Here is a 56,462-nt window from a genome sequence, read left to right on the forward strand (position 1 = left end):
GCCAAGGACGGCGTCAACCTGTGGTGGAAGACGCTGGGCCGCAACAAGAAGACCGTCACCCTCGACCTGGGACAGCCGGCGGGGGCCAGGCTGCTGCTGGCTCTGGCGGCCGAGGCGGACGTGCTGATCGAGAACTTCCGCCCCGGCACGCTGGAACGCTGGGGCGTAGGCCCTGACGAGCTGCACGCGGCCAACCCGCGGCTGGTGATCGCGCGGGTGACGGCGTTCGGCCAGTTCGGCCCGTACTCGTCGCGCCCCGGGTTCGGCAGCCTCGCCGAGGCGATGAGCGGGTTCGCGGCGCTCACCGGTGAACCGGACGGCCCGCCGACGCTGCCGCCGTTCGGCCTCGCGGACGGCATCGCCGCGCTCGCGACCGCGTACGCGGTGATGGTCGGCCTGCGCACCGGCGTCGGGCAGGTGATCGACATGGCCATCATCGAGCCGATCCTCATGCTGCTCGGCGGGCAGATCACCGCGTACGACCAGCTGGGGCACGTGCAGCCGAGGACCGGCAACCGGTCGGTGAACAACGCGCCCCGCAACGTCTACCGGACCGCGGACGGCGCGTGGGTGGCGGTGTCGACCAGCTCGCAGTCGATCGCGGAGCGGGTGATGCGCCTGGTCGGCCGCCCGGACGTGGTGGCAGAGCCGTGGTTCGCCACGGGCCACCAGCGGGCCCAGCACGCGGACGAGCTCGACGCGGCGGTGGCGGCGTGGATCGCCGCCCGTCCCACGGACGAGGTGGTCGCGGAGTTCGAGAAGGCACAGGCCGCGATCTCGCGCGTCTACGACGTGCGCGGGGTGATGGCGGACCCGCAGTACCAGGCCCTGGGCACGGTCCAGACCGTCGACGACGACGAACTGGGCCCGGTGAAGATGCAGAACGTGCTGTTCAGGATGTCGGAGACGCCCGGAGGGATCCGCTGGCCGGGCCGGCCGCACGGCGCCGACACCGACGAGGTGCTGGCGAAGGTGGGCGTGACCCGCGAACAGCTGGCGGCTCTGCGTGAGGCGGGGATCGTATGACCACCCTGGTGACGGGCCTGTACGTGCCGGGCAACCGCCCGGACCGCTTCGACAAGGCGGTGGCGACCGGCGCGGACCTGGTCATCCTGGACCTGGAGGACGCGGTGCCCGCCGAGGAGAAAGCGCGGGCCCGCGAGGCGGTGGCGGCGTGGCTGGCCACGGCCCGCGTCGACTGCCTCCTCCAGGTGCGGGTCAACGAGGACGCCGCCGACGACCTCGCCGCGCTGGCCGGGTTGAGCGGCTTCGAGGTGCGGCTGCCCAAGGTCGAGTCCCCGGCCCAGGTCGACCGCGTGACCAGCCGTCTCCCCGGCGTTCCGGTGACAGCCCTGCTGGAGACGGCGTTCGGGGTGGAACACGCGTCCGCGATCGCGGCCCACCCGGCGGTGACCCGCCTGGGCCTCGGCGAGTCCGACCTGGCGAGCGAACTCGGCACCCGCAGCGACGCGGTGCTGGACCACGCGCGGGTCCGCCTCCTCTACGCGGCGCGCGCGGCGGACCTCCCCGCCCCGATGCTGTCGGCCTACCCGGCGATCAAGGACCTGGCCGGCCTGCGCACGGACACCGAACGCGGCCGTGCCCTGGGCTGGTACGGGCGAGTCGCCATCCACCCGGCCCAGCTCCCGGTGATCGCCGAGGTGTTCGCCCCCTCCGAGCAGGACCGCACCTGGGCGGAGGAGGTGCTGGCCGCGACCGCCGAGGGCGGCGTGACGACCCTGTCCAACGGCGAGATGGTCGACCCAGCCATGATCGGCCGAGCGAAGGCGATCCTTTCCCGCGGCCAGGCCTGATTCCCGCACAGAACTTGCAGACCGCATGTTCTTTCCCCGGACGTACGTGACAAAGTCCTGTCATGCGCAGTGACGTTCGAGTGGTGTTGAGGCACTGGCTGGGGGCCGACGTGCGTGCGGTCGAGGGGTTGTCGGACGACGCCCTGGAGGAGTTGCGGTCCGCGCTGGTCGAGGCGCGGACGCGGCAGGCGCGTGCGCTGGCGGCCGCGTCGGACGAGGCGTTGCGGCAGATGCCGCCGGTGGTGCGGCGCACGGTCAGCCGGTTGCTGGGGCGGTGACGGTCGTGGGCACCGACCTCGCGACCCGGGCGGAGCTGGTGAAGCTGGCGCGTGCCCTGGGCACGTCCACGGACCGGGTGGCGTTCGCGGCCGTGCTGCCGCACGAGGACATCCGGCGGGTGCGGGAGCGGGTGGTGGCGACCCTGTACGACGAGCACCGGGCCGCGTTCCAGCGGGTCGCCGCGATCACGCGGGTGTTGCCGACGCCGGTGAACGTGCGGATCGCGTTGCGGGCGTTCCCGCCGCTGCTGGCCGCGCGGGTGGCCGGGGAGATGCCGCCGGAGCGGGCGGCGCAGCTCGCCGACCGGATGCCGGTGGCCTACCTGGCCGAGGCGTGCGTGCACCTGGACCCGCGCCGCGCGGCGCCGCTGGTCCAGCGGATCCGCGCCGACCGCGTGCTGGACGTGGTGACCGAGCTGATCGACCGCGGCGAGTACATCACCCTCGGCAGGTTGCTGGACGCGGCGACCGAACCGGTCATCCACGACGTGGCGATGACGGTGTCCACGGAGGCGTTGCTGCGCATCGGCTTCTACGCCGAGTCCGGCGAGCAGCTCACCAGGGCGGTCGCGCTGCTGCCACCCGCCCGGCTCCGCGACGTCGTCCACGACGCCCTGACCGGCTCCCGCGAGCTGGCGTCCGCCGGCCTGGCCCTGATCGGCAGACTCACCGACGACGACCTCCGCGGCAGGCTCGCGGAACACGCCGCCAAGGTCGACGAGGCGTCCCTCACCGCACTCCTCCACACCGCCGTCGACGACGACGCCGTCCCCGCCCTGCTGACCGCGGTAGCCGCGATGACCGACGACGCGAAGCACCACGTGCTGCGACTGCCGGCGCTGACGGAGCCGGACATGATCAGCGACCTGGTCCTGGCGGTCGAGAAACACGACCTGTGGCACACGATGACAGCGCTGACCGGCCACATGCCACCCGAGGTGCGTACCCGGTTCCAGGCGGCGTGCCGGCCGCGACCGGACTAGACGGTCGACCGCTGCTGGGGTATCGACGAGGATCCGGCGGGTTCCTCGAGCACCTCCGCCTCCCCGGCCACCAGCAACGGCGCGACGCCGACCAGCACCTCGCGCGCGCTGCGCAGCTGGGTGGCGAGCCGTGCCCGCAGGTCCTGCAACCGAGCAACCTCCTGCTCGGCGGCACTGACCCGCCGGTGCGCGTCGTCGTCGGCGGCCGTCACACGCCGCTCGGCTTCTTCGGCGGCCTCGCTGACGAGCCTTTCGGCCTCCTCGGCCGCAGCCGCCTTGCGCCGCTGCGCCTCCGCGCCCGCCTCGCCGAGCAGGCCCTCCGCCTCCTCGCCGAGCCGAGCAGCCTCCGCCCGCGCCTCACCGAGCAGCCGCTCAGCCTCCTCAGCTGCAGCCACCTTCCGGCGCTGCGCCTCCGCGCCCGCCTCGCCGAGCAGGCCCTCCGCCTCCTCACCCAGCCGAGCAGCCTCCGCCCGCGCCTCCCCGAGCAGCCGCTCAGCCTCCTCAGCCGCAGCCACCTTCCGGCACTGCGCCTCCGCGCCCGCCTCGCCGAGCAGGCCCTCCGCCTCCTCGGCCAGCCGAGCAGCCTCCGCCCGCGCCTGATCGAGCAACCGCTCGACCTCCTCGGCCGCAGCCGCCTTCCGCCGGTGCGCCTCCGCGGCCGCCTCGCTCAGCAGGCCCTCCGCCTCCTCACCGAGCCGGACAGCCTCCGCGCGCGCCTCACCGAGCAGCCGCTCGGCCTCCTCGCCCAGCTCGGCCGCCTGGGCCTGCGCTTCGCGGACCAGCTCGTCGGCCTTCTCCGCCGCGGCCGCCCTGCGCCGGATGGCCTCCTCGTCCGCTTCGACGAGCAGTCGCTCGGCCTCCTCCACCAACCCCGCGGCTTCCGCCCGTGCCTCGCTGACCAGCTGTTGGACCTCGTCGGTTGCCGCCACCGTGCGGCGGGCCGCCTCCTCGGCCGCCTCGCCGACCAACCGTTCGGCCTCCGCGACCGCGGCCGCCTTCCGCCTGGCCGCGGCCTCGTCGGCGGCCGTCACCAGTCGCTCCGCCTCGGCCGTTGCCTCGCGCACGCGGCGGGCGGCCTCGGCCTTCGCGGCGGCGATGCGGGCGTCCGAGCCCTCGGTCGCCTCGCAGAGCAACCGGCTCGCCCGCTCTCGCGACAATGCCACCCGGCCCTCGGCGTCCGCGGTCGCTTCCTCGACCAGGCGGGCCGCCTCCGTCCGCGCGCCGGCCAGCAGCTGCTCCGCCTCCGACGTGGCCGCGCGGACCCGGCGTGTCGCCTCCGCCTTCGCCGCCACGATCCGGGCCTCCGAAGTTTCCGCCGCTTCCCGGGTCAACTGACTTGCCCGCTCGCGGGACAGCGTCACCCGGTTCGCGGCCTCCACCGTCGCCGCTTCGACCAGGCGTTCGACCTTCGCTCGCGCCTCGGACAGCAATCGGTCCGCTTCCGTCGTTGCCGCCCGGATCCGGCGCGTCGCCTCCGCCTTCGCCGCGACGATGCGCGCGTCCGAGGTCTCCGCCGCTTCCCGGGTCAGGCGACTTGCCCGCTCGTGCGAGAGCGCGACGCGGCGTTCCGCGTCCTCCGTCGCCTCCTGGACCAGGCGTTCCGCTTCTCGTTGTGCGGCCACCTTCTGCTCCGCGATCTCCCGCATGGCCTCCGCGCGCCTGCGGGCCATGGCCACCTCGAAGTCGGCCTCCACGCGTTCCCTGCGGCGGGCGGCGCGCTCGTCGAGTTCGGTGCGCCTGCGGTCGGCCTCCGTGGTCATCACCGCCGCGTCCACCTCCGCCTGGTGCAGCAGTTGGCGGTGCTCGGCCTCCGTCGCGCGGCGGGCGCGGTCCATCTCCCTGAGCGCTTCCTCGTACTTGGCACGCAGCCTGCCCGCCGCCTCTTCGGCCGTGGCCCAGCTGTTCTCCGCCGCGGCCCTGGCCCGGGCCATGATCTCGGCCGCCTCCTCCTTGGCCAGCTCGACCATCCTGCGCAGGCGCGCCGGCACCGCCGCGGGATCGACCGGGGAGCGGGACAACTCGTCGATTCTGGCTGCCTGCCAAGCGTTCTGCGCGCGCAGCTGCTCGACCTCCGCGGTCAGCGCCTGCGCCAGCTCCGCGTTGGCGTCGCGGTCGGCGGCGAGCAGCCGCAGCTCCTCCTCGACCGCGTGCACGTACCGGCGGACCGGACCCCGCCGGTACCCGCGCAGCACCACGTCGAACCCGGTGCGGAGCGGGACCAGCTCCTTGCCGTCACTCACCCGGTCTCACTTCCTTCCGCCGCAGGAGAATTGACGTGTCCGTCCACAAAGGACATTCGAGGCGGACTGTGTGTGGTTCCACCCTTACCAGCGTCGCCCGAGGCGGTAAAGGCCCTCAGCGGTCAGAAATGATCAACCTGCGGCCAGCGGCTCTTGTGCCAGTTCCTTAGCAAGGCTTACAGTCGGCGCACCCGTACTTTTGACGATGAGGTGCAAAAGATGGCTGAATCTGAACGAAAGTCCTCGCGGCGCCGGTTTCTCCATGGCGCGGGCACGGCGGCGGCGGTCGGGCTGACCGCGCTCGCCCTGCCCGGGACCGCCACGGCGGCGTCCGGCGGGCGTCCGGTGCCGCCCGGCAAGATCGGTTTCCAGCTGTACTCGGTGCGCGACATGCTCAGGGCCGACCCGGAAGCCACGCTCGCGATGATCGCCGACGCGGGATATGCCGAGGTCGAGCCAGCCTACGACTACGGCAACCGCACCCCGGAGCAGTTCAGGAAGATCGTCGACGACAACGGCCTGAAGGTCATCGGCAGCCACCACAACCCGTACGACTTCCGCGGCGACCTGGCGAAGGTCACGCTCGAACGCGCCGTGACGCTCGGCCAGAAGTACGTCGGCGTCTCCTACATGGACGGGCAGCAGACCGCGGACGGCTACCGGCGCATGGCCGAGGAGATGAACCGGTGGGGCGAGGCGGCACGCGCCTACGGCCTGCACTGGTACGCCCACCTGCACGACAACGAGTTCGCGACCGACCCGTCGACCGGCGAGGTGCTGTTCGACATCTGGCTCGCGGAGACCGACCCCGGCCTGGTGTCGTTCGAGATGGACCTGTACTGGATCCTCCGCGCGGGCGCCGACCCGGTCGCCTACCTGGACCGCCACCAGGACCGGTTCCCGCTGTTCCACCTCAAGGACGGCACGCCGACCCAGGGCATCGAGACCGACCTCGGCGAGGGCACGGTCGACTTCGTGGCGATCCTGTCGCACCTGCGCAGCCTGGGCGCGCACGACTTCGTGATCGAACGCGACCAGCAGCCCGACCCGGTCCGCACGGCGCACGTCTCCTACGACTACCTGCGGAGCCTGCGCTTCCCCCGCGCCTGAGTCGCGGCCGGGCGCCGGAGGGTCACGATCAGCATCGGTCGCACCATGACCGTTCGCTGCCGTGCCCACGGCGCCCGGCACGCGGCGCCGCGATGGGCTTGCGTCAGGCCTTCAGCGGGTCGTGGCCGATGGTCATCAGGCGGTGGCGCCAGTTGGCCTGGCCCGCGGTGGGTTCGAGGTCGTCGCGCCGTTCGGTGTGGATCCGGTCCACCACCTTGCGCATCACCCGGACGTCGTCGTCGTTCAGGTCCGTTTTGCGTTTGCCCAGGATCGCGAGGACGTGCTGGCCCGTCTCCGTGCCTGCCTGGTCGGGGAGCTCCTCGGTCTGATCGGCCGCCGACCTCGTGCGCAGCCACTCGCTCAGCTCACGCGACGACATGTTCACCACCCGGTGGAACTCGTCCCACAGGGTGTCCTCGACCGGGGTGTTCGCCACCTTTCTCGCCTCCTCAGTCGGTGCTGGTGAGTTGCAGGGCTACCCGGGTGAACGGCCGCCAAACGCCTTTACATCGTTGGCACAACGTTGTAAAAGTCATCCATGGCCACCTTGAAGGACGTCGCGGTGCTCGCCGGGGTGTCCGTCAAGACGGTGTCGAACGTGGTCAACGGGTACGCCTTCGTGAAGCCGGAGAACCGGCGGCGCGTCGAGGACGCCCTGGTCGCCACCGGGTACCGGCCCAACATCGGGGCTCGCAACCTGCGCCGTGGGCGCACCGGGTTCATCGCGCTCGTGGTGCCCGAGCTGTCGATCCCCTACTTCGGCGAGCTGGCGGGCGGGATCATCGCGGCGGCCGCCGAGCACGACTGGAGTGTGCTGATCGAGCAGACCCAGGGCGACCGGGCCCGTGAGCGCAAGGTCATCGCCGACCTCGGGCCGCACATGGTCGACGGGGCGATCGTCAGCCCGCAGGCCGTCGAGCCCGACGACCTCGCCGCTCCCGGCGTGCCCGTCGTGCTCCTCGGAGAGCACCCCCTGCCGCTCCCCCTCGACCACGTCGGCATCGACAACGTCACCGCCGCCCGCACGGCCGTCCGCCACCTCATCGACCTCGGCCGCACCCGCATCGCCGTCATCGGCCAGCACCCCACCCGCGGAACCGCCACCCAGCGGCTCGCCGGCTACCGGCAGGCCATCGCCGAGGCCGGGCTGCCCGAGATCGTCGCGACCGCGTTGCGCTACCACCACCAGGACGGGGCGCAAGCCATGGCGGCCCTGCTCGACCGGCACGAGCCACCGGACGCCGTGTTCTGCTTCAACGACATGCTCGCGCTCGGCGCCATCCGCGCCGCGCACGACCGTGGGCTGCGCGTGCCGCACGACGTCGCCGTCGTCGGGTTCGACAACACGGAGCACAGCGCCTACAGCGTGCCCGCGCTCACCACCATCGCACCGGACAAGGCGGCACTCGCGAAGGCGGCCGTCGACCTCGTCCACCGCCGCGCCGCCGGCGGCGAGCACTTCCCGCCCCAGGACATCGCGATCCCGTTCGTCTTGGAGGTCAGGGAAAGCACCACCCCATAACCGAATACGGCACCAGGTCCCCCTGCACCCTGGAGCTCCACCATGCGAGTACAACGACGTACCGTGCTGATCGGCGGCGCGCTCGCCGTCGGCGCGTCCCTGCTCCCCCGTACCGCGACGGCGGCGGCCGCGCCGCGAAGACCGGCCTTCCTGCGGCTCCCGCCCGGCGCGGTCCGCCCGCGCGGCTGGCTCGCCACACAGCTCGACCGCCAGCTCACCGGCCTCTGCGGCCGCTACCAGGAGGTCTCCGACTTCCTCCGCTTCGACACCTCCGGTTGGGTCCACCCCGACCGCGACGGCTGGGAGGAACTGCCGTACTGGCTGCGCGGCTACGGCGACCTCGGCTACGTCACCGGTGACGCCCGGGTCCTCGCCGACACCGAACGCTGGGTCGAGGCCGTCCTCGCGACCACCTCCTCCGACGGCTTCTTCGGCCCCGCCCGCCTGCGGACCAGCCTCAACGGGCACGCCGACCTGTGGCCGCACATGCCGCTGCTGCACGCGCTGCGGTCGTGGGCCGAGTACCACGGCGACACCCGCATCGACTCCCTTCTGACGCGCTTCTTCCAGTTCACCGCCCGGCAGCCGGACGGCGTGTTCACCGACGGCTGGGGCAACACCCGCTGGGGCGACACGATCGACGTGGTCATGTGGTTGTACGACCGGACCGGCGACGCCTCGTTGCTGGACCTCGTGCACCGCATCCACCGGCTGTCCGCGAACTGGACCGGTGGCGTCGCCAGCCTGCACAACGTCAACATCGCGCAGGGCTTCCGCGAGCCGGCCCAGTACTGGCAGCTCTCCGGCGACACGGCGCACCGCGACGCCACCTACCGCAACTACGACACCGTCCTCGGCACCTACGGCCAGTTCCCCGGTGGCGGGTTCGCCGGTGACGAGAACGCCCGTCCCGGCTTCGGCGACCCCCGCCAGGGCTTCGAGACCTGCGGGATCGTCGAGTTCATGGCGAGCCACGAACTGCTCGTCCGGCTCACCGGCGACCCGGTGTGGGCCGACCGCACCGAGGACCTCGCCTTCAACCTCCTTCCCGCGAGCCTCGACCCGCTTGGGCGGGTCACCCACTACGTCACCAGCGCGAACGTGGTCCGGCTCGACAACATCGCCAAGACGCGGCGGCAGTTCCAGAACGGCTTCGCCATGCAGGCCTACAAGCCCGCCGTGCACGACTACCGCTGCTGCCCGCACAACTACGGCCAGGGCTGGCCGTACTTCGTCGAGGAGATGTGGCTCGCCACCACGGACGGCGGGCTCGCCGCGGCCCTCTACGGCCCGTCGACCGTCACCACCTCCGTCGCAGGCGCCCGCGTCACCATCACCGAGGACACCACCTACCCGTTCTCCGACACCATCACCTTCCGCCTCTCGCTCGACCGCACGGCCACGTTCCCGCTCGCCGTGCGCATCCCGGGGTGGTGCGCGAGTCCGCGGCTCACCGTCAACGGCACCGCGGTCACCACCACCCGCGGCTTCACCACCGTCAACCGGACGTGGCAGAACGGCGACACCGTCGTGCTCACGCTGCCGATGACCGTCCGCACCCGCACCTGGCCGAGCGGCGCGGTGTCGGTGGACCGCGGCCCGCTGACCTACTCGCTGCGGTTCGACGAACAGTGGCGCCGGTACGCCGGCACCGACGCGTGGCCCGAACTCGAGGTCACCTCCCCCACCGCGTGGAACTACGGCCTCACCGCCGACCCGGCCCCGTCCGTGGCCACCGGCGGGAACGTCACCGACCCGTTCACCGTCGACGGCGCGCCGGTCCGGATCACCGTCTCCGCGCAGCGGATCCCGGACTGGACCGCCGACCCCGAGAACGTGATCGGCACGCTGCAGGGCAGCCCGGTCGCCACCACGACCCCCGTCGAACGGGTCACGCTGATCCCGATGGGCGCGGCACGGCTACGCATCACCTCCTTCCCGCGCACCGGCGGCACGCGTACGTGGGGCACGCCGGGCCCGGCGTGCCGCATCCAGAACAAGAACAGCGGCAAGGTCCTCGCCATCGACGGCATGTCCACGGCCGACTCCGCCCACGTCGTCCAGTTCGCCGACAACGGCACCGCGGACCACCTCTGGCGGCTCGTCGACCTCGGCAACGGCCGGGTCAAGGTCGCGAGCGTGCATTCCGGCAAGGTGCTCGGCGTCGACGGCATGTCGACCGCGAACTCGGCGCACGTCGTCCAGTTCACCGACAACGGCACGGCCGACCACGTGTGGGACCTGCTCGACAACGGGGACGGCTGGTTCCGCCTCCGCAACGGCAACTCGGGCCGGGTGCTCGGCGTCGACCGCATGTCCACCGCCGACTCCGCGCACGTCGTGCAGTACGACGACAACGGCACCGCCGACCACCTGTGGCGGATCGTTCCCGACGGCGACGTGCGGATCCAGAACCTCAACTCCACCAAGGTCCTGGCGGTCGACGACATGTCCACCGCGGACTCCGCACGGGTCGTGCAGTTCGCCGACACCGGCACGGCCGACCACCTGTGGCGGTTCCTGCCCGACGCCGACGGCTGGTTCCGCATCCGCAACGCGCACTCGGGCAAGGTGCTGGCGGTCGACCGCATGTCGACGGCCGACTCGGCGCTCGTCGTGCAGTTCAGCGACAACGGGACCCGCGACCACCTGTGGCGGTTGCGTGCCGACTTCGACGGGCTGTGGCGAATCCAGAACGCCAACTCCGGCAAGGTGCTCGGGGTCGACGTGATGTCCCACGCGGACTCGGCGCAGGTGGTCCAGTTCGCCGACAACGGGACCGCCGACCACGTGTGGCGGCTGTGGTGAGGGCGCTGGTGATGGCCGCGGTGCTCGCGGCCGGTCTGCTCGTGGTGCCGCCCGCACAGGCGGCGGCGGTCGTGTGCTTTCTCGCGTGCGACACGCTCGACCCGTCACGGGCCGGGCAGGAGACCTTCCCGGTGCCGGAGCGGAACGTCAACGGGCGCAGGCTGGTGCTGCACGTGTCCGATGTGGACGGTATGGTCTGGGGGAGCATCGACAACGGCCTCACTGGGGACTCGGTGTGGCTCGACCGGTCGTGGGACGGCGGGCGCACGTGGGACGGATTGCTTGGTAAGGCAACGATACCCGCGACGTGGACCGGCACCCGCACGCTGATGTACAACATCGGCGACCCGCGGCACCACCGGCGCGGGATGATCCGTGCGTGCGGTGATGCGAACGCGGTTACGTGCACCGAGTGGGTGTACCCGACCGTGTGCGACGTTCACTGCGACCGCACGGATGCCGGTCAGGCGAGCGGTGACGTGCAGCCGGTACCACCCACATCGTTGTCCGGCCGGGTGATTCGCCTTCACGTGGACCAGAACGCGATGGCGTGGGCAAGCATCGAGGCGGGCGCACCGGGCGACGAGATCTGGCTGGATCGCTCGTGGGACGCGGGCGCGACCTGGCCGGACGGGTCGTCGCTCGGCCGCACGCCGGTCACCGGGAACGCCGCCAGGACAACGATGTTCGCCACCCGCGACCCGCGCGGGCGGCTGTACGGCGGCGCGGTCCGCGCGTGCGGTCGGGCGGTGACCGGGCAGAACGGCAGCTGCACGGCGTGGGCCCGGCCCGCGCCGACCCGTGCGGGCGCGGCCGCCGACGCGCTGATGTACTCCTACGACCCGTACCAGGGCTGGTGGCCGAGCAGCTGGTGGAACTCGGCGGCCACGTTGACCGCGCTCATCGACCAGGGCGGCTACGACTGGGTGATCGCGCGGACCTTCGACCGGAACAAGGGCACGTTCGCGGCAGGCGAACGCGGCACGGACGCGATCGAGGGCAACTTCGTCAGCCGTGCCATCGACGACAGCGCGTGGTGGGGGCTCGCGTGGATCGCCGCCTACGACCGCACTCGCGAGTCCCGCTATCTCGCCATGGCGACCACGATCGCGGATTATGTACACCGGTACTGGGACACCGGAACGTGCGGCGGCGGGGTCTGGTGGGACCGGGAACGCACCTACAAGAACGCCGTCACCGCGGGCTTGTACCTGCGGTTGGTGGCGGCCGTGCACAACCGCACGGCCGGGGACACGGTCTGGTCGCAGCGCACGCGCACGGCCGCGGCGTGGTACCTCGGCAGTGGGCTGATCAACGCCGCCGGGCTGGTGAACGACGGGCTCACCCGGGACTGCCGCAACAACGGGCAGACCGTGTGGACCTACAACCAGGGCCTCGCGATCGGCGGCATGGTCGAGGCGTGGCGTGCCACCGGTGACGCGGCGCTGCTCGACGCGGCGCGGCGGCTCGCGGACGCGGGCGTCAGCGGCCTGACCCGGGACGGTGTGCTGACCGAGTCATGCGACGTCGGGACGGCCGTCTGTGACGACAACCAGAAGCAGTTCAAGGGCGTGTTCTCGCGGTATCTCGCCGATCTCGGGCGGGCGACGGGCGCGTACGGCGATGTCGCTCGCCGGCAGGCGGATTCGATCTGGTCGCGGGACCGGGATCCGTTGAACCGTCTCGGTCAGCGGTGGGCGGGCGGCAGCCCCAACCCGTTCGACTGGCGCACGCAGGCGAGCGCTCTCGGTGCGCTCACCGCCGCGTCGCACGATCAACGGCGGCCTCCGGCCCCCCGGGATCCAGCGTACCGGGTGGGACCGACATTGAGCGGCGGCCGAACTTCGTTGTCCACAACCCATTCGGGTGGATCCCGAGCGAACTGACCGTTCGCTCGGGCCAGGGGTCCCCCGTTTTCCACGCTAGTCGCAGTCACCGACAGAACCGAACGCGCATCCACAGCCCACCCCAGTAGGAGCAGCCATGAGATTGAGACATTTGCTCAGTACCGCAACGAGTTTCCTGGTCGCCGCCACCACGGTCGTCGCGGTCGCGCCCGCCGCGGACGCGGCCGTGTGGGTGCCCAAGACCCCGCCCCTGACCACGCCGTGGACCAGCCAGGTCTCCCCTGCCAACGCGCTGCCGGAGTACCCGCGCCCGCAGCTGGTGCGTGCGGAATGGCAGAACCTGAACGGGGTCTGGGAGTTCGCGGGCGCCTCGTCCATCAGCACCCCGCCCGTCGGGCAGACGCTGCCGGAGGGCGTGCTCGTGCCGTACCCGATCGAGTCGGCGCTCTCGGGTATCCAGCGGCACCACGACAACATGTTCTACCGCCGCACGTTCACCGTGCCGTCCACGTGGAACGGCCGCCGCGTCAAGCTGAACTTCGGGGCGGTCACCTGGGAGACACGCGTGTGGGTGAACGGCACCCCGGTCGGCACCCACACCGGCGGTTACGACGCGTTCTCCTTCGACATCACCGGTGCGTTGCGCGCCGGGGACAACGAGATCATCGTCGGCGTGCACTCGCCGGTCGACGGGCAGCGTTTCCCCATCGGCAAGCAGCGCCGCAACCCGAGCGGCATCTGGTACACGGCCGCGTCGGGCATCTGGCAGACCGTGTGGCTGGAACCCGTCGCCGCCAACCACATCACGCGGCTCGACACCACCCCGGACGTGCCCGCCGGCGTGCTCGACCTGGTCGTGCAGGGCTCGGCGGGCCAGCAGGTGCGGGCGGAAGTACTGACCGGCGGCACGGTGGTCGGGTCCGCGACCGGCACCGTCGGCGCGCACCTGCGGATCCCGGTGCCCAACGCGCGACTGTGGTCGCCGAGCGACCCGTTCCTGTACGACCTGCGGGTGACCATGGGCACGGACGTGGTGACCGGGTACTTCGGCATGCGGTCGCTCGGCAAGGCCGTGGTCGGCGGCGTGATGCGGCCGCTGCTGAACGGCAAGTTCGTGTTCCAGCTCGGCACGCTCGACCAGGGCTACTGGCCGGACGGCATCTACACCGCGCCGACCGACGAGGCGCTGCGGTTCGACCTGGAACGGCAGAAGGCGCTCGGGTTCAACATGGTCCGCAAGCACATCAAGGTGGAGCCCGCGCGGTGGTTCTACTGGGCGGACCGGCTCGGTCTCATGGTGTGGCAGGACATGCCGGCACTCGACGCGGTCAACGACACCAACGCCACCGCACACGCCAACTACGAGTCGGAGCTGACCCGGATCGTCAACCAGCTCAAGGGCATCACGTCGATCGTGCAGTGGGTGCCGTTCAACGAGGGCTGGGGCGAGTACGACAACGCGCGGATCGTCGACCTGGTGCGGTCGCTCGACTCGACGCGCCTGATCAACCACAACTCGGGGTCGAACTGCTGCGTGTCCGACCCCATGGCGCCCAACGGGGACGTGATCGACGACCACGCCTACCAGATGTCGGGCGGCACCAGGACCCCGGACGCGACGCGGATCGCGGTGCTCGGCGAGTACGGTGGCCTCGGCCGTCGCGTCGCGGGCCACGAGTGGCAGCCGGGCGCCGGGTTCGCGTACGGCGACCTGTACCCGGACGAGGCGTCGCTGACCACCCGGTACGTGACGATCACGGCGGAGGTCGCGCGGTTCGTGCAGACGCGTGGTCTCTCGGGATCGGTGTACACGGAGCCGTACGACGTGGAGAACGAGGTCAACGGGTTCTACACCTACGACCGGCGGATACTGAAGATGACCGCGTCGCGGGTCCTGGCGGTGAACCAGCGGGTGCTGGCGGCGGCGTCGGGCACGTCGGTGAACCAGGGCGAGCTGACGTCGCTGCGCGTGACGACGCCCGGGTACACGAACCGGTACCTGCGCCACCAGGACAGCCTGGCCCGCACGGACACCGACAACGGCACCGACGTGCTGAAGCAGGACGCGACGTACTGGGTGCGGCCGGGGCTCGCGAGCGCGTCGTGCGTGTCGTTCGAGTCGCGGAACTTCCCCGGCCGGTACCTGCGGCACGCGTCGTCCCGCATCCGGCTCGACGCGTCCGACGGCTCCGCGGGCTTCGCCGGTGACGCGACGTTCTGCCCGCGGGCGGGCTGGGGCGCGGCGGCGCTCGAGTCGTACAACAACCCGGGCGCGTTCGTGCGGCACTACAACGAGGCCGTGTACCTGGCGCGCTCCGGCGGCCCCAACCCGTGGGACACGGCAACGTCGTTCGCGCAGGACACCACGTGGGCGGCGACCATCCCGCTGTGGCGCAGCGGCGCCGACCTGCCCCGCGACCAGGCGCGGTCGTTCCGGGTGACGACGCCGGGCTTCACCGACCGCTACCTGCGCCACCGCGACGGCCTGGCCCGCACGGACGTCGTGACGTCGGCGAGCGACGCGCTGACCAAGGCGGACGCGACGTTCGTCGTGCGCAGGGGGCTCGCGGACCCGTCGTGCTACTCCCTGGAGTCGCGCAACTTCCCGGGCTCCTACCTGCGGCACCAGTCGTACCGGGTGCGGTTGTCGGCGAACGAGAACACGGACCTGTTCCGCCGGGACGCGACGTTCTGCGCGCAGCCCGGCAGCGGCGGTGTCCGGCTGGCGTCGCTGAACGAGCTGGGCACGCACGTCCGCCACTACGCGGAGGAGGTGTGGGTGTCGTCGAACGGCGGTGCGCACACCTACGACAACCCGACGTCGTACGACGCGGACGTGACGTGGGCGGTCAGCGCGGCGTGGACCCCCTAGGGCTGCGGTGACGCGGCGAGCACCCCGAAGCCGATGAGGACGGTGCCCATGAGGCCGTCGATCGCGCGCCGGGCCCGCGGCCGCCGCAGCACGTCGCCGAAGGTGGCGAACAGGACCGCGTAGGCCGACATCCAGGAGAAACTGACGAGGGCGGTGATCACGACGAGCGCGCCGGGCAGCCACCACGGGCTGTCCGGCGTGACGAACTACGGCAGCAACGCCGACATGAAGAGCGCGGTCTTCGGGTTGAGCGCGTTGACCAGCAGCCCTTCGCGGTAGCCGCCTGCCCGGCCCCGCGGTGCGGGTGTGTCCTGGCGTCGCGTGGCGCTGCGCAACGACCGGACGGTGTCCGGCCCGGGCACGAGCGTGGCGAGCCACGCCACCCCGGCGAAGGTCAGCAGGGTGGTCAACATGGTCGCGAACCTAATCAGCGGCGCTGCGCCGGGGAACGCCGTCCACATGCTGGGCGCCGCCCCGCACGATGTCGACCCGCGACCGCATCCCGAGCTTCGCGAGGATGTGCGACACGTGCGACTCCACCGTCCGCACGGACACGTTCCTCGGCGTCGGTGAGGCTGCCTCGCCCGGTGCTGGCCTGCCGGTGGCGTGCACGCGAACCTCTGCGGATCCCGTACTTGCGCAGGGCCGCGCGCAACCGCGCCACGTCCCAGCCGGCGTCAAGCCCGTCGTAGATCTCGTCGGCTCGTGTGAACGCGGCCCGGGACGCCCTCCGGTCCCCGTCCTCGGCGAAGCGCACGGCGGCTGCCTCCAGTGCCTTCGCCTCGCACAGCGGCCGCCCGGCCTCGGCGAACTTGTCCGCGGCCAGCAACAACAACGCTGTGCTCCGGTCGAGCAGGCCACGACAGTAGGCCGCATTTCCCTGTCGATGCGGCACCGGCGCTCTCCCGGCGAGGCCCGCCGCTCGTGCCGCGGCGTCAGCGACGACATCCACCGCGCCCCTCTCGGCTCCAAGCCGCGCGGCCTCCGGGAGCAGGTCCTCCACCTCGTCCAGTTCTTCCGGCCGTTCCGCCAGACATGACACGAGTACGTCCAACGCTTGATCGCCTTCGTCGGCGACCTCGTGGAGGAGGCTGCGCGCCAGTGTCATGGCGGAGACGACCCGGTTGCCGATGTGCGCCGCGGTGGGCGCCGCCCGGTCCAAGTGGCACCGCGCCGAATCGGTGTCACCACGGTGGAACGCGATGACCGCCGCGACGCCGTGATCGCAGCAGGTCGCGCCGGGATCCTTCATCTCGTCCGGCAAGGCCTCGGCCTCACGCCGTGCGTCGTCCCACCGGCCGGCTTCGAACAGCAACTGCGCCATCGCGCTTCGCGCCTGCGCGAGCCGTGGCACGCTGCCTGCCCGGTCTGCGATCCGCCGCACCCGCTTCGCCGTGCCGAATGCCTCGTCATAACGGTCGAGGTCGCCGAGGGCGACCGCCTTGTTGATCTCCAACAGCATGCTGAGGTCGGTCAGCGCGGGATCGTCCGCCACCACGTCCAGCGCCCGGTCGAACAACGGCAGCGCGGCGGCGACGTTGCCCTTCATCACCGACACGACGATCATGACGTGCAGAGACCAGGCCACCGCCCACGTGTCACCGGCTTCTTCCGCCGTCGCCAGCGCTTCCGCCGCCAGGTCACCGGCCACCGACACGTTGCCGAGGTTCCGGTGTGCCCGAGCCGTGAGAACGAGCAGCCGCGCCCGTTGGCGCAGTGAGACGCCGGGAATCTTCAGCGCCCTGCCCAGCGCGTCCAGCGACGCCCCGAACCGGCCGACGAAAGCGCGGCTCTGGGCAATCGTCCAATGCAGCTCGACGAGCAGGTCCCGGTCGGACGCGGCGGGCAACGCGCGCCGTGCCGTGCGCTCCGCATTGAGCGCATCGCCGGAGCGGTACTGCGCCTCCGCCAACTTGGCCGCGAGGACAACTCCCCGCGAGGTCGTCACGGGAGCTTGGCGGCACGCCTCGCGGAGCAGTTCGACCGCGTCCCCAGGCGTTTGTGCGACGAGGGTGGCCGCGGCGTCCGCCAGCCAGTCGAGCATCGATGTCTCGAACGGATCGACACCGGGTGTGGTGACGGCTCGCAGCAGCTGCCTGGCGACGCGGTGGACGGGGGCACCGGCTTCGGCGAGTGCGCGGGCCGCGTCGCGGTGCCAGGCGGTTCGGACGGGTAGTGGGATCTCGTCGTAGAGGGCGGCGCGGATCAGTGGGTGGCGAAAAGATAGCTTTCCATCGGTCTCCCCCAGTACGCCCGCGGTGCGGGCGTGGTTGATGGCGCGTGCCAGGTCCGGCACGCGGCGGTTCTGGACGATCGCCAGGTCGGCGACCAGGAACTCCAGCCCCAGCAGCGCGGCGGCCTGCAGTACGGCGCGGTCGTCGCGGGGTAGGAAATCGAGGCGGTCGGCGACCGCCCCGAGGAGGGATTTCGGGATCGGGCCGGCCTCGACCTCGACGGCGCCGCCGTGTTCTCGCAGGCGGTGGGCGCGGGACAGGGCGGCCACGAGTTCGGTCAGGTACAACGGGTTGCCCGACGCGTCGGCCGCCACGTGCCGCAGGCTCTCGCCGGGCCGACCCCCAGTCAGCCCGGCGAGAAGATCTCTGACGTCGTCGTCACGCAGGCCTGCCAGGCGCAGGACCTTGCCGGCGGCTCGGCGGACGGGCAGGAGTTCCCCGCGTTCCGGTGTCGGGCGCGTGATGCCGATCGCCAGCAGCGGTTTGTGCTGCGCCGTTCTGGCGAGGCGGGACCACACCTGGATCGTGGCCTGGTCCGCCCACTGCAGGTCGTCGACGACGAGGATCACCGGGGTGGCGTCGCAGAGTTCCGCCACCAGGGTCAGCAGGTGCTCCGACGCGGCCGCGACCGGGTCCAGGTCGCCGGTGAACTCGCCGCGCAGGAGGGTTCGTATCGCGGTCAGGCGAGGGGTGGCCAGGTGCCGGCAGGCGTCCAGCAGCGGGCGCAGCGGCAGTGCCTGACCGAGTTCGTCCGCGGCTGCCCACAGGACGTGGCAGCCGCGGCCCGCGGCGAAGTTCGTGGCGGCGCGGGCCAGTGCCGACTTCCCGATGCCCGGTTCGCCTTCGATGAGGGCTGCCGCGCCCTGGCCCGTCGCCGCGGCGTCGGCCATTGCTTGCAGGCAGGCCAGTTCTGTTTCGCGTCCGACCAGGTCGTCCACGCATTCACGGTACGGTGGGGCCGCTGTCGCGAGCATGCCGACACTCTTCGCGACGTGGAGCGGCGAGACATCCGTGGTTCCACTGAAGCGTGTGGGCCATCAGACATCGGACGGATGTCGTCACGGGATCAACGACGACCCCGCCTGCGTTGAACTGAGCGATGACCACGATTCGCTTCCGGGTGCTCGGTGACTCGCTCGCCGCGGGCGTCGGCTGTACCCGGGCCGAGCAGAGCATCGGGCACCTCCTCGCGGGCGCGCTCCGGGCTGCCGGGCACCGGGTGGAGCTGAGCGTGCACGCCGTGCCGGGTGCCCGTTCCGCCGACCTCGCGCCGCAGGTCCGTGCCGCCGTCGCGGCGGGCGCCGACCTCGCGTTGATCGTGATCGGCGCCAACGACCTGACCCGGCTGACGCCACCGGCCGTCGGTGCGCGGCTGCTCCGCGACGCCGTCGCCACGCTCACCGGGGCCGGTGCGCGGGTGATCGTCGTGACGGCACCGGACATGGGTGTGCTCGCCCACGTGCCACCCGCGTTCCGGGACGTCGTGTCGCAGGCGAGCAGGCTCTACGCCACCGCGCAGGCCGACGCCGCCACCGCCGCGGGGGCGACCGTCGCGCACGTCGGCCCCGAGGTGTTCTCCCGGTTCGCGTCCGACGACCGCATGTTCTCCGCCGACCGGTTCCACCCGTCGGCAGCGGGCTACGCGGTCATCGCGAACGAACTCACGTCGTACGTCCTCGCGGCGGCGCAGGCCGCCTGAGCCAGTGCGCCGCGCCCGCACGGGTCGCGACCTCGGCCGCCTTCCGGCGGTGTCCCTCGGCGGCACGGCCCAGCGCGTCGGCCAGGTCGGCCAGGTAGTGGGCGACCGGGCGCAGCGTCACCAGCCCGCTGCCCGCACCGGCCAGCTCGTCCTCGGCGGGCAGGAGGTCCTCGTACAGGCGTGTCATCGCCGCGCGGTCGTCGCGGTCGATGGCGATCAGCGCGTGCAGGCAGGTGCGGACCTCGAACAGCAGGTCGCGTGGCGCGGGCGGAACCGGTGCCGTGCTCGGTGCCACCAGCGGACGGCACCACGGTTCGTGCGCGCCGAAGTCCGCGTCGACCGGCGGCAGGCCGCGCTGGAGGCGGTCGCACAGCAGGGCCAGGCCCAGGACGCCGTTGTCCACACCGGACATCCCGGTGCCGTGGAGGCGCCGGGCGGCCGCCCGGTACGCCGCTTCCGCCGGCGCGCCGGTGATCGACGCGCGCAGTGCCCGGTACCAGTCGGTGAACACACCCACCAGCGGGATGTCGTGCTCCGCAGCGAGGTCGTCCGCCGCCGCGGCGTGCCGGTCGGCGGACGACAGGTCCGCGAGGGCGGCGCCGGACTGCACGAGGATCAGGTGGCCGAGCACCTCGAACGGCACCAGGTCGTGCATCGACGCCAGCTCGGCGCCGATCGCCGCCCGCTCCGCCGCCAGCCCGGCACGGTCGAACGACTGCAGGAACCGGGCGTTGAGCGCGAACGCCAGCACCGCGGGGTCGGCGAGCCCCCGGGCGATCTCCTCCGCCTCCCGCGCCGCCGCGCGGACCCGTTCGTCGCCGGTGTTGCGCAGCTCGACGGCGATGGTCGCCAGCAGGCGGCTCCGCAACGCGGGCGGCGGGTCGCCGGCGAGGGCGTGGTCGGCTGCGGCCGCGATCCGGCGTGCCAGCACGGGGTCGTCGGGCTCGGTCCAGAGCGCGGGCACGTCGAACGCCACCAGCGCGGGCGCCGACCCCAGCAGCTCGGCGCGCAGCGCGCGGGCCCCGGCGAGGTCGCCGGTGACGGCCAGCGTGCGGGCGAGCCCCGCGGTGACGTGGTCGTCGGGTTCGCCGTGCTCGCGTGCCACCCGCCACCACCGCGCGGCCTGGTGCGGTGCGAACCGCCGTTCCGCCTCCGCCGCGGCGGCCCGCGCGTACCGGGCGGCGGCGGATCCGTTGCCCGTCAGCAGGAAGTGGTGCGCGAGCGCCGCGACCTCGCCGGGCCGCACCCGTTCGAGCGCGGCGGCGGTCTCGGCGTGCCAGCGGGCGCGGCGGGACCGGGACACGTCCTTGTACAGCGTGTCCCGCACGAGGACGTGCGCGAACCGGAACCACCCCGGCGCCTGTTCGGTGAGGAAACCGCGCTGTGTCGCGGTTTCCAGCGCGTCGAGCACGTCCCCGGGCAGCAGGTCCTCCGCGACGTCCATGCCCTGCACCGACGCGCGCCGCAGCACGTCCTGCACGGACGACGGCAGGGTGGCGACCCGGTGGCGCACCACTTCCCGGACACCGGCGGGCACGTCGGTCAGGTCGCCGGTGTCGAGCAGCCGGGCCAGCTCGCGGACGAAGAACGGGTTGCCGCCGCTGCGCTGGTGGATGAGCGCGGCGGTGGCCGCGTCGATCTCCCGGCCCGTGGTGGCGCGGACCAGGTCGGGGATGGCGGGGGTCGGCAAGCCCGTCAGGTACACCCGTTCGGGTTCGGCGCGGGCCACGCGGCCGAGGAAGTCCCGCAGCGGCGGCGGCACGTCGGTGGTCCGGTAGGTGCCAACGATCAGCACGCGCCGCGGCGGCGGCGCCAGCACCAGCGACGCCAGCAGCGCCAGCGTTTCCTCGCCCGCCCAGTGCAGGTCGTCGAGGACCAGGAGCAGCGGCGCGTGCCTGCCGAGGTACGCGGCGATGGCGCGGTGCCAGCGGGCGCGGACGGGGTCGGGTTCCGGTGCGGCGCCGGGGAGGGCCTCGAGGATCGTGGTCCACGGCCAGGCGGCGGGCAGCCCGTCGTCGTCCGGGTTGGCGCCCCACGCCGTGGTCCACCCGCGTGCGGACAGCCGCGCGGCGAGGGCCTCGGCGAGCGCGGTCTTGCCGGCGCCCGCCTCGCCCGCGATCAGCGCGAGCGGTGCACGGGTGGCGGCGAGCCGGGCCAGTTCCTCGGACCGGCCGACGAGGGCGGGTGTTCCCGGCTCGTCGACCGGCACCTGCGCGAGGATGTCGGCCTCCAGTGCGCGCAGGGCCGGACCGGGGTCGATGCCCAGCTCGTCGGCCAGGACCCGGCGGGCGCGGCGCAGTGTGTCGAGCGCGTCGCCCTGCCTGCCGGTGCGGTAGCGGGCGAGGGCGAGCAGCCGCCAGCCCTCCTCGCGCCACGGGTGCCCGTCGACGTGCGCCTCGAGGTCGGGCACCACGTCGGCGGCGCGACCGTCGTCCAGCAACGCTGCCGCGCGGCGTTCGACGGCGAGCAGGCGCAGCTCGTCGAGCCGGGCGATCTCGCCGCGTGCCCACGGCTGGTCGGCGAACTCCGCGTAGGCGGGGCCGCGCCACAGCGCGAGCCCCTCGGCGATCTCCTCCGCTGTCCCGGCCACGGCCTCCTCGAACCGCCACGCGTCCACGGCCTCGGCGCGCAGGGCGTACCCGGAGCCCTCGGTCACCAGCAGCCGCGCCGGTGCACGGGGCGGCCGGTCCGGTTCGAGGGCCTTGCGGAGCGCGCCGACGAACGTCTGCACCGCGCCGACCGCGCCGTCGGGCGGGTCCTCCCACAGGTCGGCGACGAGGGTGTCCACCGGCACGACGCGACCGCGCGCGACGAGCAGCCGCGCGAGCACGGCGCGGTGCCGCGGTCCCTTCAGGTCGACCGGGCCCCGCTGGTCGTCGGCCGTGAGCGGTCCGAGCACCCGGAACGTGATCACCGGTGGCAGCCTAACCCGCTCGGTCCGTGCTGACCGGCCGCTGATTCGCCGCTCCCATGCTGGCGGCATGCAGATCCCAGGATTCGACTACCAGCGTGTGCCTGCGACCGACGGCGTGTCACTCAACGTGGCCGTCGGCGGCTCCGGCGACCCGATCGTGTTGCTGCACGGCTTCCCCCAGACCCACCTCATGTGGCGGCACGTGGCCGCCGACCTCGCGAGCGACCACACGGTCATCTGCCCCGACCTGCGGGGCTACGGCGACAGCGACAAACCGGCGGACACGGGCCGCACCTACGCGAAGACGGCGATGGCGGCCGACGTCGTCGCCGTGGCCCGCGCGCTCGGGCACGACCGGTTCGCGCTGGCCGGGCACGACCGGGGTGCGCTGGTCGCCATCCGCGCCGGGCTGGACCACCCGGAGGCGGTCACCCGGCTCGCGTCACTGGACGTGCTGCCCACGCTGGACATGTGGGACGTGCTGCACGGTGTGACGGCGTCGGTCGCGTTCCACCTGTACCTGATGGCGCAGCCGCCCGGGCTGCCGGAGGCCATGATCGCCGCCGCGCCGGACGCGTTCTTCGGGCACTTCCTCGACCTGTGGGCCCGCGACCCGGCCGCCATCCCGCCGGACGTCCGGGCCGAGTACCTGCGCGCGAGCCGCGCGGCGGTGCCGTCGATCGTGGCGGACTACCGGGCGTCGGCCACCGTCGACGTCGCCGACGACGAGGCGGCACGGGCGGCCGGGGCGACGTTGCGGATGCCGGTGACGGTGCTCCAGCAGGACTGGGGCGCGGCGCTCGGCTACGACGCGGCCGCGGTGTGGCGGGCGTGGGCCCCGGAGCTCACCCACGTGACGGTGACGTGCGGGCACTACATGGCGGAGGAGGCGCCCGCCGAGGTGATCAAGCACCTGCGCGGGATGCTCGCGTAGCGCCGGGAACGCAGCGGTCCGGTGCTCCGTTGTCATGGCGGTGTCGTGGGGATGGGGGGTCCGGTTGTTCGACCGTGTGCGTTCGGCGCTCGCCGGTGGACGGCCGTCGGTCGAGACCGTGCTCGACACGGCGGTCGTCCACCCCGGCGACGGGGTCACCGGCCGGGTGTCGGTCGTGGCCGACCGGAAGGAGGCGGCGCTCTCCCGGGTGACCGTCGGGCTCGTCGTGCAGAGCGAGTTCGTGCCCGTGCTCGAACGGCGGATGGTGCCGTGGTCGGCCCAGCTGTGGCACACCGACCTGCGGCGGGACGTCCTGCTCGCCCCGCAACAGCGGCTCGACCTCGCGTTCCGGTTCGCCCTGCCGGTGGAGACCCCGGTCACCGCGGTCGGCGACGCCGTGCTCCCGTTCGTCGTCGGCGTGCGCACCGAGGTGGTCGTCCACGACGGACAGGACACCGGTGACCTCGACCGGTTGCTGGTCCAGCCCCTGCCGTCGCAGAGCCGGGTGCTGGACGCGTTCGGTGTGCTCGGCGCCCACTTCCGGTCCGTCACCGTGCACCCGGGCCGCCTCCCGTCGCTGCCGCAGGAGTTCGACTTCCAGCAGGTCCTCGTGTTCACGCCGCCGTCGTGGTGCGCGGACCGGTTCGAGAGGATCACGCTGACCTTCGTCGCCGGGCCGCGCGACCTGTGCGTGCTGGTGACGGCGCACCCGCGTGGCGGGCTGATCCGGCCTGCCGCGGTGACCGCCCGGTGGACCGTGAACCACGAGGACGCCTGCGTGACCGACTGGGCGTCGCTGATCGGCGGGTGGCTGCAGGGCGCACGCGGGTAGGCACACGATCAGGTGAGAGAGGCGACGTCGGAGCGCCGCGCGGGTTAGCTTGCACCGCGTGTCCTCCCGGGTGATTCCTGCTGTGCTCGCCGTCTTCTTCGGCGTGGCGATCGCGCTCGTGCTGTTGGTGCCGTTCGTGTTCCGCAGCTACCGCAAGCGCGGCGAGGTGGGGCTCGGGCCCGGCATCCTCGCGTTCGCGTTCCTCGTCTACGGGCTCGCGCTCGTCGCGTACACGCTCGCGCCCGTGCCGCAGATCGACGACGCCTGGTGCGCGGGCCACACGCAGTTCGCCCACCCCCAGCTGAGGCCCCTGCAGTTCCTCGCCGACATCGCGAAGGACCGGGTCACGCCCGGCTGGCGGGGCGTGGTCACCAACCCCGCCGTGCAGCAGGTCGTGTTCAACGTCGCCCTGTTCGTGCCGCTCGGCGCCTTCCTGCGGCACCGGCGGCTGCCCGTGGCCGCGGTGGTCGGCGCCGGGTTCTGCGTGTCGTTGCTGATCGAGTTCACCCAGCTGACCGGCAACTGGTTCCTCTTCCCGTGCCCGTACCGGCTCTTCGACGTGGACGACCTCCTCGCCAACACCCTCGGCACCGCCGTCGGGCTGCTGTTCGCGCCGCTGCTGCGGAAGATGTACGGGCGCACCGACCTCCCCGCCGAAGCGCCGCGGCCGGTGACCACCGGGCGCCGGTGGCTCGGCATGCTCGTCGACCTGGTCGCGGTGACGCTCCTCGGCGGGGTGCTGGCCGTCGCCGCCGATCTCGTCGCGGGCGTCGACAGCCACGTGATCAACCCGTGGGTGCCCGCCGTGGCGCTGCTCGTCCTGCCTTCGCTCGGCCGCGCCGGCGCCACGCTCGGGCAGCGTGCGGTGCGGCTCAAGCGGGTGCGTGCCGACGGCGGACGGGCCGGGATCCGGGTGCTGCCCGCGCTCGCGGGCGGCACGTGCGGCTACTTCGTCCTTTCCGGACTCGGCGACGACGCGAGTGCGTGGTCCGGGCTGATGCTGCTCGTGTGCGGGCTCCTCGCGTGGCGGCCGCGGTCACACCGCGGGCTGTCGGGCCTGGTGTCGGGGCTGTACGTGGTGGACGCGCGCGAGCCGCTCAGCGAGGCGCCGTCGACGCCCGCGGCACCAGGTGCACGTCGCGGGTGACCGGTTCGGCCCGCCGTCCGAAAAGGACGGACCGGCGAAGACGATCTCCCGTTGCCCCATCAGCGTGGCGTCACCGAAACTTTCGGTGATCCCACAACGGAAATCCGCTGCCTGCTTGACGGAAACCCAGTAGCGCCTTAACGTTTCTCCTCGCGATACCGACAATTTGCCGAAACTTTCGAACTCGCCATCGTCGTCGAGGAGCGCCGCATGAAGGTGTCCCGTGTCGCCGCGGCAGGTCTCCTCGCCGCGGCATCGCTCTACTCCGTACTCCCGGCCGCCGGCTCACCCGCTCCGGCGGCCGGGTCCCTCTCCCCCGACCGGCCACTGCGCGAGCTGGCGGGCAGGCAGCTGCTGATCGGCACCGCCGTCGACCACGCCGCGTACACCGCGGACGCGACCTACCGCGACCGCGTCGGCGCCGAGTTCAACTCGATCACGGCCGAGAACGTGATGAAGTGGGAGGTCGTCGAACCGACGCGGGGCGACCTCGACTTCAGCGCCGCCGACGAGCTGATGGCCGCCGCGAAGCGCAACGGGCAGCAGGTCCGCGGGCACACGCTGGTGTGGCACAACCAGCTGCCCGCGTGGCTCACGCAGGGCGTCGAGTCGGGCGACATCGACGCGACCGAGCTGCGGTCGATCCTGCGCAGGCACATCATCGACGAGGTCACCCACTTCCGGGGGCGCATCTACCAGTGGGACGTGGCGAACGAGGTCATCGACGACAACGGTCAGCTGCGCGACACGATCTGGCTGCGTGAGCTGGGGCCGGGCTACATCGCCGACGCGTTCCGGTGGGCGCACCAGGCCGACCCGAAGGCGAAGCTGTTCCTCAACGACTACAACGTCGAGGGCATCAGCGCGAAGAGCGACGCGTACCTGGCGCTGGTGAAAGACCTGCTGCGGCAACGGGTTCCGGTGCACGGCTTCGGCGCGCAGGGCCACTACGGCGTGCAGTACGGCTTCCACAGCGCGTCCGAGGTGGCGGCGAACCTCGGCCGGTTCGAGAAGCTGGGCCTGGAGACCGCGATCACCGAGGTCGACGTGCGCATGATCATGCCGGCCGACAACGTGAAGCTGCAGGCGCAGGCACAGGGCTACAGCGTGCTGCTGCAGGGCTGCCTGCTCGCCCGCCGCTGCAACTCGTTCACCGTGTGGGGCTTCACCGACAAGTACTCGTGGGTCCCCGGCTTCTTCGAGGGCGAGGGCGCGGCGAACCTCCTCGACGAGAACTTCGCCCCCAAACCGGCCTACCGCGAACTCCAGGCCATCCTGACCCTGGCCCACTGACCTCGCGAGTCACGCTCGCACGCATAGCGAGTTGCCGGTTTCGTGCATGTCGCCCGGCCCGGCGTCGGCACGAAACCGGCAACTCGGTGTGTTCGAGAGCGCGACTCGCGAGTCACCAGCGGGTGTGGACGTGGGCGCGGATGTGGTCGTCGTAGATCTGTTCGATCGCCAGCAACGTGTCCGGGGTGAGTGGTGGGAGCTGCGCGGCGGCCGCGTTGGCGTTGGCCTGTTCCGCGTTGCGGGCACCCGGGATGACGACGCTGACGCCGGGCTGGTCGATCACCCACCGCAGCGCGAGGGCGGCCGTGCTCACCCCGAGGTCCTCGGCGACCGCCGCCAGTTCCCGCGCAGCCTGGACGCCCACCTCGTACGGCACGCCGGAGAACGTCTCGCCGACGTCGAACGCCTCACCGTGGCGGTTGTAGTTGCGGTGGTCGTCGGCCGCGAACGTGGTGTGCTCGTCGTACTTGCCGGACAGCAGGCCGCTCGCGAGCGGCACCCGCGCGATGATCCCGACACCCGCCTCGCGCGCCGCGGGCAGCACGCGCTCGAGCGGCTTGCGGCGGAACGCGTTCAGGATGATCTGCACGCTCGCCACGTTCGGCCGCGCGATGGCGGTGAGCGCCTCGTCGCAGGTCTCGACCGACACGCCGTACGCGGCGAGGTTGCCCTCCGCCACCAGCGCGTCGAGCGCGTCGAAGACCTCGTCGGCGGAGAAGACGGGGGTGGGCGGGCAGTGGAGCTGCACCAGGTCGAGCCGGTCGGTGCGCAGGTTGGCGCGGCTGCGGTCGGTCCAGGCACGCAGGTTCTCCGGCGTGAACGACGCGGGCACGTGCGGGTCGGCACGGCGACCGCACTTGGTCGCCACCGTGACGTCGGCGTCGCGTTCGGCGAGGAACGCCGCGATGAGCTGCTCGCTGCGCCCGTCGCCGTACACGTCGGCCGTGTCGAGGAACGTGACACCGCCGTCGACCGCCGCGTGCAGCACGGCCATCGCGTCGGCGTCGTCGACCCGGCCCCAGTCGGCCCCCAGCTGCCAGCACCCGAGCCCGACGACGGACACCTGACGGCCGGTGCGGCCCAGCACTCGATCTTCCACGAGCGCCACAGTAGTCACATGGACCGGGACCTGCTCCCCGGCAGGTACACGCACACCGCTACTTCGCCGGCTGCACGATGACCGGCGAGCCCTGTGGCACCGGCAGCACCTGCACCTTGCCGGACTTGATCGCCTCGTTGACCGCCTGCTGTTGCTGGTAGGCCTGGTAGGCGGGCATGCCGCCGGGGAACTTCGCCGCGGCCTCCTTGTCCACCTCCGCGGCCTGGCTGCGCAGCTCGGCCGCCTGCTTGTCGGTGAGGCCGGCCACCAGCTGCGGCTGGATGCCGGGCTTCTGCAGCAGCACCGAGTTGATCGTGATCAGGTCCACGCCCTGGGTGAGCGTCGTGAGCACCTTCGGCAGCTGCGCGAGGACGTCCTTCTCCCACTGCGCCTTCGTCGGCGCGTCCGTGTAGAGCTTCTGCCACGGGTACTTCAGCGCCTCGTTGTCGGTCGCCCGGTCCAGCGCCGCGCCGACGTAGTTGCGCAGCAGCGCCGACCAGCCGGGCTTCATCTGCTCGCCACCGTCGGTCGGGGCGGCGTCGTACTTGTAGGCGATCAGCTCGTGGAACATCTGCAGCTTCCCGCCCGGCCACTCCTTGCCCGTCGGGTCGGTGAACGGCGAGCAGTCGGTGTTCAGGGTGAACTTGACCGTGCCGGTCACCTTGATCTCCTGCGAGTCCTGCGTCGTCGACGTGAGCGGCGCGGAGTCGATGCCGTCCCCGTCGCCGAACGTGAAGTCGCGCTGCCCGCTCGGGTAGTAGTAGTGGTCGTCGTTGACGTCGCTGACGTCGCGCTCGGTCTCGCACTCCACGAACTTGCGCGAGTCGAACGGGCCCGCGCCGTACTGCAGCGACACCTCGCTGGACGTCGGGTTGCCGATCGAGCAGGCCGTGAGGAGCACGGCCGAGGCGAGCAGGAAGGCGGGTCGGGTCCTCATCGGCTCAGGTCCAATCGGTCGGCGGTCAGCTTCCGGATGATCGCGCGCACGTCGGTGGCGAGCACCGAGTCGATGTCGCGGTAGGTGTCGGTCTTCTCGTCGATCTCCGCGATGGCGCGGGCGAGCAGGTCGCGTTCGCCGCGCAGCCGCTCGAAGTCGGCACGCCGGACCCCGGCCTGCCTGCCCAGCGACCGGACGACGAGCCACACCACGAACGCGACCACGAGAACCACCACGACGACGATCAGCGCGAGGACCTTCGGGTTCATGCGGACGACGCTAAGGCCGGCCGCCCGGGAGCCCTCCCGGGCGCTACGCCCGTCTCGGTGAGCGCGGTGTCGAGCTTGCGTCACCATCCCGGCAAACAACGGCGATCCGCCGGGCTGCTCGAGCCCGAGCGCGGCAAGACCGTCGGCAGGTTGGCAATTGCCACATCACGCGACGGGAGTTGCCACCCCTCGCGTTCGAGCAAGCCGGGGCGCGACAGGCGGATGGTGGCGGAAGAGCGGTGCGCCCAAGGTGCAGGGCCGCTGGGGCGTGGCCACGGACGGTAGGTGCCCACCTCTCACCCTGCCCGACACGGAGGCCGGCGCGTTCGTAGGCGTCGGCCTTTGCGCCGTTCGGGAAGCCATGCCCACGAATCGGTGACGGAGCGTAGGCCATGACATGATCGTGATGAGGTGCAAATGCACGGGACTTCGGCGCGATCCCGCCGTTTCATCACCCACATGGTCGAACGACATCCCGGCAACTGCCCTCGCACATCCGTCACTTGACCGATGTCTCCGCACCTCGCCCGGAGCAGACTGTCAATATACGGAAAACGAGATGACAATAAATCGTGGGGTGACACCGGTGGCCGCGGACGAATGGCATGATGAACTGGTCCTCGTCGCTGAATTGTCCAGCGTCAACAACCAGATAGCCAGGTTCGTACTACGCATGCTCGACACCGACGCCCGGCGAAGAGAACAGATTGCGGTAGCCGACGAATGCCGCCTCGGTGGGCGGCTCGTCAATCTGGGCTACGCATTGCAGGACCGAGCGGTACACAGAGCCGCTGGGCGCCACCGTGATGCTGGGAACACCACGGCAGCGCCCTCGGACAGGGGCCTCGCAACGGCTCATACTGCGAAGAAGGCCTGACAATTGCCCCGGAACCTCTTGTCAATTGTGGGTCATCTCCAGGACGATGACGTTGTGGGTCATAGCCGGAGGATCACCGGCCGCGGTGCCACCCACCGCGACCAACATCACCAACGCCGCCGCGGCGGCCACGACCATCCGCACCATTCTCATCTCGACCTCCATTTTGCTGATCCCGAACATCGGCAAACAGATGGGGATGGCGCGGTGGTCGGCTTACGACCCCGCGCAATCACATGGATGAGGGTAAGGTTTGGGCCCAAACTATACGACTCAATTTATAGTCTCAGACGACACGGAAATGCGCCATAATTACGCCAATAACTGACGGTTAACAGAAGAGCAACAGAATGAGCACGACACCGGTTGGCGTAACCTGCTCGCCGACCGTTGTTCCCTGCGTCGACAAGCAATACTGTCGAGGCATGCCGAGTGATGCCCACGCACTCGTCGGCCGTGAGGCCGAGCTGACCCGGCTCATCGGGTGGCTCGACGATCTCGCGACAGGAAGCGGTCACGCGATCCTGATCGAGGGTGAGCCCGGCATCGGCAAGTCCTCCCTCGCGCGGGCGGCCACCGCCGCCGCCGAGGACCGTGGGTACTCCGCCTACTGGGCCGAATGCGACGAACTCGGGCAGGCACTCCCCCTCCAGCCGCTCGTGGACGCCTTGCTGGTCAAGGAGGCCACCGAGCGGCGCCTCGACACCGTCCAGCGTTTACTGCGTGGCGAACTCGCCGGCGCCGCGGATCCGGCCATGGCCGCGGCCGAGCAGATGCTGGCACTCATGAACGAACTGTGCAGCGCCACTCCGACGGTCCTGGTGGTCGACGACCTGCAGTGGGCCGACCGCTTCACCATCAGCGTGTGGGAGTGGCTCGCGCGCGCGGTCGACCGGAAGTCGTTGCTGCTCATCGGCATCGTCCGGCCCGTCCCCCAGCGCGACGAACTGCTCGCCGTCCGGCGTGTGGTCGGACCGGATCGCACGCTCCGGCTCGATGGGCTGCCAGAAGACGCGGTGGCTGATCTCATCGCACAGATCTCGGCGGGCACACCGGGCGAGAACCTGCTCCGGCTCGCCGCGGAAGCCTCGGGTAACCCGTTGTACCTCACCGAGTTGATGGACGCGCTGTTCCGCGCCGAGCGCCTGACGGTCACCGAGACCGGTGCCGTCGACGTGACCAGCGGCCCGGTGCCCGGCTCGCTCGTCGCCGCCATCACCGACCGGCTCGACTTCCTCCCCCAGGACACGAGGAGAACACTGCAGGCCGCCGCACTCCTCGGTGTCGACTTCCTCGTCGGAGACCTCGCGCTCGTGCTCGGACGCCGAGTCGCGGAGCTGGTCCCCGCCATCGACGAGGCCAGGACCGCGGGGGTCCTGCGGGACGTCGGCGACAAACTGGCGTTCCGGCACCCGCTGATCCGCCAGGCCTTGTACGACGACATCGCGACCCCGCTGCGCCCAGCATGGCACCGCGACGCGGCCAGAGCCCTCGCCGAGGCCGGTGTGCCGACTCCGCGTGTCGCTCGGCAGCTCCTCCAGGCGATCAGCGCGCCCAGCCCGGACCCGCTCGACGAGTCACTGCTGAACTGGACCGTCGACGCGGCACCATCGCTCGTCGCCCAGGCACCCAAGACCGCGATCGAGTTGCTCCGCCAGGCGTCGACGCGGACGACCCCCGAAACCACGCGCGGTGCCAAGTTGGTGTGCCGCCTCGCCGAGGCCCTGTACCGCGAGGGCGAGTGCGACGAGGCGGTGCGGATCGCCTCCCGGGCCATGCGGGTCGTCACCGACCCCGACCTGCTCGTCGACCTCCACTGGACGATGTCGCAGTGCCGCGCGATGCTCGGTCGCTCCGACGAGTCGCTGGAAGTACTGGAACAGGCACACAGCCTCGCCGAGATCTCGGCACAGCAGCGGGCCCGCCTGCTGGTGCTGACGGCGCGGGCGCACCGGGACCTCGGTGAGGTGTCTGTCGCGGGCAGCGTCGCCACCAAAGCACTCGCCACCGCGGAAGAGGCCGGGGACACCTGGTCCATCGGGTGGGCCCTGCACGTCCTCATCGTGGTGTCGATGATGCGGGGCGAGGTCGCCGCCGCGCTGCCGCTGTTCGACCGCGCTCTCACCGTGATCGAGGACGAACCCGCCCTCAACGATCTCCGGCTGCTCCTGCAGATCAACAAGGCCGTCGCGCTCGGCGATCTCGACCGCTACGACGAGGCTCTGAGCGCTGCGACCCGGGTGCGTCAACTCGCCGATCACATCGGCAGCCTCGTCCGTCTCGCGCAGGCGCAGACCGCGCTCGCCGAGTTGCAGTTCGAGGGCGGTCGTTGGGACGACGCACTCGCGGAGATCGAGTCGTTGCCTGATGAGTTCAAGGATCCCGGTGCCACCTGCTGCGACCGCGGTATCGCGGCGGTCATCGCGTTCCATCGGGGGGATGCCGCTACCGCTCGGCAGCACCTCGAGGCGGCGGCACCGAGTGCGGAGCAGATCGGGAACCGGGTCGTCTCGTCCTTGACGTTGGCCTGGAGTCTGGACCACGAGGTCGCCGACCGGCCCGAAGAAGCGCTTGCCGTGTTGACGGCGCGGATCGGGGGTGATGCCGAAGAGCTTGACGAAGTCGAGGATCTGCTTCCCGAGGCGGCGCGGCTCGCCGCCGCGACCGGGGACACGCGCGCCGCGGCGGATGTCGCTGCTCAGGCGGCCACGTTGGCGCGGCGGTCCTCGGTGCCGCACCGGCTCGGGACCGCCGCTTACTGCCGTGGGCTGCTGGAGCGCGACCCGTTCCTCCTGCAGCACGCCGCCGATCGGTACCGGGACGCCGGGCGTCCGCTGCTGCGCGCCAAGGCACTGGAAGCAGCCGCGATCGGGTTCGCCGGGCGCGACGAGAAGGACGCCGCCAGGCGGGCGTTCACCCGCGCGGACGAACTGTACGACAAGCTCGGCGCCAACTGGGACCTCGCCCACCTCCGGGCTCACCTGCGCAGCTTCGGCATCCGGCGGGGGCCGCGCGCGAAGCACCGGCAGGCGCAGGCCGGCTGGAACGCCCTCACGCCCACCGAGACGAAGATCGCCGCCATGGTGGCCGAAGGGCTGTCCAACCGGCAGATCGCCGAGCAACTGGTGCTGTCGCCCCGGACGGTGGGGACGCACGTGTCGCACATCCTCGCGAAGCTGGGTGTGCGGTCGCGCATCGACATCGCGCGGAAGGCGGCCGAGCACGTCAAGGCCGTCAGCTAGGTTCGCCCTGCCGCCGGTGCTCGTCGGCCTGGTCGTCCGCCGCGACGGCCTGCGTCAACGCGGCGACCGTGTGTTCCAGGCCCTGCTGCACCTCGTCACCCTCGGCGACCCGGACGCTGTGCAGGCTGACGGTGATCCGGCTCCTGCCCGGCGCGACCTCCTCCACCGTCAGCTCGCCGTGGTAGTCGTCCGGGCCCTCGGCGCCCCACTCGAGTTTGCGTTCCGCCTCGTTCGGGCGGACCCACGCCTCGCCCGAGACGCGGTCGCCGTGCACCTCCGCCTCCACGTGGACCTTGTCGCCGCCCTCGGGCTCGGCCGCGCGCATCTCCGGGAAGTACCTCGGCAGGTTCGTCGGGTCCGCGAGGTAGTGGAAGAGGACATCCGCCGCGATGTCGGCATCCGCTGTGTGCGTGTACGTCGTCATCCGCGGCGGGTACCCGTCACGCCGCGGGCAACACCTCCGCCACCGCCTCGCGCAGCGCCGACCGGCGGGTCGCGGTCGGGGCGGGGTCGACGATGACGGTCCGGCAGCCGATGGCCGACGCGCCGCCGTCCGCCTCCGGGCTGTCGCCGACCATCACGGCCTGTTCCGGGGCTACCCCGATCCGCTGACACGCGATCGTGAAGATCTTCGGGTCCGGCTTCACCACGCCCTCCACATAGGACAGCACGAACTCCGTGACCAGGTCCTCGACGCCGAGCTTGCGGAACATGGGCCGGATGTCCCACGCGATGTTGCTCACCACGGCCACCGGCACACCCGCCGCGGCGAGCCCGCGCAGCACGTCCGCCGTGTCCGGGTACGGCTGCCACGCGTCCGGCGCGGTGAGGCTCCGGTACACCAGCTCCGTCTCCTCCTCCGACAGCGCGAACCCCGTCGACGCCAGCGACGCCAGGTACACGGTCCGGTGCACCTCGGGGTCGAGGTCGCGGCGCGCCCACGCGTCCGCCAGGTCCGGCGGCAGGTGGTCGGCCGACCGGGTCGGCGAGGTCAGCACGGTGGTGAGCCGCTCGCGCATGGACTCGTCGAACGTGGTGGACGGCCAGCCGGGGCCGGGCTCGAAGCGGAACAGGGTGCCGGAGAAGTCGAACAGGGCGCCGTGGATCATGCCTCCACAGTACGTTCACCCACCGACACGATCATGTCGTGCAGGGAGTAGCTGCCGAAAGCGTCGTTGAACGCCACCCTCGGCTGCCTGGCCAGCCGCACGCCGTCCAGCGCCACCAGCTTGGTCAGGAAGATGTCGGTCTCCCGCACCGCGAGGTACGAACCCGGGCACTTGTGGGGTCCGTCACCGAACGTCAGGCCCGCACCGTCGGCCGAGTCGAGGTTGGCGGCCGCGATCGACACGTCCACCTGCTCACCCTCGCCGATGACCGTGCCGTCGGGCAGCGTCACGGGCGCGGTGGTGCGCCGCTTCAGCACCGCGAGCGGCGGTTCGAGCCGGGCCAGCTCGTGCAGGATCGCGTACCGGGCCGGCTCGTCACCGGCGCGGTACGCCGCCAGCAGCTCGTCGTCGGAGAACAGGTGCCACGCGGCCGCGCAGATGAACTCGCGCGTGGTGACCATGCCCGCCGCCGCGACCGTGATGCACTCGGACAGGATCTCCCCCGCACCCGCGCCCTCGTCCACGAGGTGCGAGATCAGGTCGTCCTGGCGCCGCCGTTTCCGCGCCCGCACGGCGGGCCGCACGTCGTGCACGTGGATCGCCAGCCACAGGTACAGGATCCGCGCGGCCCAGTACACGCCGTGGACACTCGTGAAGCCCGGTTTGCCGAGCTTCTCCGGGAAGAACCGGCCGAGCCGCCGCGCCGTGCCCGGCCTGCTCTCGGTCAGACCGACGACCTGCTTCGCCACGTCGACGGCGAGCCGGAAGCTCAGCTCCGACAGGTCCGCCCACCCCGCGGCGCGCAGCACGGCGATCTCCCGGTCGGCGACGCGGTGCATGAGGTCGCGGTACTCCTCGTCCACCCGTTTCGGGGTGAAGAACCGCGCGGTCTGCCTGCGGTACTCGCGGTGCTCCGGCCCGTCCCAGTACAGCACCGGGCGGCGGAAACTCGACGGCAGCTTCTCCACCGTCTCCACGCCCAGCCCGGCCTGCACGGTCGCCGTGTCACGCAGGAGCGCCCGCCCGCCCGCGAGGTCGCGCACGTGCCACACCCCGTGCTCGTCGCGGAACGCAGGGCAGACCGATTCCGTTGCCGTGCGGTCGATCTTGCGGGTGCTGGCCACCCGTCCATCCTCCCGCTCCGTTTGCGGTTTCGGCAACAAAAGTTGTCAGCACCGGCCGGCCGGGGTGACGCTGCGGGTATGGATCAACAGTTCTGGGACGACCTGTACCGCGAGAAGGACCAGCTGTGGAGCGGCGCGCCCAACGGCGTGCTGGTCACGGAGGTCGCCGACCTGCCGCCGGGGCAGGCGCTCGACCTCGGCTGCGGCGAGGGCGCCGACGCGCTGTGGCTCGCCTCGCGGGGCTGGCTCGTGACCGCCGTGGACATCTCCGAGGTCGCCCTGGCCCGCGCGGCGGCCGCGGCGGGTGAGGCGAAGGTGAGCTGGGTGCACGCCGACCTGGCCACGTCGGCGCTGCCCGCGGGCGCCTTCGACCTCGTGGTGGCGCTGTACTTCTCGGCGCAGCGCGCACCCGGGGACCGCGCGGTGCGGAACATGCTCGCGGCGGTCGCGCCCGGCGGCACGCTGCTGTACGCCCACCACGAGCTCACCGGGCACGAGCACGAGCGCAACCCCGACTTCGACCGCCACGACTTCTACTTCCCCGACGACGTCGCCGCGCTGCTCGACGAGGACGAGTGGACGATCGACACGCACGAGACCAGACCGAGGGTGCACATGCCGCCGGAGGCCATGCACGTCAACGACATCGTGCTGAAGGCACGCAGGAGGTAGCTCCGAAAGTTTCGATTCTCCTTGGCGCACAAGGACTCTGGCGTTTCGGACGCGTCTGTGGTTACGGTGTTCGGGTTACGGAAGTGTTCCGAAACTTTCGGCTCCGCCCTGCGTCAGTACGGAGATCGACATGCGCCGGTCCGCAGCCCTGCTCGCCATCCCGCTCCTCGCGGCGGCCGTCGTGTCGCCGGTGCCCGCGCTCGCGGCCCCGCCCGCCGCCGGGGAGTCCTATGTGGTCACCACGCCGCGGCCGGGCGCGTTCCCGCTCGTGACGGGCGGAGCCGCGGCGCCGATCGTCGTGAGCGGCGCCGACCGGCCCGGTGTGGTGCGCGTCGTCGGCGACCTGCGGGACGACGTCGAACGGGTGACCGGCGTGCGACCGGCGGTGTCGCTGGACCGCGTGCCGGCGGGCAGCACACCCGTCCTCGTCGGCACCATCGGCGAGAGCCCGCTCATCGACGACCTCGTCGCCCGGGGCAGGCTCGACGTGCGCGCGATCGCCGGGAAGTGGGAGACCTCGCTGCAGCAGGTGGTCGAGCACCCCCTGCCCGGCGTGCGCCGCGCGCTGGTGATCGCGGGCAGCGACCAGCGCGGCACGATCTACGGCGCCTACGACGTGTCGCGCGAGATCGGCGTCTCACCCTGGTACTGGTGGGACGACGTGCCCGCGCGCCGGTCCGCCGCGCTGTACGTCCTGCCGGGCAGGCACACCCAGGGCACGCCCGCGGTGAAGTACCGCGGGTTCTTCATCAACGACGAGAACCCCGCACTGGGCCGCTGGGCGCCGACGCAGTTCGGGCAGGGCCTCGCGCCGGGACATCCCGGCGGGTTCAACAGCCGGTTCTACGGACGGGTCTTCGAGACCATGTTGCGGCTCAAGGCGAACTACCTCTGGCCCGCCGTGTGGGGGCGTGCGTTCGCGGAGGACGACCCGGCCAACCACGCCACCGCCTCCGCGTACGGCGTGATCATGGGGACCTCGCACGAGGCACCGATGATGCGCGGCATCGAGGAGTGGAACCGCCATGCCGTCCCCGCGGTGCGCGACGCCGCGGGGAACATCGTGACGCCGGGCCACGACCCGTACGGCGGCACCGGCGAGTGGAGCTTCCGGCGCAACCGCGACGCCATCACGGCGTACTGGAACGACGGCGTCGAACGCATGACGGAGCAGGGTTTCGAGGGCGTCGTGACGCTCGGCATGCGCGGCAACGGCGACGTCGGCCTGCCCGACGGCGACGGCATCGAACTGATGCAGGAGATCCTCGCGACCGAGCGGCGGATCCTCGCCGACCACGGCATGTCCGACGTGCCGCAGGTGTGGACACTGTACAAGGAGGTGCAACGCTACTGGGACAAGGGGTTGCGCGCGCCGGACGACGTGACGGTGGTGTTCACCGACGACAACTGGGGCAACATGCGCAAGCTCCCGGACCCGGCGCTGCCGGACCGCGCGGGCGGGTACGGCATGTACTACCACTTCGACTACGTGGGCGGCGGCCGCAACTACAAGTGGGTCGACACGATCAACATCGCGAACACGTGGGAGCAGCTGGACACGGCGTACCGGTACGGTGTGGACAAGCTGTGGGTGGTCAACGTCGGTGACCTCAAGAACGAGGAGCTGCCGCTGCAGTTCTTCCTGGACTACGCGTGGAAACCCATCCCGCTGACGGACGTCCCGGCGTGGGAGGAGCGGTACGCGGCGGAGAACTTCGGGCCCCGGTACGCGGCCGAGATCGCAGGCGTGCTGCACGACTACGGCGCCCTGCAGGCACGTCGCAAGCCGGAGCTGCTCAACCGGCGGATCACCAGCGGGCCGGGCACGACCGTCACCTACGACGACGAGGAGAACCCGTACTTCCTGGAGAACTACCGGGAAATGGACCGGGTCACCGCCGACTGGCAACGGCTCGCGGACCGGGTGGACCGGATCGGGCGGCGGCTGCCGGAGTCCTATCAGGACGCCTACTACCAGCTGGTCGCGTACGCGGCGAAAGCGACCGCGAACCTGTACGCGTTGCGGCGCGCGGAGTTCACCAACATCCGCTACGCGGCGCAGGGCCGGGCCGCGACCAACGACCTCGCCGACGAGACCGGCCGGCTGTTCGCCATCGACCAGGCGATGTCGCACTACTACAACACCGAGCTGGCGGGCGGGAAGTGGCAGAACTTCCAGACCCAGCCGAAGATCGGCTACGGCGACGTGGCGCGGTACGGGCCGAACGCGCCGTGGCAGCAGCCGGAGCTGAACAACGAGGCGCTGCCGGACGAGGTGTTCCCCGCGGTGCGGCGGATCCCGGTGCCCGCGGCCGCGGACATGGGCGTCGCGATCGACGGCTCGGACCAGTGGTGGCCCGCCGCGACGGGCCCGGCGGTGCTGCCGGTGTTCAGCCGCCACCAGAGCCAGCCGCGCCAGTACATCGAGGTGTTCAACCGCGGCGCCACGGCGTTCGACTACCGCGTCACGTCCGGGAAGCCGTGGGTCTCGGTCTCGCGGGCACGCGGCACGGTGGACAAGCAGGTGCGCCTCGAGGTCACTGTGGACTGGCGGCGCGCGCCGAAGGGCGTCACGCGGGTGCCGCTGACGGTGACGGGCGCGGGACGGACCGTGGTCGTCGAGGCCGTTGTGGACGGTGTGGACACGCGTCCGTCCAAGGGATACGTGGAGGCGAACGGCTACGTGTCGATGCCCGCGGACGGCACGAGCCGGGTCGTCGGCGACTGGCTGCGCATCCCCGACATCGGCAGGGACGGCGCCGGCATGCGGCCCGCGCCGGTGACCGCGCCCCGGCGCGAACCCGGTGACCAGCGCCTGGAGTACACGGTCAACCTGACGACGACCGGGCCGGTGACCGTGTGGGTGTACCTGTCACCGAGGAACAACGTGCACTACACGGACGGGCTCACCTACGCGGTGTCACTGGACGGCCAGCCGCCACAGCGCGTCAACGTCACGACGGCCACCGGCGCGGACGACACCGCCATGAACAAGCAGTGGGAACGCAACACGTCCGACAACGTGAACCGGACGGCCACCACCCATGTGGTCGACCGCCCGGGAGAGCACGTGGTGAAGTTGTGGGCGGTCGACCCGACCGTGGTGGTGCAGAAGGTGGTCATCGACACAGGCGGGCTCGCGCCGAGCTACCAGGGGCCGCCGCACAGTGTGCGAGCCGGTCGTCAGGCCACCCGCTGACGGCGGACGAGCGCGCGGCGCTCCCGTTCCGTGGTGCCACCGAAAACGCCGTGGTCCAGCCCGGCGTCGATGGCGTAGTCGAGGCACTCGGTCCGCACGGGACACCGGCCGCACACGGCCTTGGCCTCGGCGATCTGCCGGGCACCGGGGCCCATGTCGGAGATGGGGAAGAACAGTTCGGGGTCCGCGTCGCGGCAGGCGGCGCGGTCCCTCCAGTCGTCGATCATCTTCATGTCAGCCGCCTCCAATCAGGGCGTGTCGGTCCGCATGAGGCCGCGCGCGAGCGCGTCTGCGAACGTGGTGTTCGTTGGTTGTTTGTGCCGGTCCGGCACCGAGCCAGTCCCCTGCGGACGCGATTTCTCGCGCCGCCCGAATAACAGCGTACGCGTAAACACCCCCGCGCGCCGCTCTTATTCCGAACGGTGTACGGGGGTGTGGGTGTGGTTCTGGTTACTCGCAGGCCACGCCGTCGTTGTCGCGGTCGAGGTCGTAGATGTCGTCGCCGATCACCCGGACCGGGCCGGACGCGTACGCGGGGCCGTTGCCGCTGCCGCCCGCGCAGTCGACGTCGCTCGCGATCGGCACGCAGCCGGAGTAGTTCGGGTCGCACGCGGGCTTCGGCGCGGGCTTGGGCTTCGCGGGCACGGGTTCCTGCGTGACCGGCTCTTCGACGACCGGCGGCGCGACGACCTCGGTGGTCGTCGGCGGCGGGGGTGGCGGAGTGGTCGTGGTGGTCGTGGTGGTCGTGGTGGTCGTTGTCGTCGTCGTGGTGGTCGGCAGCGGCTCGAACGTCGTCGTGGTGGTGGCGTCGTCGGCCGCGGTGATCGACGGCGACGGGTCGTCCTCGTCGCCGCCGAAGAGCACGCCGAGGAGGAACAGGAAGGCGATCACGACGGCGACGATGCCGACCGGTTTCTGCCAGCCGAAACCGATCGGCTGCTGTGTGGCCGCGGGCACCGGGCGCACCGGGGAGAAACGTTCCGTCGGCGGTTCCCCGATCGGCGCGGGTGCGGAGAACGCCGCGTTCACGTTGCGGGGCAGGAGAAGCGTGACCTGGAGACCCCGTTCGTCGCGGGTGACGGTGGCCTCGCAGCCCACCCGCCCGCCGCCCGCCAGGAGCGGGGCGTAGCGCTGCGACATCATGTGCGTCAGCTCACCGGCGCGACGCCCGTCGACGCGGACCTCGATGCCGCGTTCCCCTTTGTACTTACCGGAAGCGATCACGCACCACGCCAGCTCGGCGGCGATCCGGCGCTCCCCGCCAGGGGCGACGGAGTACCGCGACAGCACCTGCTGGTGGCGTTCTTCACGGGTGACGGTGACCGGCACGTCGCCCGGCACCATCGAAAGACCCGGTGTCGGGTTCTCGACCATGCCGTGTGCTTCGGCCGCCCCGCCCGGCCCGTTACCGGATTCCGGAAAAACGTGGTGACTCGCAGGCGAGCCCGTCCTTGTTCGGGTCGAGGCGGTACTCGTCGGGCCCGACGATCTCGATGGGCCCGACGACGTGGACCGGGCCGTCGCCGGTGCCCTCGCAGTCGACGTCCTCGGCGATCGGCACGCAGGGGCGGTAGCTGGGATGGCAGCCGGAGCGCGGGTCGTCCGCGACGGGCGGCGGTTCCGCCACGGTCGGCCCGTCGGTGGTCGTCGTGGTAGTGGTGGTCGTGGTGGCCGTCGTCGTGGTGGTGGTCGTGGCCGTCGTCGCCGTCGTCGTCGTGGCGGCGGTGGTCGTCGTCGTGGCCGGGGGCACCGGTTCGAGCGTCGCCGTGGTGGTGGTTCTCCCGGCTGGGGCCGCGGTCCGTTCGCCGTCGCCACCACCGAGGATCGCCGCGCACACCAACGCGGCGGCCACCACTCCGGCGCCGATCCACGCCGGCTTCCTCCACGCGGGCCTGGCGGCGAGCAGCGCGGGGATGGGTTCCGTGGGATCCGGCGCGACCACCGGCATGTTCGCGTTGCGCGGCAGGTGGACCGTGAGCCGCAGGCCGTGTTCGTCGCGGGTCACGGTGGTCTCGCAGCCGACCCGTGTGCCCTGCTCGAGGAGCGGGGCGTAGCGCCGCGCCATCACGTCCGTCAGCTCACCGACGCGGTGCCCGTCGACGCGGACCTCGATCCCGCGTTCTCCCTCGTACCGGCCGGACGTGATCACGCACCAGGCCAGCTCGACCGCGACGCGCCGCTCCCCACCGGGGGCGACGGGGTAACGCGACAGCACGGGCCGGTACTGCTTGTCCCGGGTGACGGGCACCGGGACGTCTCCCGGCACCATCGACAGACCCGGCGTCGGGTTCTCCACCACGAAGATTGATTCGCCAGCCGATCCGGCACGTTACCGGTCTGCCACAATTCCGCCGTGCCACGAACCACCGGCCGGGTCCTCGTCGCCGCGCTGCTCCTGCTGCTCACCGCGTGCGGTGACCGGCCGGACGCGGGCAGTAACCAGAACGCGGGCAGCAACCAGGACGCGGCGGGCTTCACCGTGCTGCGCAGGGCGGTCGAGTTCCCGTCGGTGAGCGACTGGATCCCGCCGGGACAGGGGCTGCGGCAGCTCGTCCCGCTCGGCGGCTGCGTGCTCGGCGTCGGCACCTACGCGAACGGGCAGCGGAACGTCGGCGCCAACTGGACCGGGAACGCCGGCTGCACGAGGCTGTCCATCGACCCGGCCCCGCGCGACGACCAGGTCGCCGACGGCCCCCCGGAGCGGGACGGTTGGGCCGGCGGCGGACTGTCCGGTGTGGTGCTCCCGTGGGACGACGGCACCCTGATCGGCGCGACCGACGGCCTGGCGCGGCGCACCCCGGACGGTGCCGTGACCCCGCTCGCGGCCATCCCGTTCGACAACTCCGGCCGTTCGCCCGAGGCGCCCGGTGACGCGCGGGCGACCGCGATCGCCCGGTCCGGGGACCGGATCCTGGTGGTGGGCAACGGATCCGGGCAGGCGACCGTGTACGTCTCCGACGACGCGGGCGCGACCGTGCGCGGGATCGCGCTGCCCCAGGCGCCCGGCGGGGCGCACGACCAGCCGTACCTGGTGGCCGCGGCAGGCGCGGACGTGGTCGCGACCGGCTACGGCGGCGACTGGCTGACCACGTGGCACTCGGCCGACGGCGGCACGACGTGGCGTGCCGCCCGGCTGCGGACCGGGCCGGACCAGTGGCTGGTGCACGTGCTGGTGAAGGTCGGCACGACGTGGCACGCCATCGGGACCGTCGGCAACCCGAAGGGGCCGGACCGGCCGCTGTGGATGTCCAGCACGGACGGCACGACGTGGACCCCGAGGGACACGACGGCGATGGGCGAGGGCGGCGTCGTGGCGGCGACCGTCGACCGGGAGGGCGCGCTGGTGCTGGTCGGCGTGCGGGACCAGGTGGGGAAGTACTCCCCCGGCGGCCGTGAGACGTACTGCGGGGTGGTGTGGACCGGCGCGGCGGGCGGCCCGTACCAGCGGGGCGAACTGGACTGCAACGAGTTCCCGCCGTCGGCGGCGGCGACGCTCGCCGACGGCCGGGTCCTCATCGCCGGCAACCGCGACCTGTGGGTGCGCGACTGACCGGGATCACCTGCTAGACGACCGGCTTGTCGTCGTCGCCGTCGGCGTCGTCATCGGTGTCGAGCTGCCACTTCAGCTGGAACTCGACCTCCTCCTCGCCGTCCCCCCGCTCGTGCTCGATGGAGAACTCGGCGCGCGCCGGGACCCGGAACCGCTCCCCGGCGATCTGGATGCGGAACGAGCTGCCCGACTCCAGCGCGTCCGCGAGGCGGCGCAGCTTGGCGACCACGTCGGGGGTGGAGTAGATGCGTTCGACGTCCCTCGTGCCGCGTCCCTGCTCGGCCACGTGACCTCCGTAGTACGGCGCCCCCTGCGGGCGCGGGTGGGCGCATTCAATCACCCGATCGGGGCACATCGGACGGGACACCCTGGTGGCCATTCACCCATTTTGCCGGTAGTGTCCGAATCATCACATTCTGCGACAGAGAGGGTTCACGATGGGCTTGTTCGACGCCATCCGGGAGAAGGCCGCGGAACTGGTGTCCGGGGCGACGGAGAAGGTGGGCGAACTGACCGGAACCGATCTCGCCGACGCACAGCAGAACGTCACCGACGCGGCGCAGGGCCATGCCGAGGAGGTGAGCGGTGCCGGCCAGGACCTCGCCGGCACCGCCACCGACTCGGTGCGGGAGGTCACGGACGCGGCGGCCGACACCCCGCTCGGCACGTACGTCGATCCCCGCGACGGCCAGTAGCGCGCTCACCGGGTGCGCCACACCACCAGCAAGGCGAGCACGGGCCGGTGGTCGAACGTGTTCATCACGCGGACGTGCACACCCCGCCCGTTGACGACGGCTTCCAGCAGCCCGCACTGCTCCTCTCCCGGCTTCCCCTGGGGCAGCAACGTGTTGTGCCACTCGAGGATCGGGTAGCGCGACAGGACGGCGGTGCCGTACTGGCGACGCGGCTGTCCGGCGGCGGGCGGCTCGAGGTCGAGGTTCGCGGCGGCCGGTCACGTCCGCACGCGAGCGGCGGATCTCATCGGCGACACGGTCGAGGTCGTGGACGCCGTCCTCGCCCGCCCCGTGGTGGATGACGAACGACAGGACGGTCACGGGGCCGGACCGGCGTGGCGGCGGCCGGACGCACGGCAGAAAGCGTGTCAGGCAGGGATCGCCAGCAGGTCTTCGTGGTGAACGGTCACCCGCAGTGGGCCGGTGAGCCTGCGGCGCAGGTACGACCCCGCCACGTCGGCCAGTTCCGGGTCCTGCTCGCACGCCGCCCCCAGCCACCCCTGCAACCAGGCCGTCGTCAGCTCGGGGTGGGCGGGCCCCAGGCGCCACGGGCTGGGGCAGCGGTGCACCGTGGCGCCCAGGTCCTCGAACACCCGCGTGATCACCGGCACCGCGTCCGGGCCCAGCAGTGCCCTGCCGTCGACCGTGCGGCGCTGGTGCGCGTTGAACGCCCTGGTCACGGCCTCGTCCAGCGGGTCGGGCGGGTCCAGTTCCACCTCGCCGGCCACCGACAGCGCGAACAGCGCGGGGCAGCCCGCCTTCACGCACAGCTCGGCGATGCGCGTGACCTCCTCCTCGGTGAGCAGGTCGAGCAGCGCCGACCCGGTCACCAGCGACGTGCCCGCCAGGTCCTCCGGGGTCAGCGACGTCAGGTCACGCAACTCCGTCACCGCGCCCGGCACGGCGGCGTGGGCGAGCAGGTCGGGGTCGCGGTCGGTCAGCACCCACCGGTGCGGGGTGAGCAGGCGGGGCGACAGCCACCTGGCCATCGACCCGGTGCCGCTGCCCAGGTCACGGATCACCAGGTCACGGGCACCGAGGTGGGCGCGCAGCGGGATCAGGAGGTCGTCGGCACGGGCGTCGGCGTCGGCGGGCTCGCGCAGCGCCAGCCACTCGCGGGAGAAGTCGCTCATCGCCCTCTTACACGCGGCGCCGCCCGCACCGGTTCAGAACGTCCCGGTGCAGAACCATCCCGCGGTGGCATGCGTATTGACAGGCGACCAGATCTTGGGAGGAACCCGTGGCAGCACCGACCGCACCCACGCTCGACAGCCCGCGCACGCCGGTCGCGCCCGGGCCTGCGCCGACGCCGGTGCGGCGACCACTGCCCCCGCACGTGCCGCTGACCGTCGCCTTCGTCGCGCTGGTGGGGCTGCTCGCGGCGCTCACCGGGATCGCGGGGCTGTGGCCGCCGAGCTGGCTCGCGGCGATCACGTTCGCGCTGGCCGGCTGGGCGGTGCTCGCCGACGCGCTGCCCAGGTACGGGGTGCGCCGGTTCGGGCCTGCCGACTACGTCACGCTCACCAGGTCCGTGCTGGTCGGCGGCGTGGTCGCGCTGACCGCCGACACCACCCACCCGCGCGGGTCGGTCTGGCCGCTCGTCGTGGTCGCCTCGGTCGCGCTCGCCATGGACGCGGTCGACGGGCGGGTCGCGCGCCGCACCGGGACCGCGTCGGAGTTCGGGGCGCGGTTCGACATGGAGGTCGACGCGTTCCTCATCCTGGTGCTGAGCGCGTTCGTCGCCACGGACCTCGGCTGGTGGGTGCTCGCGATCGGCGCCATGCGGTACGTGTTCGTCGCCGCGGCCCGGATCTGGCTGTGGCTGGGCGCGCCGCTGCCGGTGCGCGTGAGCAGCAAGGCCGTCGCCGCCGCGCAGGGCATCGTGCTCACGCTCGCGACCGTCCTCCCCCACACCGTCGCGCTGGTGCTGGTCGCCGCCGCGCTCGCCGCGCTGACCTGGTCGTTCGCCCACGACGTGCGCTGGCTGTACCAGCGCCGCGACACCACGCCGGGCGAGGCACCCGCGGGGCCCGCCGCGGGTGAGCGGCCGCGGCGCAGGCGCGTGCTGACCGCGCTCGCGTGCGTGCTCGTGCTGTTCGCGCTGCTCGCGCCGAGCAAGCTGACCGACCTGTCCCTGGCCGTGTTCGCCCGCATCCCGGTCGAGGGCCTGGTGCTCGCGGCGCTCGTCCTGGTGCTGCCCACCAGGACGCGGCGGGTGGCGGCCGTGCTCGCCGGGATCGGGCTCGGCGCGCTCACGATCACGAAGCTCGTCGACATGGGCTTCCAGGAAACCCTTGCCCGCCCGTTCCACCCGGTCTATGACTGGACGTTCTTCGGCCCGGCCGTCGAGTTCCTGAACGACTCCGCTGGCTGGTTCGCCGCGGCGGGCGCCGTCGTCGCGGCCGTCCTGCTGGCGGCCGGGCTGATCGTCGGCATGACACTCGCCGTGCTGCGGCTGACGACGGTCGCGGTCGGCAGGCGCGCCACCGCGACGAGCTGGCTGGCGGTGACGGGCGTGATCTGGGTGGGCCTCGCCGTGCTGGGCAACCCGGTCGCGACGAACGCCGCGTCCAACGAGGTGTTCGACGACCTGCGCCAGGTCCGCGCCGACCTGCTCGACCCCGGCGCGTTCGAGGCGCAGATCGCCGACGACCCGTTCCGGTACGCGCCGGGCGCGGACCTGCTGACGGGGTTGCGCGGCAAGGACGTGCTGCTCACGTTCATCGAGAGCTACGGGCGGGTCGCCGTGGAGGACCCCGCGATCGCCCCCGGCGTCGACGCGGTGCTCGACCGGGGCACCGACCAGCTGCGGGCGGCCGGTTTCGAGGCGCGCAGCGCGTTCCTGACGTCGTCGACGTTCGGCGGCGGGAGCTGGCTCGCGCACGCCACCGTGCAGTCCGGCCTGTGGGTCGACTCGCAGCCGAGGTACGACACGCTCGTGGGGAGCCCCCGGCTCACGCTCACCGGCGCGTTCGACCGGGCGGGCTGGCGGACCGTCGGGGTGTCGCCGTCGATCGTCGCGGACTGGCCGGAGGCGGAGTTCTTCGGCTACGAGAAGGCCTACGTGCGGGACAACGTCGGCTACCAGGGGCCGAACTTCTCGTACGCCAAGATGCCCGACCAGTACACGATGGCCGCGTTCCAGCGCAACGAGCTGGCGGCGGCGGACCGCGAGCCGGTGATGGCGGAGATCGACCTGGTGTCGAGCCACATCCCGTGGACCCACCTGCCCCGCATGATCGACTGGGACGACGTCGGCGACGGTTCGGTCTACGACCCGATGCCCGCGCAGGGCAAGTCGAAGGCGGAGGTGTGGGCGGACACCGGGAAGGTGAAGGCGGCGTTCGGCGACTCGATCGAGTACTCGCTGCACACGCTGATCTCGTTCCTGACGACGTACGGCACCGACGACACCGTGCTCGTCTTCCTCGGCGACCACCAGCCGAGCCCGGTCGTGTCCGGCGAGAACGCGTCGCGCGACGTGCCGGTCACGATCGTCGCGCGGGACCCCGCGGTGCTCGACGCCGTGGCAGGCTGGGGCTGGCAACCGGGGCTGAACCCGAGCCCGTCCGCGCCGCTGTGGCGGATGGACCAGTTCCGCGACCGCTTCCTGACCGCCTTCGGAGCCCGATGACCACGCTGCTGCCGACCCACACCTCCGCCGACGCGCGCGGCCACACCGTGGCCGTGCTCCCGGTCGGCAGCTTCGAACAGCACGGCGCTTTCCTGCCGCTGGCGACCGACACGGTGATCGCGATGACGATCGCGTCGTCGGTCGCCGAGGCGTACCCGGTACTGCTGCTGCCGCCGGTGACGATCTCCTGCTCGCACGAGCACGCGGCCTGGCCGGGCACGGTGAGCATCTCGGCGCCCACCCTGTACGCGATCGTCCGCGACGTCGCGGAGTCGTTGCGGCACAGCGGGATCCGGAAGCTGGTGCTGGTGAACGGGCACGGCGGGAACTACGTGCTCGGCAACGTCGTGCAGGAGGCCAGTGCCCGGGGCGAGCGGATGGCGCTGTTCCCGACCGAGGTCGACTGGCTCGCCGCCCGCGCCGCGGGCGGTGTGGAGACGGGGCCGGAGACCGACATGCACGCCGGGGAGCTGGAGACGTCGCTGCTGCTGCACGCGCACCCGTCGCTGGTCCCCGCCGACCACGCCCGACACGACGAACGCGCCGACGACCGCAACCGGATGCTCACCGTCGGGCTGGGGCCGTACACGGAGTCCGGTGTGGTCGGTCACCCGTCGCTCGCGACCGCGGCGAAGGGGAAGGCCGCGCTGGCCCACCTGGTGGCGACGTTCGCCGACGTGCTGTCCGCTCTGGACCGCTAGCCCGGGCCTGGGCCATGCCGTGGACGACGCTTCCGGGCGTCGGGCGTCCGGAAAGGCGCTTCATGACACCGAGAGCGTTATTCAGAAGTGGGGTCACCAGCCGAGGCGGTAGTACTCGAGGGTGGTGATGATGCGGATGAGGTTGGGGAGTTCGGCGAGTCGTCCGCGGTAGCCGGTGGCGGGGATTTTCCAGTTCTTCCAGTGAGCGATCGCGCGTTCGACCGCGACCCGCAGGCTGGCGATACTGCGGTTCCCGACCTGGGTGGCCGGGTCGTGGTCGGCGTGGCCTGGGCGTTTGCGGCATGGCCGGCTTGGTAGCCGAGGTCGCCGAGGGTGGGTGTGCGGGCGAGGAGCTGGTCGAACCCGACCGCACCGAACGCGGCCCGATCGTGGGTGACCCGATCGGTGCGGCGGTTCCCGACCGGCACGATCGTGCCGTCCGCGACAACCACCCGCCCGGCCAGCACCTCAGGCAGGGGTGGCCGGTGCAAGCAGGTGACCTGCTCGACCAGCGGCAACATCGCCCGGTAGACACGGGACACCGTGGGCTGGGAGATCCCGAACCAGTCCGCCAGCATCGTCTGCGACAGATTCGACCGCAACAACACCAGCGTCAGCACCACCCGCCGGTACAACCCCAGCACCGGCGGCCGACCCCGCTTCGCGGGAGCCATGACCTGGTGAATCCGGGCCTCCGACGCTCAGCGCGGTTCGGTGGCGAAAGCCATCAGGACGATCTCCTCGATGTCAGGATCGTCGTCCAGGTACACGCCTTCGTAGGTGAAGCCGAAGAACGCGCGCAGTGCGTCTTCGGCGAACTCGAGCGGGTGGAACGGCAGCGCGTACTCGTCGCCCACGGGCCGCTCGCCCGCCCAGTACGGCGCCTCGAAGTCGAACGGGACGCCGACGTTCTCGGTGATTCCCGAGCCCGGTGACAGGCTCACCGCCCGCCGCAGTGTGCCGTCCGGGTGCCAGACCGCGAACGCACCCCAGTCGACCACGCTGTGCATGGCGTGCACGTACGTGGTGCGGCCGGCCGCCTCGGCGAGGAAGCGCGGGGCCACCCGCGATGGCATGTCCAGCGCGACCTCGCCCGTGCACACGATGGACAGTCCGGCGAAGGAACCGGCGTGGACGACTCCGTCGGGCGGGTTGCCGTCCGCGAGGCACGTGTCCTCGAGCGGCGTGGCCCCCGGGTACAGCCGCTCCACCAGCGCGCGGGTCGCCGCGCGGTCCGGCTCCGCCGCGGTCCGCAGCAAGGGCCGGACGTCGCCGTCCGCGTACACGATCATCCAGTCCTTCGCGCCCACGACGCCGGACTCTAGGCCAGGGGCCGGCCGCACCCGGAGTCCGCCTCGGCACCGCCGGTGCTGCTCGTGCCGGCCCACCGGCACGAGCAGCACCGGGGGTCACGCGACCGCGGTGCCCTCGAGTTCCACCAGCTGGCCGGGGACGGCGAGCCGTGTCACCCCGAGCATCGTGGTGGCCGGGGCCACGCCCGCCGCGCCCAGCCGCGCCGCCAGCACGCCGTAGTGCGGGAACAGCTGGTCGACGTCGGTCGTGTACACGTTGAGCCGGACCAGGTTCGCCAGGGTCATGCCCGCCTCGGCGAGGACGGCCTCCAGGTTGTCGAGGCTCAGGGCCAGCTGGGCGGCCATGTCACCGTCGTGCAGGGGCCGGCCGTCGCCGCTCATGGCGGTCTGGCCCGAGCAATACAGGGTGCGCGTGTGCCCGGCGACCACCTCCCCCTGGTTGAAGCCCATCGCCACCGACCACGTCACCGGGTTGACGGCCGTTCGTTCCACTGCCACATCAGCTCCATTCTTTCGGTGCGCAGAGCCTCGCAGCGAATCACGACATCCTGTGTCATGTATTCGGCTAGGGTGTGCGGGTGCGCGCCGACCGGTTGGTGTCGCTGGTGCTGCTGCTGCGCCGGCACGGCCGGCTGTCCGCGGCCGCGCTCGCCCGTGAGCTCGAGGTGTCCACCCGCACCGTGCTGCGTGACATCGACGCGCTGTCCTCGGCGGGTGTCCCCGTCTACGCCGAACGCGGCAGGCACGGCGGGTTCGCGTTGCTGCCCGGGTTCCGGACCGAGCTCACCGGGCTGAACCACGACGAGGCACTCGCGTTGCTGACCGCCGGTTCGGGGCAGGTCTTCGGCCTCGGCTCGGCCCTGGCGTCGGCCACGCGCAAGGTCGTCGACGCGCTGCCCGAGACCCATCGCGCCACCGCGAGCGACGCGGCCCAGCGCTTCCTCGTCGAACCGGAGACCGACCTGCTCTCCCGCAGGCAGGCCACCGAGGAACTGCCCGCTCCGACGATGATGGCGATCCGGCGGGCGGTGCTCGCCGGGCACCAGCTGCGCATCCACTACGCCGCGGCGGGCCACGGCCCGGAGTGGCGCACGGTGGACCCGATCGGGCTGGTCACCGTGCGCGACCGGGGTTACCTGCTCGCCACCCGGTCCGGTGCCGACCGGACCTACCGGCTGTCGCGGGTGCTGGCCGCCGAGGAGCTGCCCGAGCCCGCGCAGCGGCCCGAGCGGGTCGACCTGGACCGGGTGTGGCGGGAGCGGTGCGCCCAGTTCCTGTCCGACGGGCACATCGCCGTGCTGGTGCGGGTTCTCCCGGCGCGGCGGGAGGAGCTGCTGCACACCGCGGTGGCGGTGCGCGCGGCGGTGACCGACGCGGACGGGTGGGTGCGGGTCGAGGTGACCTTCCAGGACCTGCGCCACGCCGAGTGGGCGCTGTGGCAGCTCGGCACGGACGCAGAAGCCCTGGCGCCGGAGGTGTTGCGCGCCACCCTGCACGACCGCGCCGCCGCGATCACCGCCCGCTACTCGTCCTGAGGCCGGCCGCCTCGCGCCCCTACGCCAGGTGCGGCAGGAGGTGGTCGAGGCGCTCCCGCTTGGTCCGCAGGTACGGCAGGTTGTCGTCGTTGGGGGCGACCAGGATCGGCACCCGTTCCTTGACGACGATCCCGTTGCGGCGCAACGAGTCCAGCTTCTCCGGGTTGTTCGACAGCAGCCGCACCTCGGACACCCCGAGGTCACGCAGGATCTCCGCGGCCACGTCGTAGTCGCGGGCGTCGACCGGCAGGCCCAGCGCGAGGTTCGCCTCGACGGTGTCGAGGCCGTCCTCCTGCAGGCGCATCGCCGCCAGCTTCGCCAGCAGGCCGATGCCCCTGCCCTCGTGGCCGCGCAGGTACACCACCACCCCGGCGCCCTCGGCGACGATGGCACGCATCGCCGCCGCGAACTGGTCGCCGCAGTCGCAGCGGGTCGACGAGAACACGTCGCCGGTCAGGCACTCGGAGTGCAGGCGGGTCAGCGGCGCGGTGCCCGTGACCTCGCCGTACACCAGCGCCACCTGCTCGTTGCCGAGTGCGTCCAGGTAACCGACCGCGCGGAACTGTCCGTACGCCGTCGGCAGCCGGGTCTCCGTGACCCGTTCCACCACGCTCGCCAGGTTCGTCATGCCACCCTCTCCCGTCTGCGGACGAGCATCAGCGCGCCCGGCAGGCTCGCCACGAGCCCCAGCAATCCGTAAGCCACCGCCGCCGTCAACCCCTGTGCCGCCCCGAGCCCGGCCGCCGCGAACATCAGCGCCGTCACGCCCTCCCGGGGCCCCCACCCGCCGACGTTCACCGGCAGGCCCATCGCCAGCAACGCCACGACCACGATCGGCAGCAGCTGCTCCGGCGACTGCGTCGCGCCCGCCGCCTTCATCGCGATCAGGAACAACGTGACGTGCCCGGCCAGCGCCAGCGCCGACAGCAGCGCGACGCCGGGCCACGCGTCCCGCGCCAGCAGGCCGTTGCGGATGTCGTCGACGGTGCGCCGCCACCGCGACGTGGTCCCGATCCACCGCCGCGCCACCAGGTAGCCGAGCGCGAGCACCGCCACCCCGGCGACGATCGCCAGGCCGGCGCCGCGGGCGGGTCCTGCCAGCAGCACGACGGCCCCCGCCGCGATCACCACGGCCTGCCCGGCCATCCGTTCCAGGACGACGGCACGGACACCAGCGCCGACATCGCCTTCCTCCCTGCCGTGCTCGACCGCCCGCTGGACGTCGCCGAGCACACCCGCGGGCAGCACCGCGTTGAGGAACAACGCGCGGTAGTAGTCCGCGACCGCCTTCCCCAGCGGCAGCCGCAGGCCCAGCCGCCGCGCGACCAGGCACCACCGCCACGCGCACAGCACGGTCGTCGCCAGCCCGATGACCAGGGCGGCGAGCAGGTCCGCGGCGTCGATCACCCGCAGGCCGGCGACGAAACCCCCGGTGCCCAGCTTCCACACCAGCGCCACGACGATGCCTGCGCCGACGGCGAGCTTGAGCCACGCCCACAGCTTCCCGGCGCCCGCGCGCACCGGCTTCTCCTCGACCGCCGCCTCCCGCTCCGGGAGCGCGACGACGGCGGCCGTCACCGGAGCACCCCCGCGAGCCGCTTGGCCGCGGTGGGCCAGTCCGCCACCTCGCGGGCCCGTGCCGCGGCACGCAGCCGGTCCCGCAGGTCCGCGTCGGTGAGCCAGCGGCGCAACGCCTCCGTCAGCGCCTCGACGTCGTCCGGCGGGACGAGCATGCCTGCGCCCGGCCCCAGCGTGTGCGGCAGCGCGTCCACTTTCGTCGTCAGGACCGGGATGCCGCGCACCAGCGCCTCGGTGACCACCATGCCGAACGTCTCCCGGCGTGACGGCAGCACCAGCAGGTCGGTCTTGGCGAACGTGGTCTCCAGGTCGGCGTCCGGCAGCGGCCCGGCGAGGATCATCTTGTTCGCGATGCCCAGCCGGTCGACGAGCCCCTGCACGCGCCGGACGTAGCCGGGGTCGCGGCGCACCGAACCGACGCACAGGCACGTCCACGGCAGGTCCGCGAGGTTGGCCAGCGCCTGCGCCAGCACGTCGTGGCCCTTGCGCTGGGTCACCGACGCGAGGCACAGCAGCTGGTCGCCGGACTCGGTGCCGGTGGCGAGCGGGGCCGGGTCGGTGCCGGGCGGTGCGGTGCGCACGCGCTTCGGATCGAGGCCGTGGTGGGCGATCGCGCGGCGGGCGGCCCACTCGCTGGTGGCGACGACCGTGCTCGCGGCACGCAGCACCTCGCGTTCGCGGCGGTCGAGGCCCGCGGCACGCTCCGGCGGCACGCCGGTCTCGTCGGCGAGCTGCAGGTGGAGGAGCACGACCAGCCGCAGCCTGCGCGCGTGCGGCACGACGACCTCCGGCACCCCGCACGCCACCAGTCCGTCTATCAATGCGACGGACCCGTCGGGGATCTCGCCCAGCCGGTCCGCGAGCGCCACCCGCGCCTTGGTCGACGGGGTCGGCCAGCGGCCCGCCACCGGCACCTTCTCCAGGCCAAGCAGGTCGCACATGCGCCGGTCGTAGGTGTTGCCCCCGCTCGCGACCGTCACGTCGTCGATGTCGGCGGGCACCACGAACGGTGTCACAGCGACCGCCGGTAGCTCGCCCAGGCCACATGGGACTCACGCAGCGTCACCGAGATCTCGGACAGCCCCCGCGCGCCCTCGCCGAGCGATCCGTTGTGGACGCGGTCGGCGAGCCGGTCTGCGATCACCTTGGCGAGGAACTCGGTCGAGGTGTTGACACCGGCGAACTCCTCGACCTCGTCGAGGTTGCGGTAGTTCAGCTCCCCCAGCACCGCACCGAGCTGCGCGGTGGCGAGTCCGATGTCGACCACGATGTTGTCCGCGTCCAGCTCGGCGCGGGAGAAGGTGGCGTCCACCACGAAGGTCGCGCCGTGCAGTTTCCGGGCAGGCCCGAACACCTCCCCGGTGAAGCTGTGCGCCACCATGATGTGGTCACGGACGGTGAGGCTGAACAACCTGCGCCTCCTACGCTCGACTCAGTCGCTGTCGTAGGTAACACGCAGGCAGAGAGAAGACGGTTCACCGCTGATCAAGGCGGGCAGCGCGGCCGGCAGTTCGTCGAACCGGCACTCGTCGGTGATCAGCGCGTCGAAGCCCGGGTCGGTCAGCAGCTCGAGTGCCGTGGCCAGGCGTTCGGCGTGGCTGCGTGGCCGGTTCGGCGACACGGTCCCGACCTGGCTGCCGCGGATGGTGAGGCGCCGCGAGTGGAACCACTCCCCCAGCGGCACGGCCACCCGCCGGTCCCCGTACCAGCTCAGCTCGACGCACACGCCGTCCGGGCGCAGCAGCTCCAGCGCCCTGGCGAGCCCGGCGTCGGACGCGCTGGCGTGCACGACGAGGTCGCAGCCGCCGAGCGCGTCGCCGGGCAAGGCGAAGTCCACCCCGACGGCCTCGGCGATCCGCGCCCGCGCCGGGTCGACGTCGACCAGCTGCACCCGCACCGCGGGCAGCCGCCCGAGGATCGCGGCGACCGACGCGCCGACCATCCCGGCCCCGATGACCGCGATCCGGTCCCCCACCTGCGGCGCGGCGTCCCAGACGGCGTTCAGCGCGGTCTCGACGGTGCCCGCGAGCACCGCGCGCGCGGCGGGCACGGCGGCGGGCACGACGGTCACGGCCGCCGACGGCACGACGTACCGGGTCTGGTGCGGGTAGAGGCAGAAGACGGTCCGGCCGGCGAGGTCGGCCGGTCCACTCTCGACGACGCCGACGTTCAGGTAGCCGTACTTCACCGGGGCGGGGAAGTCGCCGTCCTGGAACGGCGCGCGCATCACGTCGTGCTGGCTCGCGGGCACCCCGCCGCGGAACACGAGCGCCTCCGTGCCCCTGCTGACCGCGGAGTAGACGGTCCGCACGAGGACGTCGCCGTCGCCCGGGGCGGGCAGCTCAACTGGCCTGATCTCTCCTCGGCCTGGCTCGCGCAGCCAGAACGCCCGCTCCATCGTCGGCCCTCCCCGGTCTCGCCACGTCCCAGCGGACACCGTAGGCCATGCCGGGCGCGAGATCGGTGAACGACGCCTGCACCTCGGCCGCGGCGTCGGCGTAGACGGTGACACCGCCGGTCGCGGACGGGAAGTCGCGGGGCTGGACGTGCTCGAACGTGGTGATCCGCGCGGGGACGCGGCGGCGGTCGAAGCGGACGCGCAGGTCGAGCGCGGCGCACGGGTGCTCGAGCACGCGCACGAACCACGGCCGGGCGTGCTGGTCGCGGCCGAGCTTGGCGCGCAGCACGATGTCGTGGAACTGCCCGTGCCGCAACGGTTCCGGCAGCCGCAGCGAGTACCCCGGCCGCCTGCCGGTGCGGGGCACGAGCGTGCCGCCGTGGAACAGGTCGACGGCGATGGCCGCCGACGGCACCGTGATGTCCACTTCGGACAGATCGTCGACGTCGGCCACGATGCGCCGTTGTTCCAGCACCTCCGGCCGGTCCCGGTCGAGGGCGAGCGTCGCGCGCAGTTCCTCGGTGTGCCACCGGGTGCCGTGCGGCGCCGCGCCCGTCTTCGGCGCGAACGCGGCGGCCACCTGGGCCAGGTGGTGGATGCCGTCGTCGATCCGCCTGCGCGCCGTGCGCGGGTCGCGGTTGAGCTTCTCGGCGGCCAGGTTCACCCGGTCCTGGTAGAGCGGCAGGCGCGCGTCCGGGGAGATCGCGAACGCGGCCATCACCGCGAGCCGCAGGTCCGGCGGGAGCTTCTTCGCCCAGTTCCCGAGGCGCTCGCCGACCTTGTGCCGGATCTCGGCGGGGCCGTCGGAGTCGGTGACCTCGCAGACGGTCCGCAACGTCGTGCCGACGCGCTCGTCGATTCGGCTGACGAACAGGCCACGGCCCTTGCGCAACACCTTGAGATCGCTGATCAGGTCCGTCAGGACGGCTGTCATCCGGGCTCTCCTCCCACGCCTCACCTCGTCCAGTCGCATGGCGACGGCACAATGTTTCCCGCGTGGCATGGATGAGAACTGGATAGAACCTGCAGGCGGATCCGCGGCCTCGAATTCACCGCGGAACCGCCGGTGCGGTCAGTCCTTGGCCGACTCGGCGACGCGGGCGTGGAGGCGGGCGCGGATCTCGTCGGGCGTGTACGCACGGCGTTTGCGCTCGGCGCGGGCGACCGCGACCCCGGTCGCGGCGACCCCGGCGAGCCCGGCCAGTCCGACGATCTTCCACCAGCGCACGGGCCTAGGCTACCGGTCGTGGCGCTATCACTGGACGAGGCGGTCGAACTCACCCGGACGGGCGACGTGTGGCTGTTCCGCGGCAGCACCGCCGCGGACCGCACCATCCGGCTGACCACGAACAGCCCGGTCAACCACGTCGGCATGGCGATCGTGATCGAGGACCTGCCGCCGCTGATGTGGCACGCCGAGCTCGGCAAGTCCCTGCGCGACCTGTGGACGGGCGCCCACCACCGCGGTGTGCAGCTGCACGACCTGCGCGAGGCCGTGGTCCAGTGGACGACCCGCTACCGGCAGCGGGCGTGGCTGCGCCAGCTCGAACCGGCAGCCGACGCGGCCATGGAGGACGCGGCGCTGCGTGCCGTCGCCCGCCTCGACGGCACGCCGTTCCCCTCGACCGCGCGGTTGTTCTCACGCTGGCTGATCGGCCGCGCCCCGATCCCCCGCACCCCGGAGTCGGACGCGAAGCTCGAGACCGCCTACTGCGCGGAGGTCGTCGCGCTCACCTACCAGGAGATGGGGCTGCTCCCCGCCAAACGGCGCGCCAACTGGTTCGACCCGGGCCGCTTCTGGAGCGGCGACGACCTCGCACTCGAACACGGCGCCCGCCTCGGCGACGAGATCGCCGTCCGCTAGGTCGTGTTTCAGATGTCATAGCCACTCGTTGATGGAGGCGATGACGAGGACGGCTTCGTAGCGGACGGCGAGTTTGTCGGGCGGTCGCCCCCCGTCCTTT

At 72.1% G+C, this 56,462-nt stretch carries 53 protein-coding genes and 2 pseudogenes (2 of these 55 only partly in view); 25 read left to right on the plus strand and 30 right to left on the minus strand.

The genetic code is table 11. The features are described 5' to 3' along the window. From ACYQ77_RS27390 to ACYQ77_RS27405, 4 genes are all read left to right on the plus strand, one after another. A protein-coding gene (locus tag ACYQ77_RS27390; protein ID WP_459716216.1) for a CaiB/BaiF CoA transferase family protein crosses the window boundary here: on the plus strand, positions 1-1,026 show its 3' portion. It extends 150 nt beyond the left edge of the window; 1,026 of the gene's 1,176 nt are visible here — the last part of the coding sequence; its start codon lies beyond the left edge, outside the window; it ends in the stop codon at positions 1,024-1,026. Then, positions 1,023-1,814, plus strand: coding sequence for an HpcH/HpaI aldolase/citrate lyase family protein (locus ACYQ77_RS27395; RefSeq protein WP_459716218.1), 792 nt, complete (start codon positions 1,023-1,025; stop codon positions 1,812-1,814). The genes ACYQ77_RS27390 and ACYQ77_RS27395 overlap by 4 nt, the downstream gene beginning before the upstream one ends. A gap of 62 nt (positions 1,815-1,876) precedes the next feature. Next, entirely contained in the window at positions 1,877-2,092 is a 216-nt protein-coding gene (locus tag ACYQ77_RS27400) for a hypothetical protein (protein WP_459716219.1), read from the plus strand. A gap of 5 nt (positions 2,093-2,097) precedes the next feature. Continuing rightward, a complete protein-coding gene (locus ACYQ77_RS27405) occupies positions 2,098-3,075 on the plus strand; it encodes a hypothetical protein (protein ID WP_459716220.1) in 978 nt (325 codons plus the stop codon). Here the strand turns inward: ACYQ77_RS27405 and ACYQ77_RS27410 are convergent. Next, a complete protein-coding gene (locus ACYQ77_RS27410; RefSeq protein WP_459716222.1) occupies positions 3,072-5,315 on the minus strand; it encodes a hypothetical protein in 2,244 nt (747 codons plus the stop codon). The two genes, ACYQ77_RS27405 and ACYQ77_RS27410, sit on opposite strands and share 4 nt — an antisense overlap. 219 nt (positions 5,316-5,534) lie before the next feature. On the opposite strand from ACYQ77_RS27410, the gene ACYQ77_RS27415 reads away from it, so the two are divergent. Continuing rightward, entirely contained in the window at positions 5,535-6,425 is an 891-nt protein-coding gene (locus tag ACYQ77_RS27415) for a sugar phosphate isomerase/epimerase family protein (protein WP_459716223.1), read from the plus strand. Between the two features lie 103 nt (positions 6,426-6,528). Here the strand turns inward: ACYQ77_RS27415 and ACYQ77_RS27420 are convergent, their stop codons facing one another. Continuing rightward, positions 6,529-6,861: a DUF3140 domain-containing protein gene (locus tag ACYQ77_RS27420; RefSeq protein ID WP_459716225.1), complete on the minus strand. Its 333-nt coding sequence runs from the start codon at positions 6,859-6,861 to the stop codon at positions 6,529-6,531. A 102-nt stretch (positions 6,862-6,963) separates the two neighbouring features. Here ACYQ77_RS27420 and ACYQ77_RS27425 point away from each other — a divergent pair, with 102 nt between their 5' ends. The 4 genes from ACYQ77_RS27425 to ACYQ77_RS27440 all read left to right on the plus strand — a co-directional run bounded on the left by ACYQ77_RS27425 (position 6,964) and on the right by ACYQ77_RS27440 (position 15,474). Then, complete coding sequence (locus ACYQ77_RS27425; protein ID WP_459716227.1) at positions 6,964-7,947, plus strand: LacI family DNA-binding transcriptional regulator; 984 nt, start codon at positions 6,964-6,966, stop codon at positions 7,945-7,947. Between the two features lie 42 nt (positions 7,948-7,989). Next, positions 7,990-10,755, plus strand: coding sequence for an RICIN domain-containing protein (locus ACYQ77_RS27430; protein WP_459716229.1), 2,766 nt, complete (start codon positions 7,990-7,992; stop codon positions 10,753-10,755). Further along, positions 10,752-12,641 (plus strand): glycoside hydrolase family 76 protein, encoded by a 1,890-nt coding sequence (locus ACYQ77_RS27435; protein ID WP_459716231.1) that lies wholly within the window; start codon positions 10,752-10,754, stop codon positions 12,639-12,641. The genes ACYQ77_RS27430 and ACYQ77_RS27435 overlap by 4 nt, the downstream gene beginning before the upstream one ends. Before the next feature lie 97 nt (positions 12,642-12,738). Then, positions 12,739-15,474: an AbfB domain-containing protein gene (locus tag ACYQ77_RS27440; protein ID WP_459716233.1), complete on the plus strand. Its 2,736-nt coding sequence runs from the start codon at positions 12,739-12,741 to the stop codon at positions 15,472-15,474. Here ACYQ77_RS27440 and ACYQ77_RS27445 read toward each other — a convergent pair. The 4 genes and pseudogenes from ACYQ77_RS27445 to ACYQ77_RS27460 form a co-directional block, all read right to left on the minus strand. Beyond that, positions 15,471-15,635: a LysE family transporter gene (locus ACYQ77_RS27445; protein WP_459716235.1), complete on the minus strand. Its 165-nt coding sequence runs from the start codon at positions 15,633-15,635 to the stop codon at positions 15,471-15,473. The two genes, ACYQ77_RS27440 and ACYQ77_RS27445, sit on opposite strands and share 4 nt — an antisense overlap. Positions 15,636-15,680: 45 nt before the next feature. After that, a complete protein-coding gene (locus ACYQ77_RS27450) occupies positions 15,681-15,887 on the minus strand; it encodes a hypothetical protein (protein ID WP_459716237.1) in 207 nt (68 codons plus the stop codon). A gap of 10 nt (positions 15,888-15,897) precedes the next feature. Next, a complete protein-coding gene (locus tag ACYQ77_RS27455) occupies positions 15,898-16,422 on the minus strand; it encodes a LuxR C-terminal-related transcriptional regulator (protein WP_459716468.1) in 525 nt (174 codons plus the stop codon). 1,816 nt (positions 16,423-18,238) lie between these two features. Continuing rightward, positions 18,239-18,682, minus strand: a pseudogene (locus tag ACYQ77_RS27460) (ATP-binding protein); the annotation flags it as partial. A gap of 125 nt (positions 18,683-18,807) precedes the next feature. On the opposite strand from ACYQ77_RS27460, the gene ACYQ77_RS27465 reads away from it, so the two are divergent. Next, entirely contained in the window at positions 18,808-19,407 is a 600-nt protein-coding gene (locus ACYQ77_RS27465) for an SGNH/GDSL hydrolase family protein (protein WP_459716238.1), read from the plus strand. Here ACYQ77_RS27465 and ACYQ77_RS27470 read toward each other — a convergent pair. After that, entirely contained in the window at positions 19,370-22,390 is a 3,021-nt protein-coding gene (locus ACYQ77_RS27470; RefSeq protein ID WP_459716240.1) for a BTAD domain-containing putative transcriptional regulator, read from the minus strand. The genes ACYQ77_RS27465 and ACYQ77_RS27470 overlap by 38 nt on opposite strands. Between ACYQ77_RS27470 and ACYQ77_RS27475 the strand changes: the two genes are divergently transcribed. The 4 genes from ACYQ77_RS27475 to ACYQ77_RS27490 all read left to right on the plus strand — a co-directional run bounded on the left by ACYQ77_RS27475 (position 22,389) and on the right by ACYQ77_RS27490 (position 26,527). Continuing rightward, positions 22,389-23,255: an alpha/beta fold hydrolase gene (locus ACYQ77_RS27475; RefSeq protein WP_459716241.1), complete on the plus strand. Its 867-nt coding sequence runs from the start codon at positions 22,389-22,391 to the stop codon at positions 23,253-23,255. The two genes, ACYQ77_RS27470 and ACYQ77_RS27475, sit on opposite strands and share 2 nt — an antisense overlap. Before the next feature lie 64 nt (positions 23,256-23,319). Further along, positions 23,320-24,087 carry a sporulation protein gene (locus ACYQ77_RS27480; protein ID WP_459716243.1) on the plus strand — a complete coding sequence of 256 codons (768 nt, stop codon included), beginning with the start codon at positions 23,320-23,322 and terminating at the stop codon, positions 24,085-24,087. Between the two features lie 58 nt (positions 24,088-24,145). Continuing rightward, positions 24,146-25,234, plus strand: a complete 1,089-nt coding sequence (locus tag ACYQ77_RS27485; protein WP_459716244.1) for a VanZ family protein — start codon at positions 24,146-24,148, stop codon at positions 25,232-25,234. A 210-nt stretch (positions 25,235-25,444) separates the two neighbouring features. After that, entirely contained in the window at positions 25,445-26,527 is a 1,083-nt protein-coding gene (locus ACYQ77_RS27490; protein ID WP_459716246.1) for an endo-1,4-beta-xylanase, read from the plus strand. A gap of 112 nt (positions 26,528-26,639) precedes the next feature. On the opposite strand, the gene ACYQ77_RS27495 is transcribed toward ACYQ77_RS27490, so the two are convergent. From ACYQ77_RS27495 to ACYQ77_RS27505, 3 genes are read right to left on the minus strand one after another with little or no spacing between them, the layout of a single operon-like run. After that, on the minus strand, positions 26,640-27,626 hold the full coding sequence (locus tag ACYQ77_RS27495; RefSeq protein ID WP_459716248.1) for an aldo/keto reductase: 987 nt from the start codon (positions 27,624-27,626) through the stop codon (positions 26,640-26,642). Positions 27,627-27,684: 58 nt separating this feature from the next. Further along, a complete protein-coding gene (locus ACYQ77_RS27500; RefSeq protein WP_459716251.1) occupies positions 27,685-28,563 on the minus strand; it encodes a hypothetical protein in 879 nt (292 codons plus the stop codon). After that, positions 28,560-28,832, minus strand: coding sequence for a hypothetical protein (locus ACYQ77_RS27505; RefSeq protein ID WP_459716253.1), 273 nt, complete (start codon positions 28,830-28,832; stop codon positions 28,560-28,562). The genes ACYQ77_RS27500 and ACYQ77_RS27505 overlap by 4 nt, the downstream gene beginning before the upstream one ends. A gap of 586 nt (positions 28,833-29,418) precedes the next feature. On the opposite strand from ACYQ77_RS27505, the gene ACYQ77_RS27510 reads away from it, so the two are divergent. From ACYQ77_RS27510 to ACYQ77_RS27520, 3 genes are all read left to right on the plus strand, one after another. After that, positions 29,419-29,709, plus strand: a complete 291-nt coding sequence (locus ACYQ77_RS27510; protein WP_459716255.1) for a hypothetical protein — start codon at positions 29,419-29,421, stop codon at positions 29,707-29,709. Between the two features lie 85 nt (positions 29,710-29,794). Further along, positions 29,795-29,953: a hypothetical protein gene (locus ACYQ77_RS27515; RefSeq protein WP_459716257.1), complete on the plus strand. Its 159-nt coding sequence runs from the start codon at positions 29,795-29,797 to the stop codon at positions 29,951-29,953. A gap of 181 nt (positions 29,954-30,134) precedes the next feature. Continuing rightward, a complete protein-coding gene (locus ACYQ77_RS27520; protein WP_459716260.1) occupies positions 30,135-32,951 on the plus strand; it encodes an AAA family ATPase in 2,817 nt (938 codons plus the stop codon). Here ACYQ77_RS27520 and ACYQ77_RS27525 read toward each other — a convergent pair. Genes ACYQ77_RS27525 through ACYQ77_RS27535 form a run of 3 tightly spaced genes read right to left on the minus strand, consistent with a single transcriptional unit; the run spans position 32,944 to position 35,184 of the window. Beyond that, complete coding sequence (locus ACYQ77_RS27525) at positions 32,944-33,375, minus strand: SRPBCC family protein (RefSeq protein ID WP_459716262.1); 432 nt, start codon at positions 33,373-33,375, stop codon at positions 32,944-32,946. The genes ACYQ77_RS27520 and ACYQ77_RS27525 overlap by 8 nt on opposite strands. 16 nt (positions 33,376-33,391) lie before the next feature. Further along, positions 33,392-34,060, minus strand: coding sequence for an HAD family hydrolase (locus tag ACYQ77_RS27530; protein WP_459716263.1), 669 nt, complete (start codon positions 34,058-34,060; stop codon positions 33,392-33,394). Further along, positions 34,057-35,184 (minus strand): cytochrome P450, encoded by a 1,128-nt coding sequence (locus tag ACYQ77_RS27535; protein ID WP_459716265.1) that lies wholly within the window; start codon positions 35,182-35,184, stop codon positions 34,057-34,059. Before ACYQ77_RS27535 ends, ACYQ77_RS27530 begins: the two co-directional genes overlap by 4 nt. A gap of 78 nt (positions 35,185-35,262) precedes the next feature. Here ACYQ77_RS27535 and ACYQ77_RS27540 point away from each other — a divergent pair, with 78 nt between their 5' ends. Together ACYQ77_RS27540 and ACYQ77_RS27545 are read left to right on the plus strand one after the other, a co-directional pair. Then, positions 35,263-35,856: a class I SAM-dependent methyltransferase gene (locus ACYQ77_RS27540; RefSeq protein ID WP_459716267.1), complete on the plus strand. Its 594-nt coding sequence runs from the start codon at positions 35,263-35,265 to the stop codon at positions 35,854-35,856. Between the two features lie 130 nt (positions 35,857-35,986). Beyond that, entirely contained in the window at positions 35,987-39,055 is a 3,069-nt protein-coding gene (locus tag ACYQ77_RS27545; protein ID WP_459716268.1) for a glycosyl hydrolase 115 family protein, read from the plus strand. Here ACYQ77_RS27545 and ACYQ77_RS27550 read toward each other — a convergent pair. The 3 genes from ACYQ77_RS27550 to ACYQ77_RS27560 all read right to left on the minus strand — a co-directional run bounded on the left by ACYQ77_RS27550 (position 39,040) and on the right by ACYQ77_RS27560 (position 41,351). Then, positions 39,040-39,288 carry a WhiB family transcriptional regulator gene (locus tag ACYQ77_RS27550; protein ID WP_459716270.1) on the minus strand — a complete coding sequence of 83 codons (249 nt, stop codon included), beginning with the start codon at positions 39,286-39,288 and terminating at the stop codon, positions 39,040-39,042. The two genes, ACYQ77_RS27545 and ACYQ77_RS27550, sit on opposite strands and share 16 nt — an antisense overlap. 217 nt (positions 39,289-39,505) lie before the next feature. After that, on the minus strand, positions 39,506-40,429 hold the full coding sequence (locus tag ACYQ77_RS27555; RefSeq protein ID WP_459716272.1) for a hypothetical protein: 924 nt from the start codon (positions 40,427-40,429) through the stop codon (positions 39,506-39,508). Between the two features lie 31 nt (positions 40,430-40,460). Further along, entirely contained in the window at positions 40,461-41,351 is an 891-nt protein-coding gene (locus ACYQ77_RS27560) for a hypothetical protein (RefSeq protein ID WP_459716275.1), read from the minus strand. A 57-nt stretch (positions 41,352-41,408) separates the two neighbouring features. On the opposite strand from ACYQ77_RS27560, the gene ACYQ77_RS27565 reads away from it, so the two are divergent. Continuing rightward, positions 41,409-42,605: a beta propeller repeat protein gene (locus ACYQ77_RS27565; RefSeq protein WP_459716276.1), complete on the plus strand. Its 1,197-nt coding sequence runs from the start codon at positions 41,409-41,411 to the stop codon at positions 42,603-42,605. Between the two features lie 13 nt (positions 42,606-42,618). On the opposite strand, the gene ACYQ77_RS27570 is transcribed toward ACYQ77_RS27565, so the two are convergent. Continuing rightward, entirely contained in the window at positions 42,619-42,891 is a 273-nt protein-coding gene (locus ACYQ77_RS27570) for an amphi-Trp domain-containing protein (RefSeq protein ID WP_459716279.1), read from the minus strand. 151 nt (positions 42,892-43,042) lie between these two features. On the opposite strand from ACYQ77_RS27570, the gene ACYQ77_RS27575 reads away from it, so the two are divergent. After that, positions 43,043-43,300 carry a hypothetical protein gene (locus ACYQ77_RS27575; RefSeq protein WP_459716281.1) on the plus strand — a complete coding sequence of 86 codons (258 nt, stop codon included), beginning with the start codon at positions 43,043-43,045 and terminating at the stop codon, positions 43,298-43,300. A 5-nt stretch (positions 43,301-43,305) separates the two neighbouring features. On the opposite strand, the gene ACYQ77_RS27580 is transcribed toward ACYQ77_RS27575, so the two are convergent. Both ACYQ77_RS27580 and ACYQ77_RS27585 read right to left on the minus strand, forming a co-directional pair. Further along, positions 43,306-43,449, minus strand: a complete 144-nt coding sequence (locus ACYQ77_RS27580; protein WP_459716283.1) for a hypothetical protein — start codon at positions 43,447-43,449, stop codon at positions 43,306-43,308. 258 nt (positions 43,450-43,707) lie between these two features. Beyond that, positions 43,708-44,472 carry a class I SAM-dependent methyltransferase gene (locus tag ACYQ77_RS27585; RefSeq protein ID WP_459716285.1) on the minus strand — a complete coding sequence of 255 codons (765 nt, stop codon included), beginning with the start codon at positions 44,470-44,472 and terminating at the stop codon, positions 43,708-43,710. 107 nt (positions 44,473-44,579) lie between these two features. On the opposite strand from ACYQ77_RS27585, the gene ACYQ77_RS27590 reads away from it, so the two are divergent. Together ACYQ77_RS27590 and ACYQ77_RS27595 are read left to right on the plus strand one after the other, a co-directional pair. Then, positions 44,580-46,973, plus strand: coding sequence for a CDP-alcohol phosphatidyltransferase family protein (locus ACYQ77_RS27590; protein WP_459716287.1), 2,394 nt, complete (start codon positions 44,580-44,582; stop codon positions 46,971-46,973). Further along, on the plus strand, positions 46,970-47,674 hold the full coding sequence (locus tag ACYQ77_RS27595) for a creatininase family protein (RefSeq protein WP_459716290.1): 705 nt from the start codon (positions 46,970-46,972) through the stop codon (positions 47,672-47,674). Before ACYQ77_RS27590 ends, ACYQ77_RS27595 begins: the two co-directional genes overlap by 4 nt. A gap of 77 nt (positions 47,675-47,751) precedes the next feature. Here the strand turns inward: ACYQ77_RS27595 and ACYQ77_RS27600 are convergent, their stop codons facing one another. The 3 genes from ACYQ77_RS27600 to ACYQ77_RS27610 form a co-directional block, all read right to left on the minus strand. Then, positions 47,752-48,348, minus strand: coding sequence for a helix-turn-helix domain-containing protein (locus ACYQ77_RS27600; protein WP_459716293.1), 597 nt, complete (start codon positions 48,346-48,348; stop codon positions 47,752-47,754). A gap of 27 nt (positions 48,349-48,375) precedes the next feature. Then, positions 48,376-48,984: a DUF6928 family protein gene (locus tag ACYQ77_RS27605; protein ID WP_459716295.1), complete on the minus strand. Its 609-nt coding sequence runs from the start codon at positions 48,982-48,984 to the stop codon at positions 48,376-48,378. 99 nt (positions 48,985-49,083) lie between these two features. Then, on the minus strand, positions 49,084-49,479 hold the full coding sequence (locus ACYQ77_RS27610) for a RidA family protein (protein WP_459716470.1): 396 nt from the start codon (positions 49,477-49,479) through the stop codon (positions 49,084-49,086). Between the two features lie 86 nt (positions 49,480-49,565). Between ACYQ77_RS27610 and ACYQ77_RS27615 the strand changes: the two genes are divergently transcribed. Continuing rightward, positions 49,566-50,522 carry a helix-turn-helix transcriptional regulator gene (locus ACYQ77_RS27615; protein WP_459716298.1) on the plus strand — a complete coding sequence of 319 codons (957 nt, stop codon included), beginning with the start codon at positions 49,566-49,568 and terminating at the stop codon, positions 50,520-50,522. 19 nt (positions 50,523-50,541) lie between these two features. Here ACYQ77_RS27615 and ribA read toward each other — a convergent pair whose 3' ends face one another. The 7 genes from ribA to ACYQ77_RS27650 form a co-directional block, all read right to left on the minus strand. Further along, positions 50,542-51,150 carry a GTP cyclohydrolase II gene (ribA, locus tag ACYQ77_RS27620; RefSeq protein WP_459716300.1) on the minus strand — a complete coding sequence of 203 codons (609 nt, stop codon included), beginning with the start codon at positions 51,148-51,150 and terminating at the stop codon, positions 50,542-50,544. Beyond that, on the minus strand, positions 51,147-52,100 hold the full coding sequence (locus tag ACYQ77_RS27625) for a lysylphosphatidylglycerol synthase transmembrane domain-containing protein (protein WP_459716302.1): 954 nt from the start codon (positions 52,098-52,100) through the stop codon (positions 51,147-51,149). Before ACYQ77_RS27625 ends, ribA begins: the two co-directional genes overlap by 4 nt. Further along, positions 52,097-53,116 (minus strand): glycosyltransferase, encoded by a 1,020-nt coding sequence (locus tag ACYQ77_RS27630; RefSeq protein ID WP_459716304.1) that lies wholly within the window; start codon positions 53,114-53,116, stop codon positions 52,097-52,099. The genes ACYQ77_RS27625 and ACYQ77_RS27630 overlap by 4 nt, the downstream gene beginning before the upstream one ends. Next, entirely contained in the window at positions 53,113-53,511 is a 399-nt protein-coding gene (locus tag ACYQ77_RS27635; RefSeq protein ID WP_459716306.1) for a 6-pyruvoyl trahydropterin synthase family protein, read from the minus strand. The genes ACYQ77_RS27630 and ACYQ77_RS27635 overlap by 4 nt, the downstream gene beginning before the upstream one ends. Before the next feature lie 21 nt (positions 53,512-53,532). Further along, positions 53,533-54,498, minus strand: a complete 966-nt coding sequence (locus ACYQ77_RS27640; protein WP_459716308.1) for a zinc-dependent alcohol dehydrogenase — start codon at positions 54,496-54,498, stop codon at positions 53,533-53,535. After that, positions 54,443-55,432 (minus strand): hypothetical protein, encoded by a 990-nt coding sequence (locus ACYQ77_RS27645; protein WP_459716310.1) that lies wholly within the window; start codon positions 55,430-55,432, stop codon positions 54,443-54,445. Before ACYQ77_RS27645 ends, ACYQ77_RS27640 begins: the two co-directional genes overlap by 56 nt. A gap of 138 nt (positions 55,433-55,570) precedes the next feature. Then, the gene (locus ACYQ77_RS27650; RefSeq protein ID WP_459716311.1) at positions 55,571-55,726 is read right to left on the minus strand and encodes a hypothetical protein; all 156 of its coding nucleotides are present in this window, start codon (positions 55,724-55,726) and stop codon (positions 55,571-55,573) included. Positions 55,727-55,744: 18 nt separating this feature from the next. Between ACYQ77_RS27650 and ACYQ77_RS27655 the strand changes: the two genes are divergently transcribed. After that, positions 55,745-56,362 carry a hypothetical protein gene (locus tag ACYQ77_RS27655; protein WP_459716314.1) on the plus strand — a complete coding sequence of 206 codons (618 nt, stop codon included), beginning with the start codon at positions 55,745-55,747 and terminating at the stop codon, positions 56,360-56,362. A 79-nt stretch (positions 56,363-56,441) separates the two neighbouring features. On the opposite strand, the pseudogene ACYQ77_RS27660 reads toward ACYQ77_RS27655, so the two are convergent. Further along, positions 56,442-56,462, minus strand: a pseudogene (locus ACYQ77_RS27660) (transposase) (its annotated part continues 294 nt past the right edge of the window); the annotation flags it as partial.

The sequence above is a fragment of the Actinophytocola sp. KF-1 genome (genome assembly GCF_054661535.1).

Excerpts from the sequence above, each read along its gene's own strand:
- ACYQ77_RS27520 (WP_459716260.1), top strand. The coding sequence starts at position 30,135 with ATGCCGAGTGATGCCCACGCACTCGTCGGCCGTGAGGCCGAGCTGACC.
- ACYQ77_RS27530 (WP_459716263.1), bottom strand. The coding sequence starts at position 34,060 with ATGATCCACGGCGCCCTGTTCGACTTCTCCGGCACCCTGTTCCGCTTC.
- ACYQ77_RS27450 (WP_459716237.1), bottom strand. The coding sequence starts at position 15,887 with ATGTTGACCACCCTGCTGACCTTCGCCGGGGTGGCGTGGCTCGCCACG.
- ACYQ77_RS27425 (WP_459716227.1), top strand. The coding sequence starts at position 6,964 with ATGGCCACCTTGAAGGACGTCGCGGTGCTCGCCGGGGTGTCCGTCAAG.
- ACYQ77_RS27575 (WP_459716281.1), top strand. The coding sequence starts at position 43,043 with ATGGGCTTGTTCGACGCCATCCGGGAGAAGGCCGCGGAACTGGTGTCC.
- ACYQ77_RS27585 (WP_459716285.1), bottom strand. The coding sequence starts at position 44,472 with ATGAGCGACTTCTCCCGCGAGTGGCTGGCGCTGCGCGAGCCCGCCGAC.
- ACYQ77_RS27540 (WP_459716267.1), top strand. The coding sequence starts at position 35,263 with ATGGATCAACAGTTCTGGGACGACCTGTACCGCGAGAAGGACCAGCTG.
- ACYQ77_RS27545 (WP_459716268.1), top strand. The coding sequence starts at position 35,987 with ATGCGCCGGTCCGCAGCCCTGCTCGCCATCCCGCTCCTCGCGGCGGCC.
- ACYQ77_RS27475 (WP_459716241.1), top strand. The coding sequence starts at position 22,389 with ATGCAGATCCCAGGATTCGACTACCAGCGTGTGCCTGCGACCGACGGC.
- ACYQ77_RS27595 (WP_459716290.1), top strand. The coding sequence starts at position 46,970 with ATGACCACGCTGCTGCCGACCCACACCTCCGCCGACGCGCGCGGCCAC.
- ACYQ77_RS27455 (WP_459716468.1), bottom strand. The coding sequence starts at position 16,422 with ATGTCGTCGCTGACGCCGCGGCACGAGCGGCGGGCCTCGCCGGGAGAG.
- ACYQ77_RS27490 (WP_459716246.1), top strand. The coding sequence starts at position 25,445 with ATGAAGGTGTCCCGTGTCGCCGCGGCAGGTCTCCTCGCCGCGGCATCG.
- ACYQ77_RS27500 (WP_459716251.1), bottom strand. The coding sequence starts at position 28,563 with ATGAGGACCCGACCCGCCTTCCTGCTCGCCTCGGCCGTGCTCCTCACG.
- ribA (WP_459716300.1), bottom strand. The coding sequence starts at position 51,150 with ATGACGAACCTGGCGAGCGTGGTGGAACGGGTCACGGAGACCCGGCTG.
- ACYQ77_RS27640 (WP_459716308.1), bottom strand. The coding sequence starts at position 54,498 with ATGGAGCGGGCGTTCTGGCTGCGCGAGCCAGGCCGAGGAGAGATCAGG.
- ACYQ77_RS27645 (WP_459716310.1), bottom strand. The coding sequence starts at position 55,432 with ATGACAGCCGTCCTGACGGACCTGATCAGCGATCTCAAGGTGTTGCGC.
- ACYQ77_RS27465 (WP_459716238.1), top strand. The coding sequence starts at position 18,808 with ATGACCACGATTCGCTTCCGGGTGCTCGGTGACTCGCTCGCCGCGGGC.
- ACYQ77_RS27440 (WP_459716233.1), top strand. The coding sequence starts at position 12,739 with ATGAGATTGAGACATTTGCTCAGTACCGCAACGAGTTTCCTGGTCGCC.
- ACYQ77_RS27415 (WP_459716223.1), top strand. The coding sequence starts at position 5,535 with ATGGCTGAATCTGAACGAAAGTCCTCGCGGCGCCGGTTTCTCCATGGC.
- ACYQ77_RS27505 (WP_459716253.1), bottom strand. The coding sequence starts at position 28,832 with ATGAACCCGAAGGTCCTCGCGCTGATCGTCGTCGTGGTGGTTCTCGTG.
- ACYQ77_RS27600 (WP_459716293.1), bottom strand. The coding sequence starts at position 48,348 with ATGGCTCCCGCGAAGCGGGGTCGGCCGCCGGTGCTGGGGTTGTACCGG.
- ACYQ77_RS27400 (WP_459716219.1), top strand. The coding sequence starts at position 1,877 with ATGCGCAGTGACGTTCGAGTGGTGTTGAGGCACTGGCTGGGGGCCGAC.
- ACYQ77_RS27430 (WP_459716229.1), top strand. The coding sequence starts at position 7,990 with ATGCGAGTACAACGACGTACCGTGCTGATCGGCGGCGCGCTCGCCGTC.
- ACYQ77_RS27395 (WP_459716218.1), top strand. The coding sequence starts at position 1,023 with ATGACCACCCTGGTGACGGGCCTGTACGTGCCGGGCAACCGCCCGGAC.
- ACYQ77_RS27555 (WP_459716272.1), bottom strand. The coding sequence starts at position 40,429 with ATGGTCGAGAACCCGACACCGGGTCTTTCGATGGTGCCGGGCGACGTG.
- ACYQ77_RS27470 (WP_459716240.1), bottom strand. The coding sequence starts at position 22,390 with ATGCCGCCAGCATGGGAGCGGCGAATCAGCGGCCGGTCAGCACGGACC.
- ACYQ77_RS27550 (WP_459716270.1), bottom strand. The coding sequence starts at position 39,288 with ATGAAGATGATCGACGACTGGAGGGACCGCGCCGCCTGCCGCGACGCG.
- ACYQ77_RS27525 (WP_459716262.1), bottom strand. The coding sequence starts at position 33,375 with ATGACGACGTACACGCACACAGCGGATGCCGACATCGCGGCGGATGTC.